The organism is Streptomyces sp. NRRL B-3229, from assembly GCF_000719505.1.
Classification (GTDB): Bacteria; Actinomycetota; Actinomycetes; order Streptomycetales; family Streptomycetaceae; genus Streptomyces; species Streptomyces griseorubiginosus.
In genome coordinates this window covers 1-56205 of the sequence record NZ_JOGP01000031.1, presented here as the reverse complement: position 1 = coordinate 56205, position 56205 = coordinate 1, and the positions used below count along the sequence as shown (strand labels likewise).

Genomic DNA, 56205 nt, shown 5'->3' with positions numbered 1-56205 from the left:
CGGACAGCCACCGCTGGACGCGCACGCACGCGGCGCCCGCACCGACCCGGCCGAGGCCCGGGCCTTCGTCGCCGACTCCGGCGTGGATGCCCTCGCGGTGGCCGTCGGCAGCGCCCACGCGATGACCGAACGCACCGCCACCCTCGACCACGACCTCCTCAAGCGCCTCGCCGCCTGCCTGGACGTCCCCCTCGTCCTGCACGGCTCCTCGGGGGTCCGCGACGACGAACTCACCGCTGCCGTCGCGGGCGGCATCTCCAAGGTCAACATCGGCACCGCGCTCAACACCGCCATGACCCGGGCGATCCGGGAACACCTCTCGGCTCACCCCGAGGCGGTCGACTCCCGCACCTACCTCGGGGTCGGCCGGGACGCGATGGCCGAGGCGACCCGGCGGATCATCCGGATGCTCGGGCGGTGAGAACGGGCTGGTAGAAGCCGACGGCCCCGGGCTCGTGCCACCGCACGTCCACGAAACCGGCCCCGGTCACGAACTCCTCCACCTGTGCACGGGTCAGCGCCCAGGAGGTCGCACGGCGGACCCGCACCGCCCAGTCCCCGTCGGCGGGGACCAGCTGGAAGTGCTCCTGGTCGTAACGCTCCCCGTCCTCGTGCCAGTGCCACAGCTGAAAGGTGACCATCCGGCCTTCGGGATCCTCGGAGACCTGCGGGGGCGTCGCACCGGGCCTGGTCCGGCGGATCTCGTCGTAGTCCCGCACGGTGAGCAGCAGCAGCCCGCCGTCCCGCAGCACCCGCCGCATGCCCGCGAGTGCGGCGGCCACGTCCGGGGCGGTCAGCAGATGGGCCAGCGAGTTGTCCGCGCAGACGACGACGTCGAACGCCGATGAGGCAAAGGGAAGTTGCCGCATGTCCGCGGCCGCGGTCGGTACCGGGGCACCGCGGTCCGACGCCTCGGCCGCGGCACGTGCCGCGGCCACGGGACTCAGATCGCTGCCCACGACCCGGCGCCCGGCGAGCGCCAGCCCGATCGCCTGGGTCCCGATCCCGCACGAGCAGTCCAGGATCCGGAGCGGACCTGGCTCCATCAGCGCGCCCAGTGCGGCGGCCTGCCGCGCCATGCTCGCGTCCCAGTCCGCGAAGATCCGGTGGTAGTCCGGAGCCAACGAGTCGTAGAAATCCCGCGCCGACGTATCAGTCACTCGACCTTTTTACCGCCTTCAGCACCACGAACTTCGGGTCACTGGCGACGAGTTGACTGTTCCCGAACAGCTTCCGCAGCTTCACGTGGTAGCCGAGGTGCCGGTTCCCGACGACCCACAGCTCGCCACCGGGCCGCAGCGCCCTGAGCGCGCCGGCGAACATCCGCCAGGCCGTCGCGTCGGTCGTCGCCTGGTGCGAGTGGAACGGCGGGTTGTTGAGCACCACGTCGACACTGCCGTCGGGCACCCCCGTCAGCCCGTCCCCGACCCGGAACTCCGCACGCCCCGGTGCGCCGTTCGCCTTGTACGTCCCCTCCGCCGAGGCCACGGCCTGGAAGGACTCGTCGACGAACAGCACCTCGGCCTCCGGGTTGCCGAGGGCCACCGCCGTGCCGACGACACCGTTGCCGCAGCCCAGGTCAACGATCCGCTGGGCGCCACGGCCGGCCGGGAGGTGCTGGAGAAAGAAGCGCGTGCCGATGTCGAGCCGGTCGGCGCAGAAGACACCGGCGTGGTTGACGACGGCACGGCCGGAGACGGCTCCGACACCGTCCGGGAGTGCGTATCCGTACGGCCACGGGTTGGCGGGCCGTTCGAGCGACGGCTCCGGAGTGCAGAAGATCAGCCGGGCCTTCTTCTCGGCGAGCGAGGTGCGGGTCGGGCCGAGGATCCGCTCGAACAGCTGGAGCGTCGAGGTGTGGATCTCCTTCACCATGCCGGTGCCGACCACGACCGTGCCCGCGTGCACCGCCGGCGCCAGCCGCAGCAACTGGTCCTCCAGCAGGGCCAGGCTCTTCGGCACCCGCACCAGCAGCACGTCGATCCGGTCGGGCGGCGGGTCCTGCGTGGTGAGCAGCCGTACGCCGCCCGGCTCGACGCCGGCGCGCGCGAGGTTCGCCCGGGTCGCCTCCTGGCTGAGGAAGGAGTCGGTGATCTGCACCGGCCGGTGCGCCGCCAGTGCGGTGACCAGCGCGCCCCAGCGGTCGCCGACCACCACGACCGTGCCGGACAGCGCCATCCGCTCCGCGGCGAGATGCCTCAGCAGATACTCGTCGGAGGCGTCCCAGGCACGCAGCCGGTCACGCGGGTCTTCGGGGAAGCGGGTGAGCGCGAGCTCGCCCCAGGGGGTCGTCATACGGTCGTCCATCGTGCGTCCAGGCTAGCGGAGCCGCAGTTCAGGCCCGCTCGGGCAGGATGGAACCCATGGACGCCGAGCTGTTCCCCCGAGCGCGCGCACAGATCGCGCCGGGCGCCGTGCACGTCCCGGACTGGCTGGCGCCGGAGCGACAGCGCGAGCTGCTGGCGGCCTGCCGCGAGTGGGCCCGTCCGCCCGCCGGACTGCGCACGGTGCGCACTCCGGGCGGCGGCACGATGACCGCGCGGCAGGTCTGCCTGGGCTGGCACTGGTACCCGTACGCGTACGCCCGCACGGTCGCCGACGGCGACGGGGCACCGGTGAAGCCCTTCCCGCACTGGCTCGGCGAGCTGGGCCGGCAGGCGGTACGGGACGCGCTCGGCACCGCGGTGTCGGGACAGGAGCTCGCACTGATCGACTTCGACATCGCGCTGATCAACTTCTACGACGGCGACGCCCGCATGGGAATGCACCGCGACAGCGACGAGAAGACGGACGCCCCGGTGGTGTCGCTGAGCCTCGGCGACACCTGTGTCTTCCGCTTCGGCAACACCGAGACCCGTACCAAGCCGTACACGGACGTGGAACTGCGCAGCGGCGACCTGTTCGTGTTCGGTGGCCCGTCGCGGCTCGCCTACCACGGGGTGCCCCGTGTGCATCCGGGCACCGCGCCGCCCGAGTTGGGACTGACCGGGCGGCTCAACATCACCCTGCGGGTCAGCGGCCTGTAGCCCGGGGCACGAACGGATCATGGGAGACTCGCCCTCATGAGCGGCAAGGCGGACCCCCGGCCGGCGGGGGAGAGGACCACCTCGAGGGCGCGGCTGGAACGAGGGCGCGGCGCGCTCGGGCCCGCGCTGGAGCTCGTGCACACCGGGCGCGCGCCCACCCGGGCGGTGCTCACCGCGGAACTGGGGGTCACCCGGGCCACGGCAGGAGCGGTCGCCGCGGAACTGGAGGCGCTCGGGCTGATCCGCGTCGACGCCCGTCCCACCGCGGCCGCCGGTTCCCAGGGCAGGCCCTCGCACCGCCTCGCGGTCGCCGAGGAGGGCCCGGTCGTCCTGGCGGCGCAGGTGCACGCCGACGGTTTCCGCGCCGCGCTGGTCGGCCTGGGCGGCCGTATCGTCGCCACCGCACCGGCCCGCGAGACCGTCGACGCCGACCCCGCCAAGGTCCTCGGCTCGGTCGTGGAGGCGGGCGCGGACCTTCTGCGCACGACGGGCAGACGCTGCGTCGGCGCCGGACTCGCCGTCCCCTCCGCGGTCGCCGAGCCCGACGGGCTCGCCCTGAACCCCCTGCACCTGGCCTGGCCCGCGGGCGCCCCCGTGCGCCGTATCTTCACGGAGTGCGTGCGCGCGGCCGGGATCCCCGGACCGGTGTTCACCGGTAACGACGTCAACCTCGCGGCACTCGCAGAGCACCGGCACGGCGCCGGCCGCGGCGCCCGCGACCTGCTGTGCGTGGCGACCGGGCACCGGGGTGTGGGCGGCGCCCTGGTCCTCGACGGCCGTCTGCACACCGGGAGTTCGGGCCTGGCCCTCGAGGTGGGGCACCTCACCGTCAACCCCGAGGGCCGCCCCTGCCACTGCGGCAGCCGCGGCTGTCTGGACGTCGAGGCCGACCCGCTGGCCCTGCTCACGGCCGCGGGACTCGACCCGGGCCCCGAGGTGTCCCTGCTCCAGCAGGCCAACGACCTGGTCCGCGACCACTACGACGACCCCGCCGTCCGTACGGCCGCCGAGACCCTCATCGACCGTCTGGGGCTCGGCCTCGCGGGACTGGTGAACATCCTCAACCCGGACCGGGTCATCCTCGGCGGCCTCCACAGCACCCTCCTGGACGCCGATCCCACGCGGCTGCGCGCGGTCGTCGCCGAGCGCAGCCTGTGGGGACAGAGCGGCGGCGTCCCCATCCTGAGCTGCACCCTCGCCCACAACAGCCTGGTCGGGGCAGCCGAGTTGGCATGGCAGCCGGTGCTGGACGACCCGCTCGGGGCACTGACCCGTGACTGAACTGCTGGAGCCGGAGAAACTCCGTCTCGTCGAGGTGGCGCCGCCGGCGATCCCGGCCGAGACACGGGCGGCCATGAACCGGGAGTGGGACGAGGCCGTCCTCGCCAACCCGGCCCTCTTCGACGGCCCGGTCGTGCTCTGCGCGGGCCTTTCGCGGGACGTCGGGGACGCCCTCCTCGTGTCCTGGTCCCGCACCACCTACCGCTACTTCGCCCTGCGCCGCGTCCCGGGCGCCACCGCCCTGCGGTCCCTCTTCGTGAGCGTGATCCAGCCGACGGACGACGGACGCGTGCTGGTGGGCCGGATGTCCCGGTCCACGGCCGCGCCCGGCCGCTGGCAGTTCCCCGGCGGATCGGTGGAACCGCCCACGGACGACAAGCCGTTGGACGAGAGGGCCCTGCTCCGCCATGCAGCGCTGGAGCTGGCCGAGGAGACCGGCGTCGACATCCCGGCCACCGCGCTCACCCGCTGTCTGATCACCTACGGCGACGACGGACAGGTCGGTGTCCACTACCTGGCGCCACCCCTGCCCGCGCCCGTGCTCCAGGACCGCTTCGACGCCCTCGCGGCCGCGGAGACCGCACGGGGACGCGACCCGGAGTTCGACCGGATCGTCTTCGTCGGCTCCCCGGCCGAACTGCCCCGCCTGGAGGGCCCGCACGTGGTCTACCTGGAACCCGTGGTCCGCTGGACGAGCCGCCGAGTAGGCTCGTGACATGCGGATCTCCGTCTCCTCGGACATGGACGAACCTGTTGCCCGCGCCCTCGTCGGCGCACTGCGCGCCCGGGGCCACGAGGTGGTCGCGCACGGCGCCCTCAGCCCCGGCGACGACCCGCAGTGGGCGGCCTGTTCCGAGGCCGCGGCCCGTGACGTGGCCGCGGGGACGGCCGATCAGGCGGTCGTGTGCTGCTGGACCGGCACCGGCGCCTCCATCGCCGCGAACAAGGTGCCCGGTGTCCGGGCCGCCCTGTGCACGGACGCCTACACCGCGGACGGCGCCCGCCGCTGGAACGACGCCAACGTCCTCGCCCTCAGCCTCCGCCTCACCTCCGAGCCACTCCTCAAGGAGATCCTCGACGCCTGGTTCTCCGCCGCGCCGAGCGAGGACGCCGAGGACCGGCAGAACGTGGCCAGGGTGAGCCGCCTGGACGCTGGTCGGGCCTAGCGTTCAGTCGTGGTCCATTGCAACGATATTTCATATCTGAACTGCGGTGACGCCTCGGCGATGCAATAAATCAGTTGCCCACTCCCTGAACGCAACGTAGCTTTCCGGTGTTGGAAAGCGACGGGTGGTCGAGTGGGAGACGGGGGCGGGCCTCATGGCCTTCATACGGTTCGTGATGTTCGGAGGGGGCGTAGGGGTCCTCGCCGGCTTCGCGGTGACGCTGCTCGCCGTGGCCATGCCCTGGGCCGTCGCCAACGCCGTCGTCACCGTCGCCTCCACCCTGCTGTGCACGGAGCTCCACGCCCGCTACACCTTCCGCAAGGGCCGAGGGGCCGGATGGCGGGAGCACTGGCAGTCCGCGGGCTCGGCCTCCGCCGCGTACCTGGTCACCAGCGGTGCCATCGGGGTTCTGCACCTGCTGCGGCCGTCCGCGGGCCCGGCGGTCGAGCAGATGGTCTACCTCGGCGCCTCGGGTCTCGCCGGCGCGGGTCGCTTCCTCGTCCTGCGCGTGTACGTCTTCGCCACCCGGAGCACTCGTCCCCTGCGGCCACAGGGGACGAGTGCCGTGCCCGTCCTGCTCGCGGCCTGACTCGGGTCGGAGGGTGAGCCGATGGCTCACACGGCCGGCGAGCAGCTCAGAGGACGAGCGGGTGGGCCACCTCCAACTCGCCGCGCTCGATCAGTCCGCGCACGGATTCGAGCACGGCGTCCTCCGGCTCGTAACGGGGTGCGTAGCCCAGGACGGTCCTCGCCTTCTCGATGCTGAAGCACTGACTGCGGTGGAGGTGCTCCCAGCTCGCCTCGGCGTGCTCCGGAGACGTGCTCTCACGGAACCGCTCCCAGGACACGGGTTCCAACGTCGCGGTCTGCCCGAACCAGCCGGCCGCGATGTGGGCGTACCCGCGGACGTTCAGCGCGGTGGGGGCGACCACGGTGAAGTCCTCGCCCGCCGCCGCGTCCCGGCGCTCGATCGCGCGCTCGAAGCCCTGGGCGACGTCGTCGGCGTGCACATGGTGCATCGACTCGACCCCGCTGCCCGGGATCGGCAGCGGCTTCCCGGCGGAGAGCGTGGACCAGACGGCCGGGTCGAGGTTGCCCAACGGGCCGATCGGGTGCCAGCCGGGGCCGACGATGTGCCCGGGGTGCAGTGAGGTGGTCACCAGACCGCCCGAGGCGGTCTCCTCCTTCAGCATCCGGGCGATCCGGTCCTTCTGGACGCCGTACTCCCCGACGGGCGGGGTGCCCGTGCTCTCGGAGATCGGCAGCTTGTGGCTCGGCCCGTGCCGCCACACGGTGCCGCAGTGCAGCAGGTGCCCGACCTCGCCGCGCAGCCGCTCGACCAGCGCGGTGGCCGACTCCAGGGTGAAGCAGACCAGGTCGACGACGACGTCCGGGGCCAACCCCGCCACCCGGGCGCCGAAGGTGCCCGCGCCGTCCTCCTGCTGCCGGTCGGCCACGACCTGGCGGACCTGTTCCCATTCGGGGGCCCCGACGTAGGCGCTGCGGGTGCCCCGGCTGACGTTGATCACTTCGTGGCCGGCTCGCACCAACCGGGGGACGAGGAAGGTGCCGATGTGCCCACTTCCGCCGATGACGACGACTCGCATACGTTTCCCATCAGCTCGACTGTTGCACTGCTCCGCTGCTCCGCCCCGCGCGGGGCGCCGGTCTAACCGAGATCGGGCCAGCTCAGGAGATTCTCCAGCACTGCACGGTCCCCCTCGCTGCGCAGACTGTCCAGGGGGAGGCGGCGACAGCGGCGCGCAGGGTGGCGGAACGGTCCTCGATCAGGACCAGCAGATCTGCGAAGGCGGGCGTCCGGGACATCCTCAAGTCCTATCAGCCGACACCGACAACGCTTCTCGGGACGTCGCGTCAACTCGGTTCGCTGCCGCCCCACATGTACGCGCGACCTGCACGCGCGCGACTGTCAGTGGCGGAGGCTAGCCTGCGGGGCATGATCGAGACGAACGGGTTCGACCGCACCTTTCCGGCCGCGCTGGCAGCCGTGGCCCGCGTGGAGTTCGACTACGACGACGGCGAGGGCGTGGACTTCGAGCCGTACGGCGCCTTCGACTCCGCCGAGGAGACCACCGACTGGCTGCGCAACTGGACGGGCAACCGCGAACTGGACGGTGACGCCTTCCGGGTCTTCGGGCAGGACGGCACCGGAGGCCTCGCCGCCCTGTGGTGCGTGCGGCCGGGGCAACCGCTGGTCGAGCAGCCGGTGGTGTTCCTGGGCTCCGAGGGCGAGCGCGGGGTGGTGGCGGCCAACCTGTCCGACTTCCTGTGGGTGCTGGCCGACAGCCTCGGTCCGCTGGAGGTCGTCGAGTACGAGCAGTACGAGGGCCGAGTCGACCCCGGTCTGACCGAACTCGCGGAGCGCCACGCGACCACCCCGCGCCGCAGCACCCACGACATCGTCACCGCCGCCCGGACCGAGTTCCCGGACTTCTCGCAGGACATCGACGCCCTGTGCCGGTGACGGGGCCAGCAGGACCTGGACACTCGCTGCCGGTGACCGGGCTCAACGGCTGACGGGACCGGGCCAGTCCACGGCGAAGGCCCGGCCGGGGTTGTCGGTGAGGATGCGCCGCACCGCCTCCTCGCCCAGCTCGACCGCGAGCCGCGGACGCACCCGGCGCAGCAGATACGGCATCCCCGGGCCCCCGTTGACCGAGCGGGCGGCCGCGGTCGTCGTGTCGCCACCGAGGAGCAGCCGGTCCCCGTGGCCCGCCTCGGCGAGGGCCCGTACCGCGTCCGGCATGCGCCAGTCCGTGGCGTGGTTGGTGCGTGAGGGACCGTCGAAGGCGAGATAGCAGCCCGACGCAGCGGCCTCGCGGTGCACCGTGAGGTCGGGGGAGCGGTTCAGATGGCCGAGGACCACCCGGTGCGGCGGGACCCCCAACTCGCCGCACAGCAGGTCGAGCACGTCGAGGGCGCCGGTCCCCAGCTCCAGGTGGACGGCGATCGGGGCGCCGGTCGCGTGATGGGCCTCGGCCGCCGCGGTCATCGTCCAGCGGGCGTGCGCGTCCAGGGCGTGGAAACCGCCCGCCACCTTGATCAGTCCCGCGCGGACGCCCGACGTCCCGATGCCCTCGGTCAGTTCGGCGACGAACACCTCGGCCAGCCTGCCGCGCAGTCCGGCGAGCGTGGCGTCGTCGTAGTGGACGGCCTGGTGCAGCCCGGTAGCGGTGACGATCCGCACCCCGCTCTCCCGGGACAACTCCGGCAGATCCGCGGCCCGCCGCCCCAGCCCGTACGGCGTCCACTGCACGACGGTGCCACCCCCCTGCGCGGCGAACGCGGCGAGTTCGGCCAGCGCCGCGGACCTGCTCCGCAACTCCTGGCCGGGAAGGCGGGGGCTGCCGAAGAACAGGTGGTCGTGCGCGTCGCACACGCCGAGCGACCCGCCGGGGACGTCCCCCTCCACTGTCCGGACCGCGCTCACCACTGGCGTCCCCGCGGCAGCCGCTCCCGCCCGGGCGCCGAGACGTGCAGCACCTCGAAAACGTCACCGGCTGCCTTGGGAGCATCGTGAGCCCAGAGCGAGAAGTGCACGAGCTCCCAGCGGGCCGTGTCCACGGCGACGGCGGCGAGGACCGCCCCTTCCTCCCCGGCCAGCCGCTCCGCGTCCGCCACCGCCTCCGCCGTCACCTCGGCCGACTCCACCCCCTCGGGCACCGGTTCATGCCGTCGTACGGCCGACCGGGCGGGGGAGCCGGCGGCGCCGCCCTCCTCGTACGACAGCCCTGTCCACTGGCGCACCGACGGCCGCCCGAAGTCGTTGCTCAGTCCCTGGAAGCCGCCTCCCCACAGGAACCTGTTCATGCCCTCCACGCTGTTCCAGAGGTAGAAGGGCGCGTACTGGTTGACCGGTGAGCCGTTCACCCCGCGCTCGCGCATCAGGTACGTCTTGACGCCGAGGCCCTCCCAGTCGTCGAGCAGATGCCCGACCCGGGCGACCCGGCCGCGGATGACGGCCATGTCGTAGTCGGCCGGCAAGGTGAGCTCGTACTGCATCGCGTGCATCGGTCGCCTCCTCAGGTGGTGTGGTCCTCGGCGGTGACCAGCGCGCCCCAGTCGGTGGTGGTGCCGTCCTCCGCGGCCTCCACGACCGCGAGATGCGTCATGAAGGTGCGCGGCCCGGCACCGTGCCAGTGCCACTCACCCGGGTCGATCCACACGGTGTCGCCCGCGCGGATCGGTTCCACGGCTCCGCCCCGGCGCTGCACCAGCCCCTCGCCCTCCAGGACGTGCAGCACCTGGCCGTGCGGGTGCCGGTGCCAGGCGGTGTGCGCGCCGGGCGCGAAGTGGACGTTGAACATCCGCAGCCGGGAGGGGGCGGCGGGTGCGGCGATCTCGTCGAGCCACACCGTCCCGGTGAAGTTCTCGGCCGGTCCCTGCCGGGTCTCGGGGCGCTGCCGGGTGATCTGCACTAGGAGAAGTCCTTTACGGGCTTGGTGAGTCAAGACGGTCGGGGTGTCAAGACGGTCGGGGAGTTACGACGCTCGGGCGCTACGAAGCTCGGGGAGCGAGGAGGGAGAGCAGACCCCGCACGCCCGTTTCGAACGCGGCGGCCGAGCCGGAGGCGCGGGCGAGCACATAGCCTCCCTGGACGGTGGCGAGCACGGTCGCCGCGATCTCCTCACCGTCCAGCGAGGCGGCGAACTGCCCCTGCTCCTTGCCCTCTTCGACGATCCCGGCGATGCGCTCACGGATCCGGTCGAGCGTCTCGTCGACGGGCGCGCGCAGTTCGGCGCTGGCGATCACGTCCGGGTCCATCGTGAGCCGGCCGATCGGGCAGCCGCGCAGTACGTCACGCTCGCGCCGCAGGTACGCCTCGATGCGCTCGTACGGTGTGCCCGGGCCGGCGAGCACTCCCTCGGCGGCGGCCAGCAACTCATCGGCGGTACGCCGGATCGCGGCCAGCGCGAGGTCGGGCTTGCCCTTGAAGTGGTGGTACATGCTGCCCTGTCCGGCGCCCGCCCGCTCCAGGATGGCCTTGGGGCTGGTGCCCACGTAGCCGCGCTCCCACAGCAGCTCGCGCGTGGACTCGATCAGTCGGTCCGGAGTGCTCATGCACTCACTGTACATACTAGTAGTTACAGAAGTCGAGCGCGTCGCGTACTCCCCACGAGGTACACCCACAGCCGCTTGCCGTACGACGACCCGACGCCTGCACCGGAGCCACTCTCGAAGCAGCACCGAACGAGATGCGGCACCGAACGAGATGCGGCACCGAACGAGATGCGGCACCGAACGAGATGGTCAGGAACTCCAGGGAGATGAACCGACATGCAGACACTCGCGAACTGGGACGGCGGCCCCGGCCCGTGGATCCTCTTCTTCCCATTCATCTGGGCGGCCGTCGTGGTCGGCGCCGTCACCGTCCTGCGCCGCACCGCCTGGCGCGGCCGCCGCGGACCCTGGCGTGCGATGGCCGACTCGGGCCCCTCCGACGACTCGCCGCTCGTCCTGCTCGGCCGCCGCTTCGCCTCCGGCGAGATCGACGAGGACGAGTACTGGCGCCGGCTGTCCGTCCTGGACGAACAGTTCGGCCGTACGGCGGGCAAGGGCCGGGGAGCGTGACGCCGCCCAGTGCAACGGGCTGTGACGCCGCCCGGCGGTATGGGGCGTGACGCCACCCAAGGCCATGAGCCGTGGCACCGTCAACGTGTTCGGCAGGGTGCCACCGTCGTGCCGGCGCCGACCTGAGCCCGCCGGACGCCGGTGCTCGCCCGCTCCGTGCCGTCACCGCGTCGACGTCCAGGCGCTCAACCCGGTGCCGGCACCGACCGTCGACGGGAAGGCGTTCTCACCGCCCGGTCAGCCGGCAACGGCGGACCGGGCGGGAGCGTGTTCGGGCCTGCGGACCTCGACCTCGGCGAACATGAGCGCGGCCTTCTCCGGTACGGCGACCTTCCGCCGCGGCGGACGCGTGGCCGCGGAGGGCCGTGGCCGGGCGGCGGCTGGCGTGGGCAGTGTGAACCACACGACCTTGCCCGACTCGCCCTCCGGCCGGACACCCCAGCTCTCGCTGACCGCGGCGACCATCGCGAGCCCGCGCCCGCACGTGGCGAGCGGCTCGGTGTCCCCGAGGTCGGCCACGACCGGCAGACGCGGGTCGTGGTCGTGCACCGAGACCGTGAGCCGGTCGAGCAGCAGCTCGATCTCCACGGTGCATGTCTTGTCGGGCTGGGCGTGCAGGTGGACGTTGGTCAACAGCTCCGTCACACCGAGTGCGGCCCGGTCGATGAGAGGATCCAGATGCCAGTAGCGCAATTGCGCGGAAAGGATTCTGCGGACCTGGCCGATCCGCGACGGCAGAGCCTGGAGCTCCACCGCGCAGTGCCTGCTCGGATGACTGATCACGGCTGCGACTCCCCGACGTGAGGTCCGGAAGAACACGGAGTTCGGATCGATCCAGCAGGTTGCCTGAGTGGAAACGGCCGCCTGCCGTCGTGCCCGGCGGGCTGGTTCGCAGCGTAATCGCCGGTAAACCGAGAGTGATGTGAGATCAGCGTGACGCAGGAGGCTCGGGACCGCAACTCGCGGTCGACCGTGCCCACCCGCACCGTGCGACGGCTCAGCCGCGGCGCCCGGCCGCCCTGCGCACGGCCTCGATGAAACGGCGGGCCGCGGGCGGCCCCGGCTCACCCGGAGGCGGATCGTGCTGGCCCAGAGTGAGCAGATACCGGTTCCCGTTGAGATCCGCGAGGGCCCGGTCCTCGGGCGCGAACCAGGGCTTCGAGGCCCGCACCGCCTGTACCGGCGCGCTGTCGATCTCGCTGCCGTAACTGGTGAGCAGTTCCAGTCGGCCGTCGCTGATCCGGACCTGCCCGGCCCGGGTGAGTGAGCGCAACCTCTTGCCGATCCGGACGCCCGTAGCCGTGAACTCCGGCTCCGCCATGCCGTCCCGCCCCTCTTGCGCGCTTCGGTGTGCCGGCCCGTGCTCCCGCGTGGACCGAGAGCCGGCTCCTGTCGTGATCCAGTGTGCGCCCCCGTTCGGGACCTCGTCCCGCGCGGTGCAGTCTGCCCGCCATGGACGCCGAGCACCAGTGCGCATGACGCCCGGGGCGGGCGCGCAGGAGCACTCTCCGAATGCGCCCCCGGGGTCGGGCGGTCGGCGACCCCAGGGGTGCCTTTGGGGCTCTCAAAGGTGCGTTTATGCAGGTGAGAAGCGTGTGGAAGGTGTCTATGATCGAAGAGTCGGCCGCGCGATCCGCCGTCGGCGCGCAGCGTAAGGAGCCCAGTCGTGAGCACCCCTCAGCAGACCCGGACCGGCGACACACTCGATGTCGACCACAGCGACCCCGCCTATCGCGGCTGGCTGAAAGAAGCCGTCCGCAAGGTCCAGGCCGACGCCAACCGCTCGGCCGACACCCACCTGCTGCGCTTCCCGCTGCCCGACAGCTGGGGCATCGACCTGTACCTCAAGGACGAGTCGACGCACCCGACGGGCAGCCTGAAACACCGCCTCGCCCGCTCGCTCTTCCTCTACGGCCTCTGCAATGGCTGGATCCGGCCCGGCCGCCCGGTGATCGAGGCGTCCAGCGGTTCGACGGCCGTCTCCGAGGCGTACTTCGCGAAGCTGATCGGCGTGCCCTTCATCGCGGTCATGCCCCGCACGACGAGCGCCGAGAAGATCCGCCTCATCGAGTTCCACGGCGGGCGGTGCCACTTCGTGGACGACTCGCGCACGATGTACGAGGAGTCCGCCCGCCTCGCGGTGGAGACGGGCGGCCACTACATGGACCAGTTCACCTACGCGGAACGGGCCACGGACTGGCGCGGCAACAACAACATCGCCGAATCCATCTTCCGCCAACTGGAGTTGGAGCGTTTTCCGGAACCGGCCTGGATCGTCGCCACGGCCGGTACCGGTGGCACCTCGGCGACCATCGCCCGGTACGTCCACTACATGCAGCACGACACCCGCATCTGTGTGGCCGATCCGGAGAACTCCTGTTTCTTCGAGGGCTGGACCACCGGCGATCCGGACGTCACCTGCGACTGCGGTTCACGCATCGAGGGCATCGGCCGGCCCCGCATGGAGCCGAGCTTCGTGCCCGGCGCGATCGACCGCATGATGAAGGTCCCCGACGCGGCCAGCGTCGCCGCCGTGCGGGCCCTGGAACAGGCCATCGGCCGCAAGGCGGGCGGCTCGACCGGTACCGGCCTGTGGAGCGCCCTGAAGATCATCTCCGAGATGGTGGCCGAGGGACGGCGGGGAAGTGTCGTCACCCTGCTCTGCGACCCCGGCGACCGCTACCTCGACAAGTACTACTCGGACACCTGGCTGACCGAACAGGGCCTGGACATCGAGCCGTACAGCACGGCGATCACCCTCCTGCTGAAGACGGGCGTCTGGCCCGACTGAACCAGACCGGCCGTGCCACCAGTGCGCGAGCACCGGCTGTGCTTCTGGTCCGAGAGCACCGGCTGTGCTCCTGATGCGCAAGCGCCGGCCGCCCCCTAGTGCGCGAGCCGCCCGTCCAGCGTCCTGACCGCATCCCGGAAAGCCCGCCCGAGTCCGGCGCGCCCGAGCTTCGCCACCACCCGGAACGCCCTCGTGCCGTCCACGGCGAACGTCCAGCGCACCTGGGTGCCCGCCCCCGACGGGGTCAGACGCCATTCCTCGGCTATGGCACGCGCGCCGGGCGCGTTGGCGACGTCGACGCGGTAGGCGTACACCTCAGGACCCTTCGCCGCGATGACCGTCTCCTGGAAGCGTCCGCCGCCCTTGAGGTGGATCTCACGGGTCGAGCCGTCCCCCGTGGAGCGGGCGAGGGTCACCGCGGCGAACCACTCCTCCCACCCGGGAACGTCCTCGGCGAGGGCCCGGTAGACCGCCTCGGGCGGCGCCGACATCTCCTGCACGAACACCATGCGTACCGGCGCGGTCTCGATGAAGTCGAGCCCCACCTCGCGCAGTTGGTGAGCCATGGACACACCCTCCCGTGGTGATCAGGAGGTGTCACATTAGCTGACGCTCAGTCAACTGTCTTCAGCCGCAACGGACTCACCGGAATCCCCGGCCACCACCAGCCGCCGCAGGTGCTCCGAGATCTCCGCCCGCGCCGCACGCGGCAGCCCCGCGTCCGTCACCAGCGTGTCGACCTGCTCCAGCGACGCGAACGAACTCAGGCCCACGGTGCCCCACTTGGTGTGGTCGGCCACCACCACGACCCGCCGTGCCGACTGCACCAGCCGGCGGTTGGTCTCGGCCTCCGCGAGGTTCGGTGTCGACAGACCGGCCTCGACCGATATCCCGTGCACCCCGAGGAAGAGCACGTCGAAGTGGAGCGCCCCGATCGCCTGGTCGGCCACCGGCCCCACCAGCGAGTCCGACGGCGTGCGCACGCCACCGGTCAGCACCACCGTCGCCGCACCCTGCCGGGGACCCGTGGTCCGCTGCGCCGCGTGGAACACGTCGGCCACCCGCACAGAGTTGGTGACGACGGTCAGATCCGGCACGTCGAGCAGATGGTGGGCCAGCGCGTACGTCGTCGTACCGCCCGACAGCGCAATGGCCGTACCCGGCGCGACCAGCTCCGCCGCGGACCGCGCGATGTCCTCCTTCGCGGTCAGCTCCAGACCCGACTTCGCCTCGAACCCCGGCTCGTGCGTGCTCGCCTCGACCACCGGAACCGCACCGCCGTGCACCTTCTCCAGCACACCCTGGCGGGCCAGAGCGTCGAGATCGCGCCGCACGGTCATGTCCGACACGCCGAGCTTCCGCGTCAGCTCGTTGACGCGCACCCCGCCACGGCGCCGGACCTCGTCCAGGATCAGGGAGCGCCGCTGCTCCGCGAGGAGGTTCTGATTCTCACTCACGTACGCTCCGGTCCTTTCGCCTGGGGCCCGTCCGACACGCCCTGCGCACCCACTCCGACAAGGCCATTCTGCCCGTCCCCCGGTGCGCGGACGACCCATACTCGCACGGCCCCCCGGTGACAGCGCCACCGACCGTCCCGTCGCGCGCAGGTCACGGGGTGTACACGCAGGGCCGCGCTGTCACCCGGATCGGGGAGATTCCGTGACGAGGGGTGTGCGAAACGCGCCCGGCGGCGATCCTTGTGCCCGCACGGACAGATGCCGACGGCGCGTCACGGGGGAAGTGCGAACAGTGGAACGTGTCCCGATCAAGGGCACCGACGGCTCGGCCGTCCGGCCCGAGGACTCCGGCACCGCCCTGGAACTCCTGGTCCACGGAGTGGGCGGCACCACGCCCGACAAGATGCTCGACGACCCGCGCACGGTACGGATCACCGGTGACGACGTCGCGGCCGTGTTCCGGCGCGCCGACGACGTCGACGCCGAGAGCAGACCAGGATCCGGCCGCACCGGCCCGGTCCCCGAGGCGTACGTCTGGTGCAACCTCACCTCCGGCAACGGCACCCGCGCCCTGTGGCTGCTGTTGCTGCCGTTCATGGTCGTCAACCTCGCCCACTGGATGCGCCCCACCGCGCGGCGCCGGAAAAGGACCGTGCGGTTCTACGGCCTGCTGGTGCGACTCGCCGGCCTGACCCTGACCGTGCTGCTGGTCGCCGCCGCCTGCGAGGTCGCCCTCGACCTCGCCGCCTGGCAGTGCGCGGGCACGCGCGCGTGCGCCGAGTCCCACTCCTGGCTCGGCTTCCTGTCGCCCGACGTGTCCGACGACGGCTGGTGGAGCAGGCCCGGCCGCCGCCTCGCGCTCGCCGCCCTTGTCCCGGCCACTCTCACCGGCCTCCTCTGGTACCTGTCCCACCGCACCTGGAGCGCCTACGAGTCCCAGCAACCGCTGTCCCATGAGGGCGAGGCAGAGGAGGACAACGGCCGGACCGCGCTCAGCCGGCCCGGCTTCTGGTACGGCCGCCGCCTGGTCGCCCGCCTGCGTGCCGCGCACACCGCGGCCGGCCTCCTGACGATCGCCGCCGCGGTCAGCTCTACGGCCGCCCGCTTCGACCGCGCGCCGGGCGGCCCCGCACCGCTGGACACCCTCGGCCGGCTCCTTCAGCTGAGCCTCGTGGCAGGCGGGGCGGCGGTCGTCTGGGTGGTGTGCCGCCGCGGCCGCAGCGAGAGGCACCTCGACCGGCGGCTCGACGAGCAGCTCGTACGACGCCTGCCGCTCACAGCCCTCTTCCTGCTCGCCCTCGCCGCGGTGTACGCCGGCTGGGAGCGGCCGGGATGGCAGTCGCAGGGCCGGCTGTCCGGGGACGCCACCTTCGGCGGCATCACCTTCGTCCAGGGACTCCTGGTCATCGCCCTGGCCGTGGTCGCCCACCTGCTGTACCGCACGCACCCCGACCCGCGCGCCGCGATGCGGGGCCTGGCCGGGCCCGCAGTCGCGATGCTGGCCTGCGCCCTGGGCGGCGTCATGTCCGGCGGCGTCTCGCAGCGCGTCGCGGACTGGCTGGACGGCACCGGTGCCACCATCCCCGGGCCACCGGTCCTGCTGACCTGGCAGGCGTCCGTGATCCCGCTGGTCCTGCTCGTGCTCCTCGGCCACCTGGCCTGGCTGGCGCGGCGGACCTGGCGATCGAGCCGGGCCCAACTGGCCACCGTGGAGAGCGAGTACCCGGGCGAGCCGAAGGACGCGACACGCACCCGCCGCATCGCCAGGACCCGCGCGATGGCGGCCCTGACGGACCGGGGGCCGCGCCTGCTCGGCGTGACGGCCGCGAGCACCCTGCTCCTCGGCGCCGGAGCGCTCGTGGGCGCCCTGACCACCCGCAAGACCCCGGCCAAGGCCGCCGAGGGGGCGTACGCCTTCGTCGAGAGCGCCGCCGAGACCGCGCAGGCTCTCGGATCCTGGCTGATCGGCCTCGGCTTCCTGCTGTTCGTCACCTGGGGCCGACGCGCCTACAAGGACCCCTCCGCCCGCCGCACCATCGGCATCCTCTGGGACGTCGGCACCTTCTGGCCGCGTGCCGCCCACCCCTTCGCCCCGCCCTGCTACGCCGAGCGTGCCGTGCCCGATCTGACCTGGCGCATCGCGATCTGGACCCGGACCACCCGTGGCCGACTGGTCATCTCGGGACACTCCCAGGGCAGCGTCCTCGCGGCGGCCGCGGCCTGGCAGTTGGAGCCGTCGGTCCGCGCGCGGGTCGCCCTGCTGACCTACGGCTCCCCGCTCGAGCGCCTCTACGGCCGCTGGTTCCCGGCCCACTTCGGCCCGGCCGCCCTCACCGCCCTGCACCACGACGTGGACTGCTGGCGCAACCTCCACCGGCTCACTGACCCCATCGGCGGCCCGGTCCGGCTGCCCGGGGACTGCGGCCCCGAAGTGGACCGCGAACCCCTCAGGGACCCCCTGGTCTACGGCCGCACCGATCTGCACCCGCTGCCCGCGCCCATCCTCGGCCACTCCGACTACCAGGCGGACCCCGCGTTCGCCGAGGAACGGGCGAAACTGCTGGCCAGGCTCCAGCCGGACCTGCCGGGCCCGCGGATGCAGGACGAGCCGGGCCCGCGCCCTCAGGACGAGCCGGGCAGATCCTCGGCGTAGAGCAGCGTGAGGTCGTCCGTGGTCGGGTCGGCCACCTGCGCGACCCGGCTCGCGTGCCGCTCCACCATCGCCTCGAACGTCTGCCGCGCGGTACGGCCGTTGCCGAACGCGGGCCCCTTGGGCATGACCGTGAAGTACTTCAGCAGGGCCTCGTGGGCGCCCGGCGCCAGCCGGTACTCGTGCTCCTCGGCCTGCTGCTCCACGATGCTGAGCAGTTCGTCCGGGTCGTAGTCGCTGAAGGTGATGGTCCGTGAGAAACGGGACGCCACACCCGGGTTGACCGACAGGAACCGCTCCATCTCGGCGGTGTAGCCGGCCACGATCACCACGACCGCGTCGCGGTGGTCCTCCATCAGCTTCACCAGCGTGTCGATGGCCTCCTTGCCGAAGTCCCGGCCCGAGTCCTCCGGCGACAGCGCGTACGCCTCGTCGATGAACAGCACTCCGCCGCGCGCCCGGTCGAAGGCCTCCTGGGTGCGGATCGCGGTGGAGCCGATGTGCTCGCCCACCAGGTCGACACGGGACACCTCGACCAGGTGGCCCTTCTCCAGGACCCCGAGGGAGGCGAGGATCTCGCCGTAGAGCCGGGCGACCGTCGTCTTGCCGGTGCCGGGGGAGCCCGTGAAGACCAGGTGGCGCTTGACGGAGGCCGCTTTGAGGCCCGCCTGCTGGCGGCGCCGGCCCACCTCGATCATGTCGGTGAGCGCCCGCACCTCACGCTTGACACTGTCCAGGCCCACCAGCGCGTCGAGTTCACCGAGGACGGCCTTGGAGGTGCGCGCAGGCTTTTCCGGCTCCGCGGGAGTGGCCGGCGGCTCCTGCTCGGTGATCCGCTGCTCGGGGATCGCGCCGAGCAGCCCGGGGGAGCGTGACTCGGTCTGTACGGCGGTCTCCCGGGCCGCGGGCGGGTTGAGGCCGCCGCTCTCGTCGCTCGTGCAGTCCTCGACGACGGGCCCCGAACCGGCCGCCGCGTCGGGGGCGTCGGCGAACTCGTAACCCCCCCGCGCGCACCGCTCCGTACGGCACTTGCGCAGTGTCGAGCGGCTCCCGTCTATCACGTGGAAGCCGTAGCCGCCGCTGCCGGTCACCCGGCAGCTGAGGAAGCTGCCGCGGCCGCCCGCCGACACGTAGAAGCCGGCCTCAGCGGGGGAGTCGACCGTGCAGCGCTCGATCGTCGGGTCGGCGCCCTTGGTGACGATCACGCCGGTCTGGGTGCCGTCCACAGTGCAGTTGTTGAGGGTGCCGCCGCTGCCGTGGTCACGGAACCAGGCACCGGTGGCCGCGTCCCGGATCCGGCAGTCGTCCAGCTGCGCGGTGGCGCCGTCGCTCACGGACACCGCCGTGTTGCGGACCTGGGCGATGTCGCTGTCGACGACGTCCGCGCGCGAGCCGCGGTCGAGGACGAACAGCGCGTCCGGCACGTCGTGCACCCGGCAGGAGTCCAGTACCGCTGTGGCGCCGTCGCTGACCCAGACGGCCGGGTAGTCGCCGGTGCTGTCGAAGATCTCGCACTGGTTGGCGTCCACGCGGGTGCCCGGGTCCCACACCGACAGGCCGTTGCGCCCGAACTGGCGGACCGTGGTGCGGGTCAGGGTCAGGACCGAACGGGAGCGCAGGTCGACCGCGTTCTCCGGGATGTCGTGGATACGGCAGTCGGCCAGGGTCAGCACCGCGTCGGTGTCGAGGGTGACCCCGTCGGCGGTGGTGCGGTGCACATCGCAGTCGGTGAGGTGCGCGGTGGCCCGGCCGGTGATCTGAACCCCGCTGCCGCGGACCTCGTACACCTCACAACCCACGGCCTCCAGCGCGGAGTTCTCACCGGTCGCCGCCAGGCCCGCGCCCGAGGTGTGGTGCACCCGGCAGCGCTCCAGACGGGGGTGGGCGCCGCCGCGCACCGAGACACCGGACTGGCCGGCTGCCACGATCTCGCACTCCTCGAAGACCCCGCCCGCGCCCTCCAGCACGGCGATGCCGATGCCCGCCGGGTTGTCGACGGTGCAGCGCCGCACGGTCGGCCGGGCACCGCCGCGCACCTCTATGCCGGCCGCGGAGCGGGTGACGACCCTGATGTCGGAGAGTTCCGGGGTGCCCTCCTCGACGAGCAGCGCGGGCGCGGCCGCGTCCTGGCCCTCCACGTGCAGGTCCTGGACCACCGCCGAGGCACGCACGGTCAACGGCACGCCGTCCACGGGCGCGATGCGCACGGATCCCGGCGAGCCTTCCGGGCCGCGCAGGGTCACCGCCCGCTGGAGCACGAGGTTCTCCCGGTAGGTGCCGGGTGCGACGGTGAGGACGTCGCCTTCGGCCGCGGCCTCCAGGGCGGCGGCGAGCGACGCGTACTCACCTGTGCGGCGCCGCCACCGCGATGTACCGGTGTGCGTCACCTGGACCGTGCCCTGTGCCATGGCGTTGCTGTGCCCCCACCTCGTAGTACGCGGGTTTGTGCTGCCGAAGAGGTTCGGCCGGTCCACCGTAGCGTGCGCGCGGGTGGTGGGTTGACCAGAGCCGTAAGGCCGTCAACTGCCGGTGCCGGTCCGGCCCCAGTCCGGGCCCGCGCTGTCCCAGGCCCGGTCCCAGTCGGCGTACCGGCGACGGACCATGCGCCACAGGGCCAGCCGCCGCCCACCCTCGATCAGCCCGGCCGCCAGCAGGGCCGCGCCGGTGCCGGCGAGCACGGCATGGGTGGTGGCGGTCGCGGAGTCCAGCGGGCGGGCCGCTATCCGTCCGTCATGGTCCGTCCAGATGTCGAAGTGGTCGCCGCGGTGCGGGCTCTGGAGGGCGGCCATGACGGAGCCCTGGTGGGTGGTGCCGTCCGGCGCGGTCCAGTCGGCCAGCACCTGGCTTCTGAGATCGCGCCCCGACGCCGTCTCCGGGTCGGCGTCGAGCGGGGAGCGGTCCAGCTTGCGGACCACCGTCGCCGTCACCAGCTGCCGGGACTCACGCTGCTCCCGCACCGCCCGCTGGAGCGCGCCCTGAGCCACCCCGCCGACGAACGCGGCGGCCACCGGGGCGACGACCAGGATCAGCAGCAGGGCCACGAGACATACCCAGGCCTCGGCCAGGTCGGTCCTGCGGCGCAGCGGGTTGTGCCGCCACCGCCAGAGTCCGCTGATCGCTCGCACCGTCCGCACCCCCTTCCCGCTCCGTGATAACCCCCGGGAGAGGGGTTCACGCGTGGCACCGGCCGAAGAGAGAGCCAAATCACCTGCGGCCGGGGCCTCTCATGAACTCCTCATGAAAGCTCCAACGCGCGGGCCCCCGGGCCGGGTTCCCGGCGATCGCACCCAGGTGGATCGTTGACGGAACTTTGTCCGAGACCGCCCCAGCCGCTCCGACCACCCCGACTGCCTTGGCCTCCGACCGCCCCGGCCGGTCACCCGGTGTTCCGGTCGAGGACCCTGACGGGGTCGCCGACCCGGATCGTGCCGCGGGACTCGGGCACGAGGTTCTGGCCGAAGACCAGGCTGCTGCCGAAGCGCCGGTGGCGGCCGAGCGTGTGCAGAGGCTCCTTGCCGCGCACAGCGCTCGACTGGTCGGTCGTCGTCACCACGCACCGGCCGCACATCTTGACCACCCGGAAGGCGATGTCGCCGATCGCGATCCTCGACCACTCGTCCTCGGCCCAGGCCCCGGTGCCGCCCACGACGACGTTCGGCCGGAACCGGTTCATGGGCAGCGGACCGTCGGCGGCGTGCCGGCCCTCGGCGATCAGGGAGTTGAGGGCGTCGAGTGAGGCCGTGGAGGTGAGCAGCAGCGGGTAGCCGTCGGCGAAGGAGACGGTCTCACCCTCCAGCGCGTACTCCGGGTCGACGGGGCGGCGGGTGGCCGGGTCGTCCATGTGCACGAGGCGCGCCGGGACGCCCAGGTACTCGCTGCACCAGGTGTGTGCGGCCGCGTCGGCGGGCACTCCCTCGACCTTCTCCCCGAAGAGCTCCAGCGTGACGGTCGTGCCCGGCTCGGGCTCGGGCACGGTCAACGGCTCCCTGCCGGGCGCCGACAGCACGATGCCGCCGCCGGGCAGGAGCTCGGCGGCGGCCAGTGCGAGGCGTGGCTGCTGTCGCTGTGTGACGACCTTTCCCCCGTCGTCGACCAACGCCCAGCGCCGGTCCCCGGCCAGCCCCCAGGGCTCCACCTCGGCCTCCCGGGGCGCGAGACCCCGGAACGCCTTGACCGGATGGACGTGGATCGACAGCAGCTCGGCATTCCCCATGGAGCCATCGTGCCAGGTGGCACCGACAGCCCGGGAGGGGAATCAGTACCCGCGGTACTGCTGGTTGTTGTACGGATCCTGGTAGGGAGCAGCCTGGGCGGGCCTCGGGGCTGCGGGACGCATCGCCTCGTAGCCCGTGCTCATGCCCATCCCCATGCCGGGCGCGGCAGGGCGGGGCTGCTGCTGCGGCCCCGGATAACCGCGCGGCGCGGCGGCCTGCTGCGGGATGTACGCGGCGGGAGCCTGCTGGAGCGGCGAGGGCTGCTGCGCCTGCGGATAGCCGTAGGCGGACTGGGAGGGGCCCGCGGGCAGGGCGGGCAGGGCGGACGGCAGCGCCGGCAGGTGGCTGACCGGGACGTCGTACGCGGCAGGGACCCGGATCGGTGCGATCTGCGGGGTGCCCCGCTCGGCCACGAGCGAGTCGTAGATCGGAGTGTCCGGGAAGGAGGCGGAGTAGTAGCCGCCGCCATAAGTGGAGCGGGGGGAGGTCATGGCACATAAGTTAAGCCCACGATGTGCTGGTTGGGGAGACCGATAAGAGGGTTGTTTTCCGTGTCGGCAGTGACCCTGGATCCCTAATGCGAGCGAACTCGGCAAAATGGGACGTCAATCCGGGTTGAGGTCGTGTAAAGGCCGAGTTCCGAGGGGGTTACCGGTGGTTGACCGGCGATCTTGCCGTCCGCGGGATGGGAGTTCGCTGTGCTGGGGGAATAGGTTGGGCGGGTAGCACACCGGAGGCCGCCGGGGCGTCCTGGCCTGCCGACACCTGAGGGGGGCGGACATGTCAATGTCGAAAGGCTCGAACGTACCGGTGCCCACGACGGCACTGCGCGTCGAATTGGGCTGGCGTTCCGGACCGGAGGTCCCCGACGCGGATGCCTCGGCCCTGCTCCTGGTCGGCGGAAAAGTCCGTTCCGACGCCGACTTCGTCTTCTACAACCAGCCCCAGCACGCCTCCGGCGCAGTCCGCCACGAGGGCAAGCGGACCGACGGCGGCCGGGTGACGGACACCCTGTTCGTCGACCTCGCGCGCGTGGAGCCCTCGGTCGAGACCGTGGTGCTCGCCGCCTCCGCGGACGGCGGGACCTTCGCACAGGTCCCTGAGCTGTACATCGAGGTCCGCGACGCCGTGCAGGGCACCGTCGCCGCGCGGTTCGACAGTGCGGGCGCCACCGTCGAAACCGCTTTCGTGCTGGGGGAGTTCTACCGGCGGCAGGGCGCCTGGAAATTCCGTGCCGTGGGCCAGGGCTACGACAGCGGACTGGAAGGACTCGCAACAGACTTCGGAATCGCCGTGGACGAGCCCCAGCGCACCGCGCCTGTGGGCGAGCCCCAGCGCACCGCGCCTGTGGGCGAGCCCCAGCGCACCGCGCCCCCGACGAGCCCACCCGCTCCGGCCTCCCCGCCGCCCCCGCCCGCCGCGCCGGCGGTCCGCCTCTCCAAGGTCACGCTCACCAAGGCGGCACCGTCGGTCTCCCTCACCAAGCAGGGCGGCACCTCGGGTGCGATGCGGGTGAACCTCAACTGGCAGGTGCACAAACAGTTCTCCGGCTGGGGCAGCAAGCGCGGCCGCGCGGTGGCCATGCATGCCGACCTCGACCTGGACCTGTGCGCCCTGTACGAACTCGCCGACGGCCGCAAAGGGGTCGTGCAGGCGCTCGGCAATGCCTATGGAGCCCTGCATCAGCCGCCGTACATCCATCTCGACGGCGACGACCGCACCGGTGCGGTGGAAAGCGGCGAGAACCTCACCGTGAACCTCGACCACCGGCAGGACTTCCGGCGCATCCTCGTGTTCGTCACCATCTACGAGGGCGCGCGCTCCTTCGCCGACCTGCACGCCACCGTCACGCTCCAGCCGCAGCACGGCGCCCCGATCGACTTCTCCCTCGACGAGTGCACGGTGCCCTCGACGGTCTGCGCGCTGGCCCTGATCACCAACACCGGCCACGACCTCGTCGTCCAGCGCGAGGCCCGCTACCTGGTGCCGGACCGGGGAGTGAGCCCGCAGCGGACCGTGGACCAGGCCTACGGCTGGGGCATGAACTGGACACCGGGCCGCAAATGAAGCCCTGACCGCTTCACCTCTCCTCACCGACCACGGCGTCCGGGCGGGCATAGGTGCGGCCCTTCCAGGCCGCGCCGCGCCCCCGGTAGTGCTGCACCGCCGAGTCGACCGTCATGAGGAGGTAGAGGAACGCCGTGAAAGGCAGGAGGGGTGCGAGCCAGAGCGGCTGCCGGTAATAGCGGAGCATCGGGACGTACGTCCCGGTCATGACCAGCCAGGCGAGTCCGCCGAGCAGCACGGCCGCGGCACCGCCGGTTGCGAGACCGACGACGACGGCGACCGGCGGGACCAGGTAGACCAACGCCAGTCCCAGCACTGTGCCCAGCAGGACCAGGGGGTTGTGGCGGAGCTGGGCGTAGGCGCTGCGCGACACCATCCGCCACAGGTCGTGCAGCCGGGGGTAGGGGCGCACGCTGTCCACCCGCTCGGCCAGACCCAGCCAGATGTGCCCGCCGCCGCCCTTGACCGCCCTCGCGAGGGCCACGTCGTCGATGACGGCGTGCCGGATGGCGTCCGGGATCCGCGCCCGCTCAGCGGTCTCGGCGCGCAGCAGGACACAGCCGCCCGCCGCGGCCGCCGTCCGCGCGCCCCTCCTGCCGATCCGCCGGAACGGATACAGCTGCGCGAAGAAATAGACGAACGCCGGCACCACGAGCCGCTCCCACAGACTCTCCACCCGCAGTCTGGCCATCTGGGAGACCACGTCGAAGCCCCCGGCGTGCGCGGCGGCGACCAGCCGGCGCAGGCTGTCCGGCTCGTGCGCGATGTCGGCATCCGTCAACAGCAGGTACTCGGGGCCACGCGCGCGTGCCAGGCCGATGCCATGGCGCACCGCCCACAGCTTGCCGGTCCACCCGGCGGGCGGCTCACCCGGAGACGACACGGTCAGCGGCAGCCCGCCCGCGCGCCGTGCCAGCTCGCGAGCCAGCTCCCCGGTTCCGTCGGAGCTGCCGTCGTCGACCAGGAAGACCTCCGCGCGCCCCGGATAGTCCTGCGCCAGGAGGGACGGAAGGCTCGCGGGCAGCACCTCGGCCTCGTCGCGGGCCGGGACCACCACACCCACCGACGGCCAGTGCGCCGGGTCCCGCTCCGGCGGCAGCCTCACGTCCGTGCGCCAGAAGAAGCCCTGGAAGAGCAGCAGCCACAGCCAGGCGGCGAGGGATACGGCGGCGGTCCACGCGATGGCGCTCACGCGCGAAGTCTGCCCCACGGCAGGGGCCTCCAAGGGCTCATCGTCTATCGTGGCCGGGTGAAGATCGCGCTCTTGGACTCCGGAATCGGTCTGCTCGCGGCGACCGCCGCGGTACGGCGACTGCGCCCCGACGCCGATCTCGTGCTCTCCCTCGACCCCGACGGCATGCCCTGGGGACCGCGGACCCCCGAGGACATCGTCGGGCGGGCGCTGGGCCTCGCCGAAGCCGCCGCCGCGCACGGTCCCGACGCCCTGATCATCGGCTGCAACACCGCCACGGTGCACGCCCTGACCGCGCTGCGTGCCCGCCTCGAACCGGACCTGCCGGTCATCGGCACGGTCCCCGCGATCAAGCCCGCCGCGGCCGGCGGCGGCCCCTTCGCCATCTGGGCCACGCCCGCCACCACCGGCAGCCCCTACCAGCGTGGTCTCCTCGCGGACTTCGCCGACGGCGTGCCCGCCACCGAGGTGCCCTGTCACGGCCTCGCCGAGGCGGTGGAACAGGCCGACGAGGCCGCGATCGACGCCGCCGTCGCCGCGGCCGCCGCCCTCACCCCCGAGGACGTGACGACCGTCGTCCTGGGCTGCACCCACTACGAACTGGTCGCCGAGCGCATCCGGGCCGCCGTGCAGCGTCCCGGCCGCCCGCCGCTCGTCCTGCACGGCTCCGCCGGGGCGGTCGCCGCCCAGGCGCTGCGCCGGCTCGGCGAGCAGCCGGCGCCCCAGGCGGCGCCCACCGGCACCCTCACCGTGCTGCTGAGCGGCCGAGAGGGCGCCGCGCTGCCCGCGCCCGCCCTGGCCTACGAGGAAGGCCGACTGCTGCGCACGGCCACGCCCGCCCGCTGAGCCGCCGAGCGACCGGAACGTTTCGCCGGCCGGCTGGAGGCCGATCGTCGCGGGACCGACCGGAACGTTGCGTCGGTCGACCGAAGGCCGGTCGCGGCAGAAAGCCGGCCCCCGACCCCCGGCCCCGGCCCCCGGCTCCCCGCCCCCGGCTCCCACCCACGGCCCGCACCGCGCGGCCGGAAGGCGGCGCCAGGCGCCGTCACTCTCCGCGACGAACTACCCGCGGGGCGAAACCTGAGTAATCTCGTAGACATGAGGGACCACCCCCGGAACCACCCCCACGGCGAGCAGACCTCGCACCACGCCGACGTCTGGACCGGTCGCGCCTCCAACCGGATCCAATGGCTGCTCGCGCTCGGCGGCGCGGCGATCGTGGCGCTCGGCGTCGAGCTCGCCGTCGACTCGGCGTGGACCTCCGGTGTCGCCCCTCTGGTCATGTCGGTGGTCGGCTGCATCGCGGCCGGACTGCTCGTCCTCTTCCTGACGCTCGCCTTCGTCCACGTCGCCCTCAAGGTCGACACGGACTCCCTGGAGGTGCGCTGCGGCCACATCGGCGTGCCGCGCCGCCGGATCCCGCTGGCGCATGTCACCGGAGCCGAGTTCGTCCCGCACGTCACCCCGCGCCAGTGGGGCGGCTGGGGCTACCGCTGGCGGCCCGAGAAGGGCACCGCGGTCGTCGTACGGCGTGGCGAGGGCGTGGTGCTCCAGCTCTGGGACGGCCACACGTTCACCGTCACCGTGGACGACGCCGAGGCCGCCGTACGCATCATCCGGGACCGGCTGCGGCCCGGGAACGCGGCCCCGCGTCGCTGAGTCCGGACCTGCCCGTCATCGCGCAGCCGGCTCCTCGGTCAGCGGGTGGGCCGTCGCCAGGCCCGCCAGGAGCCCCGCACCCACCGACACCATGGTGAAGCTGAGCGCGTTGCCGACCGCGGCGATCCCCGCCAGCGCCGTAAGGGTCGCGCCCGCCGTCAGGACGATCGGGGTGGAGCGCCGCGAGCGCCACAGCGCGTACAGCAGCCAGCAGAAGGCCGCCGCCAGCAGCGCCAGGCCGACCACGCCCTGCTCGGCGGCCATCTGGAGCGGCGCCGAATGCGGTTTCCCGTCGGGCAGCAGCGAGCGGCCCGCTGTGCCGCTCAGCTCCCCGAACCGCCCCGGTCCCACACCGAGTGCGGTGTTGTCCCGGGCCATGCGCAGGGCGTCGTGCCACAGGTCGATCCGGTGCGGGGTGAGCTGCCCGCGCAGCGACTCGGTGAGCCCGTCCGGCACCGCGCTCCCGGCGACCGCCCAGGTCAGCCCGGTCACCGACATCGCGGCCAGGACGAGACCGAGGAGGCCGGGGCCCCGGTGGTCCATCCTGCTCGCCGCGAGCGAGCACAACAGCACGGCCAGACACGTCACCAGCCCGGAGACCGAACCCAGAACCGCCGAGGTCACCGCGATGCCCACGGCCAGCAGCCGGAGAAGGAGCCTCAGGCCGGGGGATCCGGTGGTCCAGGCGGCACAGCACGCCGCGCCGGCGGCCAGGGTCAGCAGGGCGGCCGTGGCGCCCGCGTGACCGAGCGGCGCGACGATCTCGGGGCCCGGTGCGAGATGGGGGAGCCCCACCGCGAGGCCGAACGCGGTCACCGCAGCGGCACAGGGTGCGGCGACCGGCAGCAGCGCCCCCGAGATCCGGCCCGCGGCATAGCCCGCGGACACGGCCAACAGGGCGAGCAGAACACCCTCCGGACGGCCGTCGTGCACGGCCGCGGTGATCAGTGACCAGGCGGCGCAGGCCCCGAGGACCAGCACGCCCACCCCGTCTGAAGCGTTGCGTCTGTCGCCGTCCTCCGCAGCACCGGCCACAGACGTCATCCCCGTGGAACCCACCCCGCCCCCCGAACCCCGGTCCCCCGACCTGTGGCCCGCCGCCCGGACACCCGCGCGACGAGGACTCCGGCACACCGTAACGGCTGAAGGTCGATTTGTGGACGAGTTGCGCCGGGTTGCCCGGCACCGGCACGGTTCGAGCGGTCCGGCGAGGGTCACGATCACCAGGCGGACCGCGCTGTCGACGTCAAGGTCAACCGCCGTACACTCCCGGAGTGACCGTCACCGCAACCTCCGTGGACGAGTCGGACCAGCTGGAACCGCCGTCCGCACCCGCCTCCCGCTGGGCCGCCCGGCTTCGCCGCCTCCTCCCGGCCGCCGCCGCGGCACTCTCCGGAGTGCTCCTTTACGTCAGTTTCCCGCCCCGCACCCTGTGGTGGCTGGCCCTGCCCGCCTTCGCCGTCTTCGGCTGGGTGCTGCGCGGCCGCGGCTGGAAGGCGGCCTTCGGTCTCGGTTACCTCTTCGGACTGGGTTTCCTGCTGCCGCTGCTGGTGTGGACCGGCGTCGAGGTCGGCCCCGGCCCGTGGCTGGCGCTGGTCGCGATCGAGGCGATCTTCGTCGCGCTGGTCGGGGTGGGCGTGGCCGCGGTCTCCAAGCTGCCCGGCGCCCCGGTGTGGGCGGCCGCCGTGTGGATCGCCGGCGAGGCGGCACGCGCGCGTGTGCCGTTCCACGGCTTTCCCTGGGGAAAGATCGCGTTCGGACAGGCCGACGGCGTCTTCCTGCCGCTCGCCGCGGTGGGCGGCACACCCGTGCTGGGCTTCGCCGTCGTGCTGTGCGGATTCGGCCTGTACGACGTCGTCCGGCTGGTCGCGGAGCGGCGGGGGACCGGGGCCGTACGACGCCCGGCTGCCGCCGTGGCCCTGCTGAGCGTGGTCGTACCGGTGGTCGGGGCGCTCACCGCCCGGGGCCTGGTGAGCGACAAGGCCGAGGACGGGACCGTGACCGTCGCGGCCATCCAGGGCAACGTGCCGCGCGCGGGCCTCGAGTTCAACGCCCAGCGCAGGGCCGTGCTCGACTACCACGCGCGCGAGACGGAGCGGCTGGCCGCCGAGGTGAAGGCCGGCAAGGTCACGAAGCCCGACATCGTGCTCTGGCCGGAGAACTCCTCCGACGTCGACCCCTACACCGACGCGGACGCGGCGGCGACCATCGAGAAGGCCGCCAAGGCCATCGACGCGCCGATCTCCGTCGGTGGTGTCGTCGAGCGCGGCGGCAAGCTCTACAACGAGCAGATCCTCTGGGACCCGGTCAAGGGCCCCACCGACACCTACGACAAGCGGCAGATCCAGCCGTTCGGCGAGTACCTTCCACTGCGCTCGCTCGTCGGGGCGATCAACAAGAACTGGACATCCATGGTCCGCCAGGACTTCAGCCGGGGCACCAAGCCGGGCGTGTTCCGGATGGCCAACGCCAAGGTCGGCCTGGTCACCTGCTATGAAGCCGCCTTCGACTGGGCCGTGCGCTCCGAGGTCACCGACGGCGCCCAGCTGATCTCCGTGCCCAGCAACAACGCGACCTTCGACCGCAGCGAGATGACCTACCAGCAGCTCGCCATGTCCCGGGTCCGCGCGGTGGAGCACAGCCGGACCGTCACCGTCCCGGTGACCAGCGGCGTCAGTGCGATCATCATGCCGGACGGGAGGATCACCCAGAGGACGGGCATGTTCGTCCCCGCCGCGCTGGTGCAGAAGGTACCGCTGAGGTCGTCGGAGACCCCGGCCACCCTGATGGGCACCTTGCCCGAGATGCTCCTGGTCCTGGTCGCCGCCGGCGGACTCGGCTGGGCGATCAGCGCGGGGCTGCGGGGGCGTCGCACCGGGGACGTGTAGGGCGTACGAGCGGGTCAGGCGTTGTGCGGCGGGTGCGGCGGGTGCGGCGGGTGCGGCGAGCGTCCGCCCGTCCTCGTCCGGAAGATCACCGACGTGTCACCGGCGGCGGTTAGGGTCGGCCCATGGCTACCCCAGATTTCATCCGCACCCTCCGGAAGTCCATCGGGCACGACCTGCTCTGGCTCCCCGGCGTCAGCGCCATCGTCTTCGACGACGAGGGCAGAGTGCTGCTCAACCGCCGCTCGGACACCGGCAAGTGGTCGATGCTCGGCGGTATCCCGGAGCCGGGGGAGCAGCCCGCGGACTGTGCCGTGCGCGAGGTCGAGGAGGAGACGGGCGTCCTCTGCGTCGTCGAGCGGGTCGTCCTGGTCCAGGCGCTCAACCCCGTGACGTACGTCAACGGTGACGTCTGCCAGTACATGGACATCTCGTTCCGCTGTCGCGCCGTCGGCGGTGAGGCGCGGGTCAACGACGACGAGTCGCTCGAAGTGGGATGGTTCCCGCTGGACGCCCTGCCCGACCTCAACGAGTTCGGGATGCAGCGGATCAAGCAGGCGTCGATGGACGCCCCCACATGGTTCGAAACCACGAGTTCCAAGTGAATTATGGGGTGTGACCACATGTGGCGAGGAGCGGATCCTGCCTAGGGTCGGACCATGACCGCCAGCAGTGTCCTCCCGGGACCCGCACCTCACGCCGCCGCGCTCGATCTCGGCGGCCGCACCGCCCTCGTCACCGGCGCCGCCGGCGGCATCGGCCGCGCCTGCGCGCTGCGGCTCGCGGCCGCCGGGGCCAAGGTGAGAGCGGTCGACCGGGACGCCGCAGGTCTGGAGGCGCTCGCCGAGCAGGCCACGGGACTGTCCGGGACGGTGGAGCCGCATGTCCTCGACCTCACCGACCTGGACGCCGCCGAGCACGCGGCGGCGGGCACCGACGTCCTGGTCAACAACGCCGGCATCCAACTGGTCCGTCCCATCGAGGAGTTCCCGCCCGAGGTGTTCCACACGGTCCTCACCGTGATGCTGGAGGCGCCGTTCCGCCTGATCCGTGGCGCGCTGCCGCACATGTACGGGCAGGGGTGGGGGCGGATCGTCAACGTGTCCTCGGTCCACGGACTGCGTGCCTCGGCCTACAAAGCCGCCTATGTGGCCGCCAAGCACGGCCTGGAGGGCCTCTCCAAGACGGCCGCCCTCGAAGGCGCCCCCCACGGAGTGACTTCGAACTGTGTGAACCCCGCCTATGTGCGCACCCCACTGGTCGAACGGCAGATCGCCGACCAGGCCAAGGCGCACGGCATCCCCGAGGAGCGCGTGGTGTCCGAGGTGCTGCTCCAGGACAGCGCGCTCAAGCGGCTCATCGAACCCGAGGAGGTCGCGGAGGCCGTGGCCTACCTGTGCGGCCCGCACGCGTCCTTCGTCACCGGCACCTCGCTCGTCCTCGACGGCGGCTGGACCGCGCACTGACCGGGACCGGACCGGAGTTTTCCACAGGCCTGACGGGGTGAGCGCGCGATGAGCAATCCTGTGGGCATGTCCAGCGATCACACGCAGCTCGGCGGTCACCCTCAGCCGGGCGGTCACCCGCACTCCGCCGAGCGCTCCGTCGCCAGTGCCGAGGCGCCCTTCCTCGCCCTGCTGGCCAGGGGCGCGTCCGCCGACGCCTACGAGCAGCCGGTGCTGATCGCACGCGCCGAGGGCAGGTCCGCCGAGTGGATCGCCGCGCTCGAGGCGGCGAAGACGGTCGCCCTGTGCGTGCGCTCCGAGCTGGAGGGCAGGCGCCGGCGCGAGGCCGAACTGTCCGCTCTGTTCGAGACCGCCCACGACCTGGCAGGGCTCCGGGACCTGGACGCGGTGCTGCGGGCCATCGTGCAGCGCGCGCGGTCCCTGCTCGGCACGGACGTGGCGTACCTGAGCCTGCACGACCCGGCCCGCGGCGACACCTACATGAGGGTCACCGAGGGCTCGGTCGCCGCCCGGTTCCAGCAGCTGCGGCTCGGGATGGGCGAGGGCCTCGGCGGACTCGTCGCCCAGACGGCCCGCCCCTACGTCACCGACGACTACTTCAAGGACGACCGCTTCCGGCACACCCTGGCCATCGACTCGGGTGTACGGGACGAGGGCCTGGTCGCCATCCTCGGCGTGCCGCTGACCCTGGGGCACCGCGTCATCGGGGTGCTGTTCGCGGCGGACCGCAGGGCCCGGGTGTTCGAGCGGGAGCAGATCGCACTGCTCGGTTCCTTCGCCGCCCTCGCCGCGGCCGCCATCGACACCGCCAACCTCCTCACCGAGACCCGCTCGGCCCTCACCGAGCTGGAGCGGGCCAACGAGATCATCCGGGACCGCAGCGGTGTCATCGAGCGCGCCTCCGACGTGCACGACCGGCTCGCCGAACTGGTCCTGCGCGGCGGCGGAGTGCACGATGTGGCGGCGGCCGTCTCCGAGATCCTCGACGGCACGGTGGAGTTCACCGAGCTCGCACCCGCCGAGCCACTGGAGACCTCCCGGGCCGAAGGCCATGCGGTACGGCACCGGGACGACTGGATCGCCGCTGTCGCCGCCGGCGGCGAGCTCCTCGGCGCGCTCGTGCTGCGGGGCCACCCAGGGCTCGATCCGGTGGACCAGCGCACGCTGGAGCGTGCCGCGATGGTCACCTCCTTGCTGCTGCTCGCCAGACGGTCCGCCGCGGAGGCCGAACAGCGGGTGCGCGGCGAGCTGCTGGACGACCTGCTCGACGCCCGGGACCGCGATCCGCGCCTGCTGCGGGAACGGGCCGCGCGTCTGGGGGCCGACCTCGACGCCACCCATGTCGTGCTGGCGGCACGGCTCGACGGTCCCGCGGCCGACGCCGACCAGGAGGCGGCCGCCCGCAGACGCCTGTGGTCCGCGGCCTCCCACCTCGCCACGACCCGGCACGGCCTGGCCGCCGCCCGCGACGGCGGGACCGTCCTGCTGCTGCCCCTGACCGACAAGGACACCGCCACCGAACTGGCCCGCCGGACCGCCGGGCACCTCGGCACCGCCGTCCACGAGGCGGTCACCGTGGGCGCCTCCGCCCCGGTGCGCGACCTCGCCGTCCACCCGGACACCGTGGCCGCCGCCTACGAGGAGGGCCGCCGCTGCCTCGACGCCCTGCGGCTCCTGGGCCGCTCGGGGGACGGGGCGGCGGCCGAGGATTTCGGCTTCCTCGGGCTGCTCCTGGCCGGCGACCGGGACATCGCGGGCTTCGTCGAGCGGACCATCGGCCGGGTTGTCGCGTACGACGAGAGACGGGGCACCGACCTTTTGCGCACCCTGGACGCCTACTTCGCCAGCGGGATGAGCCCGGCCCGTACGAAGGACGACCTGCACGTCCACGTGAACACCGTCGCCCAGCGTCTGGAGCGCGTGGGCCGGCTGCTCGGTGAGGACTGGCAGAGCCCCGCCCGCGCTCTGGAGATCCAACTCGCCCTGCGTCTGCACCGCTTGTCGGCGTCCGTACGGAACTGACCCCCGCACGCCTGGCGTACGGGGGCCGGGTCCGGCTCCGGGCTGTGAGGGTTCAGACGGTCCTGGCGTCGGCGGCGGGGGAGTGGGCCGCGGACCCGGTCTCGGCGGCCGGGGTGGTGGCCGGTTCGACGTCGGCCAGGTCCCGGTGACGGGTCTCCTGGGCGACGCCGACCGCTATGACGGTCAGGACGGCCGCGGCGATGACGTAGAGGGCGATCGGGGTGGAGGTGCCGTAGTCGGCGAGGAGGGCGGTGGCGATGAGCGGGGCGGGGGCGCCGGCCGCGACGGAGGCGAACTGCGCGCCGATGGAGGCGCCGGAGTACCGCATGCGGGTCGCGAACATCTCGGAGAAGAAGGCGGCCTGGGGTGCGTACATGGCTCCGTGCAGGACGAGCCCGACGGTCACCGCGAGGACCAGGTTGCCGAAGCCGCCGGTGTCGACGAGCGAGAAGAAGGGGAACATCCACGCGCCCACGCCGACCGCGCCGAGCAGGTACACCGGGCGGCGGCCGACTCGGTCGGACAGGGCTCCCCACGCGGGGATCACCGCGAAGTGCACGGCGGAGGCGATGAGCACCGAGTTGAGGGCGGTCTGCTTGGAGACACCCGCCGAGGTGGTGGCGTAGACGAGGATGAACGCGGTGATGACGTAGTAGGAGATGTTCTCCGCCATGCGTGCGCCCATCGCGACCAGCACATCGCGCCAGTGGTGCCGTAGTACGGAGACGATCGGCAGCTTCTCGGCCGCCCCGTCCCGCGCCGCCCTGCGGGCCTCCGCCTGCGCCAATGCCTCCTTGAACACGGGTGATTCGTCGACGGACAGCCGGATCCACAGCCCGACGATCACCAGGACTCCGGAGAGCAGGAACGGGATCCGCCAGCCCCAGCTGCCGAACGCGGCGTCCGACAGGACCGCGGTCAGCAGCGACAGCACACCCGTCGCGAGGAGTTGCCCGGCCGGTGCCCCGGTCTGGGGCCAGGAGGCCCAGAAGCCACGCCGGCGCGCGTCGCCGTGCTCGGACACCAGGAGTACGGCGCCGCCCCACTCGCCGCCCAGCGCGAAGCCCTGGACCAGGCGGAGCACGGTCAGCAGTACGGGGGCGGCGGTGCCGACGGTCGCGTGTGTGGGCAGCAGTCCGATCGCGAAGGTCGCCCCACCCATCAGGAGCAGGCTCAGCACCAGCAGCTTCTTGCGGCCCAGCCGGTCGCCGTAGTGCCCGAACACCAGGGCGCCGAGCGGGCGGGCGGCGAATCCGACGGCGTACGTCAGGAAGGAGAGCAGCGTGCCGACGAGCGGATCGGAGTCCGGGAAGAACAGCTTGTTGAAGACGAGGGCGGCCGCGGAGCCGTAGAGGAAGAAGTCGTACCACTCGATGGTGGTGCCGATGAGGCTGGCGGCGACGATGCGCTTCAGGTTGTTCGGCGTCGGGGGAGCGGATGCTACGGAGGCCATGTGCGCCACTTCCTCGTGTGCGGTGGGGACGGGTGGGTGTCCGCACACGGTAGGAACGTGCAGGTCAGGCGGATATGTGGCGGGACAACATACTTCAGGGTCGGACTGTGAGCTTGGCCGCCACGTCTGCTGGCCCAAACTCGAACCAGCGTCTAGCAGGAGGCAGAATCAGCGGTGTCAGAGATGCGAGATGCGGGCCGATTTGGCCCTACGGTGATGGCTCCGGTGCTGGTTTGGTGCTGACTCAAAGCCCACGTCATCACCCGTCTTCACCCCTCCCGTGCTGACTTGGTGCTGACTACGTAGCGTTGATCTCCGGCCTCAGGGCGCATATCGGGCGAGGCGCCGTGAGTAGCCGTCCTGGCGGTGCAGGTCCCATGGGCCCACCACTCAGTACTTCGCCCGAAGATTCCCGCAGCCGCTTCCGTCTGCTGGTAACGGGGCCAGCGTGACGCAAGCTGTCCCAGCTGATTTTTCGTCTGCTGGTGGTACACGGTTCACTCGACTCTGACCTGCGGCGACGAGTGGAATCGCCTTACTCGGGACTGAGTTTTCCGCACCTGGTCCGGATCTTGGTGCGTGGTGTCAGGAAGCCGCGCCCGCGGTACGTACCACATGGCACAGGTTGTAGAGACCGTCCGTGGGCGTCCAGGCCAGTCCAAGGTGAGCGCGTAATGCCAGGTCAGGGCATTCTGGTCCGGGGGAGTCGACGCCGTCGGTGATAGGCGTGTGAGAGCGGAGTGCGACGAGGAGCCCCGCAGGTGCGGCCCGGCGGGGCTTCTGGGTAGGTGGGTTTCAGTGTCCGTCGTGGGCACCGTTGCACTCGGGTTCTCCTCTCTCGAGCACCCGAAGCAAGGACGCGGCGACGACACGCGCCTTACGGTCGACGCGCACCATCCGACCCGGGAGCTCTTCGCACCTAATCGGGTCGCAACCTTCACGTCTGCAAAACCCCACGCCTGTGGAGGCGTCCGTGGCACTGCCTGTTCCCTCCGATGTTGCGCGGCCCGCGTGGAGCGGCCGCGACGGCATTGCCGGAGGCGACGGTCGCCAGACTGCCATGCGTCACCGCGGAGGACTTTGCCCGCTTCACCGCGCGACCGCATCGCTCCGCTGGCCTTGTAGCGGATGGCATCCCTACACATCGCCCCCGGCGATCGCTGCCCGCAACCCGGGACCTGGCCTGGAACGTCAAGGCAGTTGTGCCACAGTGCGGTCCGCTTCCTGTAGGCGCTCGCTATGAGGGGCTCATGACACGACGAAGCCCAGCCGACTCGGGGGGCTTCTGTGCGCAGGGGCTATGACGGAGTGCAGCGGCTGGTGTGGGCACCGTTGTACTCCGGTTCTCCGCTTTCGAGTACGCGGAGCAAGGACGCGGTGACGACACGCGTGGCACGTCCGATGCGTAGCACGCGGCACGGGAACTCTCCACGACGCACGAGGTCGTAGCCCTTCGCCCGAGAGAACCCCAACGCCCTGGCAGCGTCTTCCACGCTGCCCGTTCCGTCCCAGGTGGCGCGGATGTGTGTAGGGCTGTAGCGGGTGCCTTGCACCTCATTTCCGTGCAATTCGGATTCTCCAGTTGCTAAGGCGGTGCGGCTTGCGCGCAGCTGATTGCATTTGAAGTTGCTGAAAACGTCTTGCGCCAATGCCTGTGTCAGGGCCAGTGGATCACGGTGCCGACCCGGAAATTGATCAAAACAGCAAGTGACGTAATTGAGGTCACCCAGCCTTGCGTGCTTGGGTTGATGCCGATGAGCAGGCCGCCCCGCTGCAGGTCAACCTCATTCCCGGGTGCACTCGGGATGCGATAGAAACCGGTCCTCTGCGGTACGGAGGAGGTGGGGATGCTGCTACGCGCATCGCGGGATCTTGAGCGCTCACGGCACCTGTTCCACAGGAGCTCTGCGGTAGCGCAGAGAGCTGACAGCCGTGCGACGCTTTGAATTGACAGCCGTCTTGGCGATTCCTCTCGACGTAGGTGCAGGTAGTGGCGGTGGACCATCAATGATCCGGGGAGACGCCGGTTTGGCTAACCGGCGATCCCGCGCTATGTTGCTTCGCTTCGCAGCATGCCCGCGCAATGTGCGTCTGCTCGTGTAGTCGACTGTTGCAGCGCTGGCCCCGCCACCGCTGCGGCCTTCCACTGCTCCGTCGGCAACGACACCGACGCCTATGCCTGGACCAATTCCAGGAGCCATCCCACATCTCAACGGCGCAGCACAGGTGCGCGTGTTGGCGGCGCATTCCACTCGAGCCACTCCATGATCTCAGCTGGTGTACAGTTCACCGACTCATCGCTGGCCGCAAGGGAGTTGGGGGCCTCTCGGTGATCGAATTGATGATCCCGGAGATCTACTGGGACGACGAGGCTGCCGTGAGCCTACTGGTCGAGTACTTCACCCGACGACGCTCACGCGGTGAGCTGTTCTATTCCGGCGCACACTTCGAGCGCCTGGGCGGGGGCGGGGACGCCGAGCACGTCGCGCACTGCTTCGACAGCAACGACCTGGTGGCCATCACCACGCTCAGTGTGTCCCTCGAGCCGCACGGGGCGATGAACCTGCTGGCCGACCCTGGGGGGCACTGGGCGCGTCTGCTGTCGCTCATCCCTCGTGGCGCGCGCTTGGAAAATCCTGGAAGCGATGCGCTCATGGAGGAGGGCGGACCCGCCTGGGAGATGTGGGAACGCCTATCCGGCAGCAAGCAATACCCCGGCAAACCCGACGGCAGCGGCCCGGTTGTCGCAGGCAAACTGCTGGCCCGCAAGCGGCCGCACCTCATCCCCATCTACGACATCCGCATCAAGCAGCTGTTCGAGCGACCGAAGGCGGACCACTCCTTCTGGACCGCGCTGGCTGCGGCCCTGCGGGTAGACAACGGTGCCTTCCATGATCAGTTGGTCCATCTCCGCGATCAGGCGGGTATCGGTGAGGACATCGGCGTCCTGCGTGTGTTCGACGTCGTCGCCTGGATGCACCAAGGTCGGCAGGGTCAGGTCGCGACGAGTTGAGCTCTGAGGTGGAGTGTGGCGGGGAGGCGCATGCGGAGGCCGATGCCCCGAGGCGGGCGACGCTGAGCGCAGACTACTGAGCCCTGCTGGTGCCCGAAGAGCTCAAGCCGTGCCCGACGCTGTCGCCCGTCGAGAAGCAACTGCGGGAAAACCTCCCCGAGCAGTATCCCGGCTGGGTAAACCGATGGTCCGACTACGTCGAGGTGGACGGTGTGCCGATCCGACCGTGGGTCGGCGGGCAAGACCAAGACCTCAGCCGCTGGGCGGCCGGAGTCGAGTGCCGCGAGGTGACGAGGCCGGCCCGCCACGCATGCCCGTGCGGGATGAGCCTGCAAGTCACCGACTCGGTGGGGAACCTTCCTCTCCGGAGGACTCGTCGGAGTCGCCGTCGTGTGGCAGGACGTATTGTGCGGTCTTTGCCGCCATGTGGAGCGGGAGTGGAAGCTCTAGGGTCACGTTGTAGTCAGGCGCGCGGCGCAATTGGTGGGTGACGGCGGCCCAAGGTCCCGGCACGCTGGATTTCTCTGGCACGGCGACAACCGCGATCTCCAGTGCGGCCGGGTTCCATGCGTTGGTGCCCGTGTCGATGACGGGCTCCGGCTCTTTGGCCTCTTCATCCTCCGAGCGCTTCTTCTTCAGCGGGATCCGGGTGGCAATCTTCGAGGCGGTCTTCACCGCGTGCTTGGCTGTGTGGGGCTTTTCGCCGGTGCTGTAGTACACGCGGTGGTCGTCGTCGGCGCCCGGGTGGGCCCACAGGCCGCTCGCGAAGCCGTGATCGGCGGTGTCGTCGTCCGGGGCGAACCACTGGGGGGTTTCGTCGGATGCGTGGTCGCGTACCCGCACATGGCACAGATTCTCGCCGTACAGGGTGATGTGCTGGGCCGGGTTGGGGCCGAACTGGAGGGCGTCGGGGCGCAGTCGGCCGTTGGTCAGCCATGGCCAGTGCAGACGGGAGTTCTGCGCGTGCGAGAGCAGCAGGACGTGGCGGTCGCGCAGGCTGTAGAGCATCGCCCGGATGAACTGGGCCGTCTCGGCCCGTTGATCGTCCAGATCGGGAACCCAGGTCGTGGTGCGTTGTCTCTTTCCATCCTCGGCTTCCGGCCTCGGCGCGTCCTCCTCCCTGGTCGCTCCTGTGACTTCACCGTCCTCGCCGTCCTGGTCTTCCTCGTCGAACTCTTCATACTCGCCCGGGATCTCGGCGTGGCGGGCGAGAGAGAGCAGGAGTTCCGGGTACGGAATCCAGTCCCCACGATCGGGGTCCCACCCCATGACCGAGCTGTCGGCTGCGCTCATTTTGACGGCGACAGGGGAGGTGCGGCGTTTGCGGGTGGGCCCGTCGGCGCGGCGCTTGACCATCCACAGTGCGACGTACTCCAGGTCCTTGGGCAGTTCGTCCACACTGTGTTCCGGTGCCGTGCAGACGCCCAGTTGCCGAAGGACGTCGTTCCACGCCTGCAGGGCTCGGTGGGCGATGCTCTTCTTGGTGGCGGTGTTCCAGTGCGAGCTCGGCAAGGTGATGAACTTTGTCAACCGTCCGGCATCGGCATACCCGAGGCGTACGGCGAACTTGGGGTCCACGATGTCGGGCCGGAAGGACTTCGGGTGGCCGATCTCGACCACGACGGCCTGGACGTCTGGTCGTTCGTCCCACTCGCACAGTTCGGCGATCTCTCGCCGGCGGGCACTGATCGCTGTGGTGAGGGTCTTTCGTTTCGGCTGGCCGTCGGGGAAGTCGAGCCGGGCGGCGACGACACCGGCGTCTTCCAGGTATAGGCGCACCGTCAGCTCTGGTGCCGTCCAGGTACGTACGGCCTTGTCCGTTCCGCCCGGGCCGTCCAGGCCCAACAAGACTGCCAGTTGCTCGATCAGGGCGTCACGCGTGCGGTCGTTCTGCCAGCGCGCTTCGACGATCAGGGGCCGGCCGTCGAGTACCCGTGCCAGGGCGGCGCGTCGTTCGTTGTGGCCTTTCCGCTCCAACTCGACCTTCTGGAGGGCGCGTTCCTCCTTCGTCTTGGCTGTCGGAGTCTTGGGGAGATTGCGTGGGAGGACTGGAAATCGGCTGCGGGTGAAGTCGCCGAGCTGGGTGAGGTGAGGCAGCAACGCCCCGGCTGCCCAGTCGGTAAGGGGGGAACGGTCGCGCGGCATGAGACCGGTGCCGACGCCATGGCCGCCCATCGACGTGGCATGCACGACGCTGATCTGGATGCCGTCCTTCCCGGGGATCCAGGCGTCGGGGTTTTCCTGCACTGCCGCTGCGTTCGGGAGTTCGCGAGAGAACCGGAGGCTGCCGACTGGCCATCGACCGCAACTACGCCAATCGGACAGATCAAGCCGTGGAGGGCCAGCAGGACGTGAGTCGCCCTCACTCGGGACGGGCGGCACGGGTCGTGAGTGCACCGTTTCCGAGGCGGTGGAGGAGTTCGAGGGCGAGGGACACGGCGAGGCGGCGCTCAGCGGGCGGGTATCCGAGCATGGCCTCGGCGCGGGCGACACGGTGCAGCACGGTGTTGCGGTGGGTGTGGAGCCGCTCGGCCGTTCGTGGCGCGTTGCCGCCCTCGTTGAGGTAGACGCGGAGAGTGGCGCGCAGGGTCGCCACCGCGGGGTCGGTTCCGCTCAGTGGTCCGAGGGTGGAGGTGATGAACTCGCTCGTCTGCTCCTCGTCGTGGCCGGCGAGGGCGACGACTTCCATCTCGTGGTAAGCGGTGAGGCGGTCTCCGTCGGGGTTGCCGGCCAGGAGCCGGTGGGCGGCCAGTGCGGCGGAGTGGCTGCGCCGGAACCCGGTGACGCCGTCCCTCGGGGGACCGAGCACGGCGCGGACGCCTGGTGCGGCGTGGGTCATGGCTTCGTGAAGTGCTTCCCAGTCCGGGGTGTGGCGGGTGGCGATCCAGGCCCACAAGGTGGCGGTGCCCGCGGGCAGGGTCAGCGGGCGGCGGGCGTGGGCTGCGGCGGCGAGGAGCTCGGCGCTCTGCTCGAGTACGCCGTGAGCTTCGCCGGGCGGGTCAGCCCACAGCACCACGGCGGTGTGCCGGGCGGCAAGGTCGTAGTCGAGTCGTCGGCCGGCCCGGTCGGCGCTGATGGGGGCGCTGTCGAGCAGGAGGCGGATCGTTTCGGCCCGTCGGGCCAGCTCTCCGGAGAGGAGGTCCTGACGTTCTTGGTGCATGCGCGTGATGGCGGCGTCGAGTGCGCCGTCGGCGTAGTCGGACATCAGGGCCGAGGACACCTGGAGCAGTTCGACGAGGTCGCTGCGCGATTCGACGGTCGCGGCCGCGATGTCCATCCACCGCCGCCAGGCCGTGTTCTGGCCGCGGCGGTAGGACTGCACGAGAACTTCGAGTTCGATGCCGCGGCGGACCAGTGTCCGTGCCAGGTCGAGGGTCTCCAGCGGTGCGCCGCGGGGGACCGGTTCGTCGGGGCGCCGCTGCACGGCGGTCAGGAGGCGCAGCACGTTGGCCCGGCTGCTGGCCCGGCTTTCGGCGGTGAGTGTGGGGTCCTCGGCGAGCACCGGTGCCACCTCGAAGATCGCCGCGTCGACGTCGGCGAGAATGTCGTCGGCCTCCGCGAGGCACTGCTCGGCTACTCGCCTGAGCAGGACCGCGATGTCCATGCTGGCCGTCTGCATACCGGCAGGCTACGGGCGTCCGATGCCGCTGGACAAGGGTGCGGTCGCACAACTAGCGAGCCCAATGTTGGGCGCCCGCACATCGCCCGGGACCGGAGGTCCGGTTTACGGTGTGGCGCACCATATCCACCGCCGCAGGGGCATTCCCGTGACCGATCACGGCGAACTCCCGCCGCTGTCGTACACCGTCAGTGAGTTCGGGATCCTGCCCGGGCTGCTTCTGACCGGCCCTTCACACGGGGGCTTGGTCCTGATGAGCAACCTCTGCCCGTTTCCTGACCTGTCCCTCGGATCCCCGGGAGTAGCCATGCCGGACACCAGCGTCCTCGACGACGGCCTCGCCGTCCTTCGTGCCAGAGCCCGCGAGTGGGTCACCACGTCGCTGTCCGGCAAGCGCGTGCTGCTCGAACGACTGCGTGTGGCCACGGCACAGGTTGCGGAGGAGTGGGTGGCCGCCTCCTGCCGTGGCAAGGGGATCGACCTGGATGCCCCGGCGGCGGGCGAGGAGTGGCTGAGCGGGCCGTATGCGCTGCTCGGTGCCACCGACGCGCTGATCTGGCTGCTGTCGGTCCTGGAGTCGGGCGGCAACCCGCTGGACCGCGCCACAACGCGGACCGCGCAGGGTGGGCGGCTCGCGGTGGATGTCTTTCCGTTCACCGCACGGGATCGGGCGCTGTCCGGTTACACCGGCCGGGTGTGGCTGCGTCCGGGCATCACCCTGGAGCAGGCGCAGGCCGGGATCGCGCGCCGGCTCCGCGACACTGGCCTGCCCGGGGAGGTGGGCCTGGTTCTCGGCGCCGGCAACGTCAACTCCATCCCGGCGCTGGACGCGCTGTCCAGGCTGTACCAGGACAACGCGGTCGTCCTGGTCAAGCTGAACCCGGTCAACGCGTATCTGGAGCCGATCCTCGAGCGCTGCTTTGCCGCCTTCATCGAGCGCGGTTTCGTCCGCGTCACCTCTGGCGGCGCCGACACCGGGTCGTATCTCGTCGGTCACCCTGCAGTCGACACCGTCCACATCACCGGCAGCCGCGCCAGCCATGACGCGATCGTCTTCGGCCCGGGTGAGGAGGGGGCGCGGCGCAGGGCAGACCGCAAGCCGCTGGTCGGCAAGCCGGTCACCAGCGAGCTTGGCGGTGTCGGCCCGGTCATTGTGATACCGGGCCGGTGGAGCGAGGCCGCACTGAAGCTGCAGGCCCGACACGTGGCGACCCAGCGGCTGCACAACAGCGGATTCAACTGCGTCGCCACCCAGGTCGTCGTGGTGCCCGGGGACTGGCCGCAGGCCGACCGGTTCCTGCACCACCTGCGCCAGGCGCTCATCGGCGCACCCGACCGTTCCGGCTACTACCCAGGCGCCGCCGAGCGGCAGCGCAGTGCTGTCGACAACCACCCCGGGGCGGAACTGCTCGGCGGCGACCCAGCCGTGCCGCGGACCCTGCTGGTCGATCTCGACCCCGCCGACCGGAAAACGCCGGCGTTCCGTACCGAGTACTTCGGCCCCGTTCTGGGCGTGACCCGGCTGCCCGGTGGCACGCCCGCGGACTTCCTCGACCGCGCGGTGGACTTCTGCAACGACCGGCTCGCCGGCGACCTGGGAGCGGGAGTGATCGCCGACCCGGGAACGATCCGCCGACTCGGGCCCCGCTTCGACGCAGCCATCGCCCGGCTGCGCTACGGCACGATCGCGGTCAACTGCTGGGTGGGGCTGATCTACGCCCTGCCCCGCGCCACCTGGGGCGCCTTCCCCGGCCGCGACGTGCACGACGCGGGCAGCGGCGTCGGCGTCGTGCACAACGCGCTCCTGCTCGACCCCGACCACGTGGAGCGCACCGTGGGCCGCGGCCCGTTCCGCCCTTGGCCGACCCCACCGTGGTTCGTCTCCAACCGCAACGCCCATGCCATCGGCCGGCACATGACCGCCTTCGCCGCCGAACCCTCCCTCGCCAAGGCCCTGCCGAAGGCACTGGCCGCCCTCGTCTCATCTCTCGGAGGCTGACCATGACTCCCACCACGGCATCGCGCAGCGAGATGCACAGTGACGACTACGACGTGATCGTGGTCGGCTCCGGCTTCGGCGGCTCGGTCGCGGCACTGCGGCTGACGGAGAAGGGCTACCGGGTCGCCGTCCTGGAGGCCGGCCGCCGTTACACCGTCGCCGACCTGCCGAAGAATTCCTGGGACATCAGCAGGTTCGTGTGGGCTCCGGCACTCGGCCTGTACGGCATCCAGCGCATCCATCCGCTGCGCAACGTCCTCGTCCTGGCCGGGGCGGGGGTCGGCGGCGGCTCATTGAACTACGCCAACACCCTCTATGTTCCGCCGAAGCCGTTCTTCGACGATCCTCAGTGGGCTCACATCACCGACTGGCACGAGGAGTTGGCGCCCTACTACGACCAGGCACAGCGGATGCTCGGCGTGCGGCTCAACCCCACCCTCACCCCTGCGGACGAGCATCTGAAGGCAGCCGCCGAGAAGATGGGCGTCGGCCACACCTTTCGCCTCACCCCGGTCGGCGTCTTCTTCGGCGACAGCCAGGACGCGGACGGCACCTGCCGGGCCAAACCCGGGGCCGAGGTCGCCGACCCGTACTTCGGCGGGGCGGGGCCGGCTCGCCGGGCCTGTATCGAGTGCGGCGAGTGCATGACCGGCTGCCGCCACGGCGCCAAGAACATGCTCATCGAGAACTACCTCCACCTCGCCGAACGGGGCGGCGCCGACATCCGTCCGCTCACCACCGTCACCCGCATCACCGAGCACGGCGATGGTTATGCCGTGCGCACCCGACGCACCGACTCGCGCAGGCGCGGCCAGAACACTCTCACGGCGCGCCATGTGATCGTGGCCGCCGGCGCCTACGGCACCCAAAGTCTGCTGCATGGCCTCAAGGCCCGCGGGGACCTGCCGCGCATCTCCGACAGGCTGGGGCACCTCACCCGCACCAACTCCGAAGCCCTGGTCGCCGCGCAGACCACCGACCGGCGCTACGGCATGCGCGCCGACTTCACCCAGGGGGTGGCCCTCACCTCCTCCGTCCATCCCGACGAGAACACCCATATCGAGCCGGTCCGCTACGGCAAGGGCTCCAACGCCATGGGCCTGCTGAGTGTGCTGCAAGTGCCGGGCGGCGGACGCGCCCCGCGCTGGCTGCGCTTCCTGGCCACCGCCGCCGCCCACCCCGTCCTGCTCGTCCGGTCGCTGAGCAACCGCCGCTGGTCCGAACGCACCATCATCGGCCTGGTCATGCAGTCCCTGGACAACTCCCTCACCGTCTCGCCGAAGAAGTCATGGCGCGGCACGACGAAGCTGACGTCCCGTCAAGGACACGGAGCGCCGAACCCGACCTGGATCCCCGCAGCCGATCAAGCCGCTCGCCTGCTCGCGGACGAGATCAACGGGTTCCCGGGCAGCACCGTCGGCGAAATCCTCGACATCCCCATGACCGCCCACTTCATCGGCGGCTGCCCGATCGGCGACAGCCCCAGGACCGGCGTCGTCGACGCGTATCACCGGCTCTACGGCCACCCAGGGATCAGCGTGGTCGACGGCTCGGCCATCTCGGCCAACCTTGGCGTCAACCCCTCCCTCACCATCACTGCCCAAGCCGAACGGGCCATGGCCGCCTGGCCCAACAAGGGGCAGCCCGACTCGCGCCCGGCCCAGGGCGAGCCGTACCGGCGCGTCGCGCCGGTGCCACCGAACAGCCCAGCCGTCCCCGAACACGCCTTCGCGGCCTTGCGCCTCCCACTCCCGCCCCAGCCCGCTATGCGGCCCACCCCGGCGACACTCGGAGAGGACCAGTGAGCCTCCGCCCATTGGGCTGACGGCGGGCCACCCAGGTCAGGAGCTGGTGGGGGCCGGGCCAGCAGCAGCTGTTCGGTCCAGATGACTTTTCCTTCGCGGGCGTGCCGCGTGCCCCAGTCCTCGGCGAGCTGGGCGACCAGGAGCAGGCCGCGGCCGCCCTCGTCGAAGACCCGGGCACGGCGCAGGTGTGGGGCCGTGCTGCTGACGTCGGAAACCTCGCAGGTCAGGGTGGACTGGAGGATCATCCGCAGCTGGATGGGAGGTTTGCCGTAGCGGATGACGTTCGTCACCAGCTCGCTGACCATCAGCTCCGTGATGAAGGCCAGGCCCTCCAGTCCACCTCCTGACCGTCCTGGTAGACGGAGACGGCGGCTCCCCCCGGACTGCGGTCGAGGACTTCCCGGAAGCCCTCACGCATGAGTTCGAACCCGTCGCTGACGCGCCCGCCCCACAATGTGCCGGTAGCCATTGGTATCCCTTCTTCCGCTTAGCGGGCCGGCATCAGCTCGGGCAGGTACCACAGGAGCCGGCGTCTCAACTGGCGTGCCGTGTGCGGCCACTGCCGGGCCTGCCTGCGAGGTCGTCCCTGGTACTGCTTCGACACCCACAACGCCCGGCAGAGGATGACCCTGTCCGATGGCACGGAGCTGTCCCCGGCTCTGGGCATCGCTGCCTTCGCGGAGAAGACCCTGGTCGCGGCTGGTCAGTGCACGAAGGTGGACCCAGCCGCGTCTCCGGCCGCGGCGGGCCTGCTCGGCTGTGACGTGATGGCCGGCATCGACGCGGCGATCAACACGGGCGCCGTCGGGCCGCGGTGACTCCGTGGCCGTCATCGGCTCCCGGCTGGCGGGCGCCGCGGCGTATCACTTGCCTGGCTGAGACGGTGTCGGGATCTGCGTCTGAAGGTGCTGGCTTGCCGCGGCGGTTCGGACCGGGAAGTGATCTGGGCGCACGGCATCGAACTCACCGACCCCGCGCCGTGGTTGAACGGCGGCGAGCCGGTGTTCACGACCGGGCCGCCGCGCTCGTCGCCGGCTGACCCGATGCGCTGCCCGGCACGCGGTGACGCCGCGTTCCTCCAGCAGGGCCCGCAGGGTCAGAACGTGGGCGGCCGGCTGGCGGTGGGCGCCCCGGCGGAAGCCGCGGCGCGTCGCCCTCGGCCTGCGGCGGCGGTTCGGCCTGCCGCCGACGAAGCGGACCGGATCTGCTCGCTCGCCCTGCCCGATCTCGGCCGTGTCGACACGATCGTCAGCTGAGCGGTGCCTGATGGGAACGGCTGCGCGGTCCACACAGTGAGGACACGAACACTGATGGACCGCCCGGCACGGGAGCCGAGCGCGCCTATGTCCGGGTAGCGACGCCGGGCCCGTTCCGGCGCCGCGGGCTCATCCGGGGTGTTCAGAAGGTGGAGGTGGCGACGTCGACCCGCAGGGGCGAGTCGGTCTTCGCAGTGATCTCGTCGAGGGTGACGCCGGGCGCGGTCTCGACGAGGGCCGGACCGTCGGGCGTGATGTCGAGGACGCCGAGGTCGGTGATGATGCGATGGACGCACCGTTCGCCGGTCAGCGGCAGGGTGCACTCGGTGAGGATCTTCGGACTGCCGTCCTTGGCGGTGTGTTCCATCAGCACGATGAGCCGGCGGGCACCGTGGACCAGGTCCATGGCCCCGCCCATGCCCTTGACCATCTTGCCGGGGATCATCCAGTTGGCCAGGTCACCCGAGGCAGACACCTGCATCGCACCCAACACCGCGGTATCGATGTGACCACCCCCGGATCATGCCGAAGGACAGCGCCGAGTCGAAGAAGGAGGCGCCGGGCAACACTGTGACCGTCTCCTTGCCCGCGTTGATCAGATCCGGGTCGATCTCGTCCTCGGTCGGGTAGGGGCCGGTGCCCAGGATGCCGTTCTCCGAGTGCAGCACGACGTGCACGCCGGGCGGCAGATGACCGGGGACCAGCGTGGGCAGGCCGATGCCGAGGTTGACGTAGGAGCCGTCGGTGAGTTCGTCGGCGGCGCGGGCGGCCATCTGGTCGCGGGTCCAGGGCATCAGAGGCTTACCGTTCCTCGTGTCGGAGACGCGGAGATCCGAAGGCGCTCGATCTGCTTGTCGGCGGCCTGAGTGGGCGTCAGTTGCACCACCCGCTGGACGTAGATGCCCGGCAGGTGCACCGCGTCCGGGGTCAACTCGCCGGGCTCCACGAGTTCTTCGACCTCGGCAAGGGTGATCCGGCCGGCCATCGCGGCGAGGGGGTTGAAGTTGGCGGCCGACTTGCGGAAGACCAGGTTGCCGTTGCGGTCGCCGCGCCAGGCCCGTACCAGGGCGAAGTCGGTGGTGATGCCGTGCTCCAGGACATGGCGGCGGTCGGCGAAGGTACGGATCTCCTTGGCCGGTGAGGCCACGGCGATGGACCCGTCGGCACCGTGGCGCCAGGGAAGTCCGCCGTCGGCGACCTGGGTGCCCACCCCGGCGGGGGTGTAGAAGGCGGGGATGCCCGCCCCGCCGGCCCGCAGCCGTTCGGCCAGGGTGCCCTGCGGGACCAGCTCCACCTCCAGTTCGCCGGAGAGGTACTGGCGGGCGAACTCCTTGTTCTCACCGACGTAGGAGCCCGTCACGCGCGCGATGCGGCCGGCGGCCAGCAGCACGCCCAGACCTCTGCCGTCCACGCCGCAGTTGTTCGACACCACCCGCAGGCCCGTGGCGCCCTGGGCGTGCAGGGCCTGGATGAGGGTGTCGGGTATGCCGCTGAGACCGAAGCCGCCGACAGCCAGGGACGCGCCGTCGGGAATGTCGGCGACCGCCTCCGCGGCGCTCGCACAGACCTTGTCCATGAAAGGCCCTTTCGGGGAAGAGAGGGGAAAGGGGGGAGCGCGAGAGGGGAGTCAGGGCATTGACCGGGCCGCCGGGCCCCCGGTCCGCAGAGGGCCTTGTCAGGCGCCGATCATGTTGAAGCCGCCGTCGGCGTTGAGGTAGACGCCGGTCATGTGGGCCGCGTCGTCGGTGGCCAGGAAGAGGGCGGTGCCCGCGAGTTCTGCCGGGCCCGGGATGCGGCCCATCGGGGTCTTGGCGATCATGTCCTCGCGGCGCCCCGACTTCCAGTCGGCGCGGTCGAGGAGCATCTGGGTCTCGATGAAGCCGGGCGCGAAGGTGTTGACCCGTACGACGGGGGCGAACGCCTGGGCGTAGGACTTGGTGATGCCGAGGATGCCGTACTTCGCGGCGGCGTACTGAGGCGCCCGCGCACTGCCCCGCACGATCACGGTGGAGCCGATGTTGACGATCGCGCCGTGGCCCTGCTCCAGCATGCGGGAGCCGAACTCGTGGACGCAGAGCATGGTTCCCTTGACGTCCACGGCGAGGACGTGGTCGATGGACTCCTCGGTGAGATCCCGCCAGGACATCTGGTCGCCGGCGACGTCGCCGACGTTGTTGACCAGCACGTCGAGGCCGTGGAAGCGGTCGAAGACCTCGTCGGCCATGCGGATGACGTCGGCGTGGACGGCGATGTCGGCCTGCACGGTGAACGCCTCACCGCCGACGTCCTTGATGCGGGCGACGGTCTTGTCGGCCCCGGCCGCGGAGCTGCGGTAGTGGACGGCGACGCGGGCCCCCTCCTGGGCGGAGCGGACGGCGATCTCGGCGCCGTAGCCGGTGCCGGCGCCGGTGACCAGGACGGTGCGGCCCTCGAAACGACGGGGGACGGGGGTTTTCTGCGCGGACATGCGGGTCCTTGTCTAAGGGGGGTGGTTTGGGGGCCGCGAGGCTCAGTGGTCTTCGGGGGCCGTGAAGCGCTGGCGGATCTCGCCGATGCCCTCGATACGGCTGACGAGTTCGTCGGCGGCGGTGAGGTAGCGCGGCGGGGTCATGCGGTTGCCGACCCCGGCAGGGGTGCCGGTGAAGACCAGGTCGCCCGGGTACAGGGGCAGTACGGCCGAGAGGCGGGCGATGAGCTCCGGCACCGGGAAGATCATGGACTTGGTGCGGTCGTGCTGGACGGCCGTCCCGTTGAGCAGTCCGGTGATCTCCAGGTCGTCGGGGTCGTCGAACTCGTCGGGAGTGACCAGCACCGGACCGATGGGGCCGAAGCCGGGAAAGGACTTGCCCAGGCTGAACTGGGCCGGCTTTCCGCGCAGTTGGGAGACGCGTTCGGACAGGTCCTGGCCGATGGTCAGGCCGGCCACCGCGTCCCAGGCGCGGTCCTCGCTCACCCGGTAGGTCTCGCGGCCGATGACCGCGACGAGTTCGACCTCCCAGTCCACCTTGCCCTCGGGGAGGGCGACGGTGGTGTGCGGGCCGGTGATGCACGCCGGGAACTTGGTGAAGACCAGCGGTTCCTCGGGCAGGGTGTAGCCGGCTTCCGCCGCGTGCGGAGGGTAGTTGAGGGCGACCGCGAACACCTGGCGGGGGCGGGGCACCGGGGCGCCGAGCGCGGCGGGATCGACGGTCAGGTCGTAGGCGTCCTCGGCCAGTCCGGCGGCCCGGTCGCGGACCCGCGGCCAGTCCTCCAGCAGCGCCATCGGGTCGGCGGGCAGCAGCCCACGCGAGGCGGTGGCCACGTCGGCGGCGCGGTCGCCGCGGACGACGACGGCCCGGCCGTCCAGTACAGCGAGCCTCACCAGTCCACCTTCTGCGGTACGGGGGTGCCGTGCCCCTCCTGCCAGCTGACAATCGGGGAGCGCAGCACACCGAGCCGCTCCACCTCGGCCTCGACCACGTCGCCCGGCTTGAGGTACATCTCCGGGTCGCCGCTGAAGCCGGCCACGCCCTGGACGGTGCCGGTGGTGATCAGGTCGCCGGCGCTGTAGCCCTGGGGGGAGTGGTAGGCGACGAGGTGCGGGATGGAGACCGACATCCGGTTGGTGTTCGACTTCTGCCGCACCACGCCGTTGACGCGCAGCTCCATGTCGAGGTTCTGCGGGTCGGGGATCTCGTCGGCGGTCACGATGTAGGGGCCGACGGGGCAGAAGGTGTCGATGGCCTTGCAGAAGGAGAAGACCCCGGACTCCATCTCGCGGCGCTGGATGTCGCGGGCGGTGATGTCGTTGAAGACGACGTAGCCGGCGATGTGGTCGGGGGCGTCGTCGACGCCGAAGAACTTGCCGGGCCTGCCGATGACGACGGCGATCTCCAGCTCGTAGTCCAGCTCGCTGGTCAGGTGCTCCGGGTAGATGACCGGTTCGTCGGGGCCGACGATCGCGTCGACGTTCTGGAAGAAGACGATGCCCTTGTGCATGGGGTGCGACCAGTCGACGTTCTTCGACTCGTCCTCGTGCTCGCGGAAGTTGCCGGAGGTGTGGAAGAACTTCTTCGGCGTGATCGGCGCGCGCAGCCTCACGTCGTCCAGGCGGAGCCGCTCACCGGTCTCGGACACCTGGCCGTCGCGCTCGAAGTACTCCCGGGTGCTGCCCACCTCCAGCGGGAGCACCACCCGCTCTTCAAGTTCCAGCCTGCCGACCCGTCCGTCGTCGAAGGTGATCAGTTTCACGGGATTCCCCGCCTTCTTTCGGTGAATGAAAGTGAAGTTCGCTGTGTGAACGTGACTTGAGTATTTATGGGTCGCTACGGGCTGTCAAGGCCCCTCACCTGCGAAAACGCGGAGCTGGAGGGCGAGGGTGCCGTAGTAGCCGACGAGGGTCGTCAGTTCGAACAAGGCCCGCTCTCCCGCTGCGGACACGATGTCCTCGTACTCCTCGTCGCTGAGGGCGCCATGGCTCAGGAGCGCGGAGGTGGCCCGCAGGACGGCCCACTCGACGGGGTCTGTGAGTTCGGGTGCCGCTCCGGCCCTCAGTGCGGCCATCTCCTGCTCGGTGAGGCCTGCCGTGCGCCCCACGGCCTCGTGGGCCTCACGCTCGAAGGCGCTGTTCCAGTGTGCGGCCACGGCGAGGATCGCCAGCTCGCGAGCCCTCTCGCCCAGCACGGAGCCGTAGCGCACGGCCGCGCCGACGGCCTGGACCGCGAGGCCCACCGGCGGACTGAGCAGCATCGCGTTGAACGGGCCGCGCAGCCGCCCCTCCGGATCGGTCAGCGCGAACGCCTGGGGCCCGGCCGCGCGGGGGCCGCCGGTGATGGTCCGGTAGACCTCTGCCTGTTCCTCGTCCAGCTGGCCGGGTAGCAGCCCGCTCAGTCGCGCTCCCATGCGTCCTCCTCATGCCTCCCCGTGTGCAAGGTGGCCCTATGCGTGATATCGACTTCCGTACAATGAAAGTTGCCCCTCAGGTGCATGCCAGTGCAGAAAGTGAGCCCCGAGTGCCGCCGCGTGATGAACCGACCGCCCCGACCGAGGCCGCCGCGGCGAAGCGCAGCTATCACGTCGAGGCGCTGGCCAAGGGGCTGCGGCTGCTCGCGCTGTTCTCCGAGCAGCGCACCACGATGAAGCTCACCGACATGGCCGCCGAGACCGGCGTACCGCTGCCCACCGCCTTCCGGATGGCGGCCACCCTGGTCACGGAGGGGTTCCTGGAGCAGCTGCCGGACGGTGCCTACCGGCCCGCCCCGAAGGTGCTCACGCTCGGCTTCTCGGCCCTGCGCGGCATGGACCTGGTCGAGCTGGCCGACGGACCGCTGCGCCGGCTCGCCGCGGCGAGCGGGCAGACGGTCAATCTGGGCACGCTCTCCGACGACCGCGTGCTGTATCTGATCCGGCTGCGCAACAACGACCTCGTCACCGCCAACATCCAGGTCGGCTCCCGGCTCCCGGCCGCCGGCACCTCCATCGGGAAGGTGCTGCTCGCAGGTCTCGCGGAGAAGGAGCTGGACCAGCGCCTGACGGAAGCGTCCTTCGCCGGGATCACCGGCCCCAACGCGATCAGGTCGCTCGCCGGTCTGCGGCCGGCCCTGGCAGAGATCCGCGAGCAGGGCTGGGCGGTGCAGGACGAGGAACTCGCCTACGGGCTGCGCTCGGTGGCCGCGCCCGTGCGCGACGCGTCCGGCGCGGTGGTCGCCGCCGTCAACGTGGCCGTACCGGCGATGGAGTTCCCGGTCGCCCGCCTGCACGACGAGCTGCGTCCGCCGCTGCTGGACGCCTGCGGGGAGATCACCCGCCTCCTCGGCGGACGCTGAGAGGTGCCGGTTCATACGAGAGTGCGGCCGCCGTCGACGTACAGGACCTGCCCGGTGACGAACGACGCCTGCCGCGAGGCGAGGAACAGCACCGAGCCGACCACGTCCTCCGGCGTGCCCAGGCGCCCGGCCGGCACCAGGCCGACCATCTCCTGGCGCATCCCCGGCTTGTCCAGGTACGCCCTGGTCAGCTCGGTCTCCGTGTAGCCGGGGCCGACCGCGTTGACGGTCACGCCGTCGGCCGCCCACTCCCGGGCCATCACCTTCACCAGCTGGTCGAGGCCGCCCTTGGTCGCCGCGTACGGCGCGTGGTGCTTGTGCGCGAGCCGGGAGGAGACCGAGGAGAAGAACACCATGCTGCCGCCTCCCCCCTCGCGCATCAGCCGTCCGGCGGCCCGCCCGGCGTAGAAGGCGCTCGACAGGTTGAGCGTGAGGATCCGCTCCCACACCTCGTCCGGGGTGTCCACCACCGGGCGCCGGTCGTTCGTGCCGACCGCGTGCACCAGTACATCCAGCCCGCCCAGTTCACCGGCCACTGCCGTGACCACCTCGTCACACGCCTCGGAGGTCGTCACGTCGGCCGGGAAGACGCGCACATCGGCCTCGGCGAGGGCGGGCTCGTCCCGCAGCGCCTTCAGCTTCGCCTCGTCCACGTCCACCACGGCCAGCCGCGCTCCCGCGGCCGCCAGCCCCCGGGCGCAGGCGGCTCCCAGCCCGCCGGCTCCCATGACCAGCGCCCGGCGGCCCTCCAGTCCCAACCACTCCATGGCGTCCCCGCTTTCACTGAATAAAAGTAACTTTCAAATTCCGTCGGACCATAACGCCGAGGTCGCCCAGATGTCCATGGCGTCCCGCCTCTTGACGTCATTCCGGCCTCGGTGCTTTGGTTCCTTCCGACTGGAACAAGCCACTTTCGTTTGGTGAAAGTGACGGGCTCTCGCGAAGGGCCGCATCCCCCTGCAAGCTCGACGAGGAGCTGCCGCCATGGCCGTGACAGATGCGCAGAACACTCAACAAGGCCTGCGAGCCGACCAGTTGGTCAAGCGGCTGGACCAGATGCCGGTCTCCAGGTTCCACGCCCGCGTCGTCGGCACGCTCGGCGCGGGAACCTTCTTCGACGCGTTCGACATCGTCTCCATCGCCACGGTCCTCAGCGCCATATCCGCCACCTACGGGCTGAGCTCCAGCCAGGCCGGTCTGCTGGTCAGCGCGGGCTTCCTCGGCCAGGCGGTGGGCGCGATCGGGTTCGGCCTGGCCAGCGAGCGCCTGGGGCGGCGCCGGGTGTTCCTCGCCGCCCTGGCCGTGATGGGGGTCTTCGCCCTGATCTCGGCCCTGGCCTGGAGCAGCACCAGCCTGGGCGCCATCCGGTTGATCCAGGGCTTCGGCCTGGGCGCCGAAGTGCCTGTCGCGTCAGCCCTGCTCGGCGAGTTCGTCGCAGCCCGGCAACGGGGCCGGGTCACCGTGCTCTACAAGCTTGCTTCGCCGCTCGGCAATCTCGCCACCTCGCTGACCGCGGCGGCCCTGCTCGCCTCCACCAGTCCCGAGAACGCCTGGCGCCTGCTGTTCGCCATCGGCGGCGCCCCGCTGCTGATCGCCCTGGTCGCCTGGCGGCTGCTGCCGGAGTCGCCGCGCGTCCTGATCCGGCAAGGACGCTTCGCCGAGGCGGAGCGGATCGTCACCGCCATGGAAGCCTCGGCGCGCTCCGCCCCCGCCGCTCCGACGGCAGACTCCACGGCAGCACCCGCGAGCGCGCCCAGCGCCGATCTGGCCCCCACTCGGCACACCGAGCTGCTCTCACCCCAGTACCGAAGGCGGACACTCACGGCCTGGGTGCTGTGGTTCACCGTGTTCTTCACCCTGCTCGGCGCCACCGCCTGGATGCCCAGCCTCTACGTCAAGCGCGTCGGTGTCTCCCCGTCGACCGCCGCCCTGCTCAGCGGTGCCGTGACCCTCGCCGCCATCGTGCTGATCATCGCCGTCGGAGCCACCGTCGACCGCGTGGGCCGGCGCCGCTGGTTCCTCGCGGGATACGTCATCTCCCTCGCCGGCGCCCTGCTCGCCGTCGTACTGGCCGCCACCGGCAACCTCCACACCTGGCCCGCGCTGCTGGCCAGCGGCGGCCTGATGCTCCTCGGCGTGAGCAGCGTCGACCCGCTCGTGTACGCCTGGACCGCCGAGATCTATCCCACCCGCATGCGCTCCTGGGGCATCCTCAGCGCCAGCTCCTGGCGCGGCTTCGCCGCCGTCCTCGCCCCGACGGTCATCGGAGCGCTCGTCGACCACGGCATCGCCGCCGTCTTCGGACTCTTCGGGGCCGTGCTGGTCATCGGGCTGGTCGTCACGGCCGTCTTCGGCATCGAGACCAAGCAGACGTCGCTGGAGGAGCTCTCCCAGTAGAGCAGCCCCGCCTTCCCGGGACCGTCGTCTCCTGCGAGGCGGCGGTCCGACTCATCCCTGGGCGGACGTGATGTCAGGGGTCAGGTGGGTGAGCGCGAGCTGCAGGAACGCCTGCGCCGCGGGTGCGGTCGGGGCGGGATCGCGGTGAGCGAGGGCCAGCGGCAGCAGTGCCTGCGGGTCGTCGAGGCGCAGCACGCAGTCGGCGTGCTCGGCCGGGACGACGGCCTCCGCCACCGGCAGGGGGACGACGGTCGCCCCGATGCCCTCCAGTGCCAGCGAGGCGAGATCACCCGCGCTGCGCAGCACGCACGCGCTCCGCCGCCGCGCCCGCACGCGGGCGAACGCGGCGTCCACCTGCGTACGCAGCCCCGTCTCGGGCGTGCAGTCCAGGAAACGGTCCTCGGCCAGCGCCTGGAGACCCGTGACACCGGACCCGCGCAGCCGGTGCCGGCGCCCGACAACCGCCACGAGAGGGCGCAGCCGCAGCAGATGATGGGTGATCCCGTCCGGCAACTGCTGTTCGTGGAGGGCGAGGATGGCCATGTCCAGTTCCCCGGTGAGCAGTTGCGCGGTCGCGTTCGCGCTGGCGGTGTCGGACACGATCACCTCGACCGCCGGGTAGGACTGCTGGAACTCCCGCAGCAGGCCCAGGAGATCGATGTCCGAGGCGGTGATCGTCATCGCTCCGAGGCGCAGTTGGCCCTGGATGTCTCCGTCGATGGCGGCGATGTCGGCGCTCATCTCCTGTACGGTCCTGAGTACCTGCCGGGCTCCGGCCACGAACGTCCGGCCCGCCGGTGTCAGCCGCACGCTGCGGCTCGTACGGTCGAACAGTCGCGTCCCGATATCGCGCTCCAACTCGGCGATCTGGTGGCTCAGACCGGACTGGCCGATGTGGCAACGGGCGGCGGCCCGAGTGAAGTTGAGCTCGTCGGCGATCGCCACCGCGAACTCCATCTGCCGAAGATCCATCGGACCCTCCGATTGTTGTATGCGCGATTCACTGTTGGACGGCCTCGCCGTCCCGGCAGCATCATCACTGTTACCGGCGGATGAACGCCAGATCTCGGGCCGCATGTAAGAGCGTCACCGTGGAGCCGCCGCCGCTCTGCCCGGAAGTCATCGACAGTCATCGACGTTCCTCGACAGTCATCGACGGCAGAGACCAATCCGATTCTTGATTTGATCAGCCATGCCCTCAGGAGGTCGCCATGGCCGTTCCCACACAGCCGGACACCACTCCCCAGGTGGGCACCCAGTCTCCGCCTGAGACCATGCAGTGGCCGGACACCCCGAAGTTCCGGGGCTTCTTCGCCCCCTCGCGGATCGAGGCGGACGTCTACGACCTGGAGGTCGAGGGCCGCATCCCGCCCGAGCTGAACGGCGCCTTC

Annotated in this window: 51 protein-coding genes and 4 pseudogenes (1 of these 55 only partly in view); 25 read left to right on the top strand and 30 right to left on the bottom strand. The window is 71.3% G+C overall.

Annotated elements, in window-relative coordinates; translation table 11 throughout:
* Positions 1-421, top strand: the 3' end of a protein-coding gene (locus IF54_RS0135130; protein WP_030326307.1) for a class II fructose-bisphosphate aldolase. 431 nt of this gene lie to the left of the window's left edge; the window shows 421 of its 852 coding nt (coding positions 432-852); its start codon lies off the left edge, out of view; its stop codon occupies positions 419-421.
* Here the strand turns inward: IF54_RS0135130 and IF54_RS0135125 are convergent.
* Positions 399-1160, bottom strand: coding sequence for a class I SAM-dependent methyltransferase (locus IF54_RS0135125; RefSeq protein WP_030326306.1), 762 nt, complete (start codon positions 1158-1160; stop codon positions 399-401). The two genes, IF54_RS0135130 and IF54_RS0135125, sit on opposite strands and share 23 nt — an antisense overlap.
* On the bottom strand, positions 1153-2295 hold the full coding sequence (locus tag IF54_RS0135120; protein ID WP_030326305.1) for a methyltransferase: 1143 nt from the start codon (positions 2293-2295) through the stop codon (positions 1153-1155). The genes IF54_RS0135125 and IF54_RS0135120 overlap by 8 nt, the downstream gene beginning before the upstream one ends.
* 68 nt (positions 2296-2363) lie before the next feature.
* Here IF54_RS0135120 and IF54_RS0135115 point away from each other — a divergent pair, with 68 nt between their 5' ends.
* The 5 genes from IF54_RS0135115 (at position 2364) to IF54_RS0135095 (ending at position 6062) form a co-directional block, all read left to right on the top strand.
* Entirely contained in the window at positions 2364-3026 is a 663-nt protein-coding gene (locus IF54_RS0135115; RefSeq protein WP_030326304.1) for an alpha-ketoglutarate-dependent dioxygenase AlkB family protein, read from the top strand.
* Positions 3027-3062: 36 nt separating this feature from the next.
* Positions 3063-4307 carry an ROK family protein gene (locus IF54_RS0135110; RefSeq protein ID WP_030326302.1) on the top strand — a complete coding sequence of 415 codons (1245 nt, stop codon included), beginning with the start codon at positions 3063-3065 and terminating at the stop codon, positions 4305-4307.
* Entirely contained in the window at positions 4300-5022 is a 723-nt protein-coding gene (locus IF54_RS0135105; protein ID WP_030326300.1) for an NUDIX hydrolase, read from the top strand. Before IF54_RS0135110 ends, IF54_RS0135105 begins: the two co-directional genes overlap by 8 nt.
* Position 5023: 1 nt before the next feature.
* On the top strand, positions 5024-5473 hold the full coding sequence (locus IF54_RS0135100) for an RpiB/LacA/LacB family sugar-phosphate isomerase (RefSeq protein ID WP_030326298.1): 450 nt from the start codon (positions 5024-5026) through the stop codon (positions 5471-5473).
* A 154-nt stretch (positions 5474-5627) separates the two neighbouring features.
* Entirely contained in the window at positions 5628-6062 is a 435-nt protein-coding gene (locus tag IF54_RS0135095) for a GtrA family protein (RefSeq protein ID WP_037821038.1), read from the top strand.
* 46 nt (positions 6063-6108) lie between these two features.
* On the opposite strand, the gene IF54_RS0135090 is transcribed toward IF54_RS0135095, so the two are convergent.
* Positions 6109-7080 (bottom strand): NAD-dependent epimerase/dehydratase family protein, encoded by a 972-nt coding sequence (locus IF54_RS0135090; protein ID WP_030326294.1) that lies wholly within the window; start codon positions 7078-7080, stop codon positions 6109-6111.
* Between the two features lie 350 nt (positions 7081-7430).
* Here IF54_RS0135090 and IF54_RS0135085 point away from each other — a divergent pair, with 350 nt between their 5' ends.
* A complete protein-coding gene (locus tag IF54_RS0135085; RefSeq protein ID WP_030326292.1) occupies positions 7431-7958 on the top strand; it encodes a hypothetical protein in 528 nt (175 codons plus the stop codon).
* 42 nt (positions 7959-8000) lie between these two features.
* On the opposite strand, the gene IF54_RS0135080 is transcribed toward IF54_RS0135085, so the two are convergent.
* The 4 genes from IF54_RS0135080 to IF54_RS0135065 all read right to left on the bottom strand — a co-directional run bounded on the left by IF54_RS0135080 (position 8001) and on the right by IF54_RS0135065 (position 10555).
* Entirely contained in the window at positions 8001-8924 is a 924-nt protein-coding gene (locus IF54_RS0135080; protein ID WP_030326291.1) for a phosphotriesterase family protein, read from the bottom strand.
* Complete coding sequence (locus IF54_RS0135075; protein WP_030326289.1) at positions 8921-9505, bottom strand: DUF4865 family protein; 585 nt, start codon at positions 9503-9505, stop codon at positions 8921-8923. Before IF54_RS0135075 ends, IF54_RS0135080 begins: the two co-directional genes overlap by 4 nt.
* Before the next feature lie 11 nt (positions 9506-9516).
* Positions 9517-9912 (bottom strand): cupin domain-containing protein, encoded by a 396-nt coding sequence (locus IF54_RS0135070; protein ID WP_030326288.1) that lies wholly within the window; start codon positions 9910-9912, stop codon positions 9517-9519.
* 79 nt (positions 9913-9991) lie between these two features.
* Positions 9992-10555, bottom strand: coding sequence for a TetR/AcrR family transcriptional regulator (locus IF54_RS0135065; RefSeq protein ID WP_234439135.1), 564 nt, complete (start codon positions 10553-10555; stop codon positions 9992-9994).
* 216 nt (positions 10556-10771) lie between these two features.
* Here IF54_RS0135065 and IF54_RS0135060 point away from each other — a divergent pair, with 216 nt between their 5' ends.
* The gene (locus IF54_RS0135060) at positions 10772-11065 is read left to right on the top strand and encodes an SHOCT domain-containing protein (protein WP_030326285.1); all 294 of its coding nucleotides are present in this window, start codon (positions 10772-10774) and stop codon (positions 11063-11065) included.
* Between the two features lie 237 nt (positions 11066-11302).
* On the opposite strand, the gene IF54_RS0135055 is transcribed toward IF54_RS0135060, so the two are convergent.
* Both IF54_RS0135055 and IF54_RS0135050 read right to left on the bottom strand, forming a co-directional pair.
* Positions 11303-11848: an ATP-binding protein gene (locus IF54_RS0135055; protein ID WP_078852217.1), complete on the bottom strand. Its 546-nt coding sequence runs from the start codon at positions 11846-11848 to the stop codon at positions 11303-11305.
* Positions 11849-12062: 214 nt separating this feature from the next.
* Positions 12063-12386, bottom strand: coding sequence for a hypothetical protein (locus tag IF54_RS0135050; protein WP_030326283.1), 324 nt, complete (start codon positions 12384-12386; stop codon positions 12063-12065).
* A gap of 345 nt (positions 12387-12731) precedes the next feature.
* Here IF54_RS0135050 and IF54_RS0135045 point away from each other — a divergent pair, with 345 nt between their 5' ends.
* Positions 12732-13856 carry a PLP-dependent cysteine synthase family protein gene (locus IF54_RS0135045; RefSeq protein WP_030326281.1) on the top strand — a complete coding sequence of 375 codons (1125 nt, stop codon included), beginning with the start codon at positions 12732-12734 and terminating at the stop codon, positions 13854-13856.
* Between the two features lie 95 nt (positions 13857-13951).
* Here the strand turns inward: IF54_RS0135045 and IF54_RS0135040 are convergent, their stop codons facing one another.
* Complete coding sequence (locus IF54_RS0135040) at positions 13952-14422, bottom strand: SRPBCC family protein (protein ID WP_030326279.1); 471 nt, start codon at positions 14420-14422, stop codon at positions 13952-13954.
* Between the two features lie 51 nt (positions 14423-14473).
* Positions 14474-15313, bottom strand: a complete 840-nt coding sequence (locus tag IF54_RS0135035) for a DeoR/GlpR family DNA-binding transcription regulator (protein ID WP_020136966.1) — start codon at positions 15311-15313, stop codon at positions 14474-14476.
* 292 nt (positions 15314-15605) lie between these two features.
* Here IF54_RS0135035 and IF54_RS0135030 point away from each other — a divergent pair, with 292 nt between their 5' ends.
* Positions 15606-17966 carry a hypothetical protein gene (locus IF54_RS0135030; protein ID WP_030326278.1) on the top strand — a complete coding sequence of 787 codons (2361 nt, stop codon included), beginning with the start codon at positions 15606-15608 and terminating at the stop codon, positions 17964-17966.
* Here the strand turns inward: IF54_RS0135030 and IF54_RS0135025 are convergent.
* The 4 genes from IF54_RS0135025 to IF54_RS0135010 all read right to left on the bottom strand — a co-directional run bounded on the left by IF54_RS0135025 (position 17936) and on the right by IF54_RS0135010 (position 22668).
* On the bottom strand, positions 17936-20371 hold the full coding sequence (locus tag IF54_RS0135025) for a right-handed parallel beta-helix repeat-containing protein (protein WP_030326276.1): 2436 nt from the start codon (positions 20369-20371) through the stop codon (positions 17936-17938). The genes IF54_RS0135030 and IF54_RS0135025 overlap by 31 nt on opposite strands.
* Before the next feature lie 111 nt (positions 20372-20482).
* Positions 20483-21088 (bottom strand): hypothetical protein, encoded by a 606-nt coding sequence (locus IF54_RS0135020; RefSeq protein WP_030326273.1) that lies wholly within the window; start codon positions 21086-21088, stop codon positions 20483-20485.
* A gap of 251 nt (positions 21089-21339) precedes the next feature.
* Positions 21340-22176: an MOSC domain-containing protein gene (locus IF54_RS0135015; protein ID WP_030326272.1), complete on the bottom strand. Its 837-nt coding sequence runs from the start codon at positions 22174-22176 to the stop codon at positions 21340-21342.
* 42 nt (positions 22177-22218) lie between these two features.
* Positions 22219-22668: a DUF6643 family protein gene (locus tag IF54_RS0135010; RefSeq protein ID WP_030326270.1), complete on the bottom strand. Its 450-nt coding sequence runs from the start codon at positions 22666-22668 to the stop codon at positions 22219-22221.
* A 295-nt stretch (positions 22669-22963) separates the two neighbouring features.
* On the opposite strand from IF54_RS0135010, the gene IF54_RS0135005 reads away from it, so the two are divergent.
* Positions 22964-24244: a TerD family protein gene (locus IF54_RS0135005; RefSeq protein ID WP_030326268.1), complete on the top strand. Its 1281-nt coding sequence runs from the start codon at positions 22964-22966 to the stop codon at positions 24242-24244.
* 13 nt (positions 24245-24257) lie between these two features.
* On the opposite strand, the gene IF54_RS0135000 is transcribed toward IF54_RS0135005, so the two are convergent.
* Entirely contained in the window at positions 24258-25454 is a 1197-nt protein-coding gene (locus tag IF54_RS0135000) for a glycosyltransferase (protein ID WP_037821033.1), read from the bottom strand.
* Positions 25455-25493: 39 nt separating this feature from the next.
* Between IF54_RS0135000 and IF54_RS0134995 the strand changes: the two genes are divergently transcribed.
* Together IF54_RS0134995 and IF54_RS0134990 are read left to right on the top strand one after the other, a co-directional pair.
* Positions 25494-26282: a glutamate racemase gene (locus IF54_RS0134995; protein WP_030326264.1), complete on the top strand. Its 789-nt coding sequence runs from the start codon at positions 25494-25496 to the stop codon at positions 26280-26282.
* 252 nt (positions 26283-26534) lie between these two features.
* Complete coding sequence (locus IF54_RS0134990) at positions 26535-27095, top strand: hypothetical protein (RefSeq protein WP_030326261.1); 561 nt, start codon at positions 26535-26537, stop codon at positions 27093-27095.
* A gap of 15 nt (positions 27096-27110) precedes the next feature.
* On the opposite strand, the gene IF54_RS0134985 is transcribed toward IF54_RS0134990, so the two are convergent.
* On the bottom strand, positions 27111-28139 hold the full coding sequence (locus IF54_RS0134985; protein ID WP_078852216.1) for an O-antigen ligase family protein: 1029 nt from the start codon (positions 28137-28139) through the stop codon (positions 27111-27113).
* Positions 28140-28369: 230 nt separating this feature from the next.
* Between IF54_RS0134985 and lnt the strand changes: the two genes are divergently transcribed.
* The 4 genes from lnt to IF54_RS0134965 all read left to right on the top strand — a co-directional run bounded on the left by lnt (position 28370) and on the right by IF54_RS0134965 (position 33468).
* Complete coding sequence (lnt, locus tag IF54_RS0134980) at positions 28370-29983, top strand: apolipoprotein N-acyltransferase (RefSeq protein ID WP_030326257.1); 1614 nt, start codon at positions 28370-28372, stop codon at positions 29981-29983.
* Between the two features lie 122 nt (positions 29984-30105).
* Entirely contained in the window at positions 30106-30585 is a 480-nt protein-coding gene (locus IF54_RS0134975; protein WP_030326255.1) for an NUDIX hydrolase, read from the top strand.
* 54 nt (positions 30586-30639) lie between these two features.
* Entirely contained in the window at positions 30640-31446 is an 807-nt protein-coding gene (locus tag IF54_RS0134970) for a 3-hydroxybutyrate dehydrogenase (RefSeq protein WP_030326253.1), read from the top strand.
* 66 nt (positions 31447-31512) lie between these two features.
* Entirely contained in the window at positions 31513-33468 is a 1956-nt protein-coding gene (locus tag IF54_RS0134965; protein WP_030326251.1) for a helix-turn-helix domain-containing protein, read from the top strand.
* 52 nt (positions 33469-33520) lie between these two features.
* Here the strand turns inward: IF54_RS0134965 and IF54_RS0134960 are convergent, their stop codons facing one another.
* Together IF54_RS0134960 and IF54_RS41695 are read right to left on the bottom strand one after the other, a co-directional pair.
* The gene (locus IF54_RS0134960; RefSeq protein ID WP_030326249.1) at positions 33521-34921 is read right to left on the bottom strand and encodes an MFS transporter; all 1401 of its coding nucleotides are present in this window, start codon (positions 34919-34921) and stop codon (positions 33521-33523) included.
* A gap of 1298 nt (positions 34922-36219) precedes the next feature.
* On the bottom strand, positions 36220-36414 hold the full coding sequence (locus tag IF54_RS41695) for a helix-turn-helix transcriptional regulator (protein WP_420790891.1): 195 nt from the start codon (positions 36412-36414) through the stop codon (positions 36220-36222).
* An 836-nt stretch (positions 36415-37250) separates the two neighbouring features.
* On the opposite strand from IF54_RS41695, the gene IF54_RS0134955 reads away from it, so the two are divergent.
* A complete protein-coding gene (locus tag IF54_RS0134955) occupies positions 37251-37934 on the top strand; it encodes a DUF6308 family protein (RefSeq protein WP_030326246.1) in 684 nt (227 codons plus the stop codon).
* Positions 37935-38270: 336 nt separating this feature from the next.
* Here IF54_RS0134955 and IF54_RS0134950 read toward each other — a convergent pair whose 3' ends face one another.
* Positions 38271-40316, bottom strand: a complete 2046-nt coding sequence (locus tag IF54_RS0134950; protein WP_267884993.1) for an RNaseH domain-containing protein — start codon at positions 40314-40316, stop codon at positions 38271-38273.
* Entirely contained in the window at positions 40297-41553 is a 1257-nt protein-coding gene (locus IF54_RS0134945) for a PucR family transcriptional regulator (protein WP_030326238.1), read from the bottom strand. Before IF54_RS0134945 ends, IF54_RS0134950 begins: the two co-directional genes overlap by 20 nt.
* Before the next feature lie 307 nt (positions 41554-41860).
* On the opposite strand from IF54_RS0134945, the gene IF54_RS0134940 reads away from it, so the two are divergent.
* Both IF54_RS0134940 and IF54_RS0134935 read left to right on the top strand, forming a co-directional pair.
* Positions 41861-43552, top strand: coding sequence for an aldehyde dehydrogenase family protein (locus tag IF54_RS0134940; RefSeq protein WP_051735658.1), 1692 nt, complete (start codon positions 41861-41863; stop codon positions 43550-43552).
* Between the two features lie 2 nt (positions 43553-43554).
* Positions 43555-45357 (top strand): GMC family oxidoreductase, encoded by a 1803-nt coding sequence (locus tag IF54_RS0134935; protein WP_324616578.1) that lies wholly within the window; start codon positions 43555-43557, stop codon positions 45355-45357.
* Positions 45358-45413: 56 nt separating this feature from the next.
* On the opposite strand, the pseudogene IF54_RS43720 reads toward IF54_RS0134935, so the two are convergent.
* A pseudogene (locus tag IF54_RS43720) lies at positions 45414-45698 on the bottom strand (ATP-binding protein); the annotation flags it as partial.
* A 192-nt stretch (positions 45699-45890) separates the two neighbouring features.
* Here IF54_RS43720 and IF54_RS0134925 point away from each other — a divergent pair.
* Together IF54_RS0134925 and IF54_RS0134920 are read left to right on the top strand one after the other, a co-directional pair.
* Positions 45891-46215 (top strand): annotated as a pseudogene (locus IF54_RS0134925) (S-(hydroxymethyl)mycothiol dehydrogenase); the annotation flags it as partial.
* 80 nt (positions 46216-46295) lie between these two features.
* Positions 46296-46613: a hypothetical protein gene (locus IF54_RS0134920; RefSeq protein ID WP_030326228.1), complete on the top strand. Its 318-nt coding sequence runs from the start codon at positions 46296-46298 to the stop codon at positions 46611-46613.
* Positions 46614-46755: 142 nt separating this feature from the next.
* Here the strand turns inward: IF54_RS0134920 and IF54_RS39995 are convergent.
* The 6 genes and pseudogenes from IF54_RS39995 to IF54_RS0134890 form a co-directional block, all read right to left on the bottom strand.
* Positions 46756-47407: pseudogene (locus IF54_RS39995) on the bottom strand (CoA transferase subunit B).
* Positions 47407-48189, bottom strand: a complete 783-nt coding sequence (locus tag IF54_RS0134910; RefSeq protein WP_030326226.1) for a CoA transferase subunit A — start codon at positions 48187-48189, stop codon at positions 47407-47409. The pseudogene IF54_RS39995 and the gene IF54_RS0134910 overlap by 1 nt, the downstream one beginning before the upstream one ends.
* Before the next feature lie 99 nt (positions 48190-48288).
* A complete protein-coding gene (locus IF54_RS0134905; protein WP_030326224.1) occupies positions 48289-49080 on the bottom strand; it encodes an SDR family NAD(P)-dependent oxidoreductase in 792 nt (263 codons plus the stop codon).
* Between the two features lie 42 nt (positions 49081-49122).
* Positions 49123-49974, bottom strand: a complete 852-nt coding sequence (locus IF54_RS0134900) for a fumarylacetoacetate hydrolase family protein (RefSeq protein ID WP_030326223.1) — start codon at positions 49972-49974, stop codon at positions 49123-49125.
* Entirely contained in the window at positions 49971-50843 is an 873-nt protein-coding gene (locus IF54_RS0134895) for a fumarylacetoacetate hydrolase family protein (protein WP_030326221.1), read from the bottom strand. Before IF54_RS0134895 ends, IF54_RS0134900 begins: the two co-directional genes overlap by 4 nt.
* Positions 50844-50927: 84 nt before the next feature.
* Positions 50928-51494 (bottom strand): carboxymuconolactone decarboxylase family protein, encoded by a 567-nt coding sequence (locus IF54_RS0134890; protein ID WP_030326219.1) that lies wholly within the window; start codon positions 51492-51494, stop codon positions 50928-50930.
* A gap of 110 nt (positions 51495-51604) precedes the next feature.
* On the opposite strand from IF54_RS0134890, the gene IF54_RS0134885 reads away from it, so the two are divergent.
* Positions 51605-52417: an IclR family transcriptional regulator gene (locus IF54_RS0134885; RefSeq protein WP_030326217.1), complete on the top strand. Its 813-nt coding sequence runs from the start codon at positions 51605-51607 to the stop codon at positions 52415-52417.
* Positions 52418-52428: 11 nt separating this feature from the next.
* Here the strand turns inward: IF54_RS0134885 and IF54_RS0134880 are convergent, their stop codons facing one another.
* Entirely contained in the window at positions 52429-53184 is a 756-nt protein-coding gene (locus tag IF54_RS0134880; RefSeq protein WP_030326215.1) for an SDR family NAD(P)-dependent oxidoreductase, read from the bottom strand.
* 217 nt (positions 53185-53401) lie between these two features.
* Between IF54_RS0134880 and IF54_RS0134875 the strand changes: the two genes are divergently transcribed.
* Positions 53402-54814: an MFS transporter gene (locus IF54_RS0134875; RefSeq protein ID WP_051735657.1), complete on the top strand. Its 1413-nt coding sequence runs from the start codon at positions 53402-53404 to the stop codon at positions 54812-54814.
* Positions 54815-54865: 51 nt separating this feature from the next.
* Here the strand turns inward: IF54_RS0134875 and IF54_RS39990 are convergent, their stop codons facing one another.
* Positions 54866-55786: a LysR family transcriptional regulator gene (locus IF54_RS39990; RefSeq protein WP_037821032.1), complete on the bottom strand. Its 921-nt coding sequence runs from the start codon at positions 55784-55786 to the stop codon at positions 54866-54868.
* A 239-nt stretch (positions 55787-56025) separates the two neighbouring features.
* On the opposite strand from IF54_RS39990, the pseudogene IF54_RS42850 reads away from it, so the two are divergent.
* Positions 56026-56205 (top strand): annotated as a pseudogene (locus tag IF54_RS42850) (dioxygenase); the annotation flags it as partial.

What these genes read in the sequence shown, in the direction of transcription:
- IF54_RS0135120 (WP_030326305.1), bottom strand. Translation starts at nt 2,295, where the DNA reads ATGACGACCCCCTGGGGCGAGCTCGCGCTCACCCGCTTCCCCGAAGAC.
- IF54_RS0135115 (WP_030326304.1), top strand. Translation starts at nt 2,364, where the DNA reads ATGGACGCCGAGCTGTTCCCCCGAGCGCGCGCACAGATCGCGCCGGGC.
- IF54_RS0135110 (WP_030326302.1), top strand. Translation starts at nt 3,063, where the DNA reads ATGAGCGGCAAGGCGGACCCCCGGCCGGCGGGGGAGAGGACCACCTCG.
- IF54_RS0135100 (WP_030326298.1), top strand. Translation starts at nt 5,024, where the DNA reads ATGCGGATCTCCGTCTCCTCGGACATGGACGAACCTGTTGCCCGCGCC.
- IF54_RS0135095 (WP_037821038.1), top strand. Translation starts at nt 5,628, where the DNA reads ATGGCCTTCATACGGTTCGTGATGTTCGGAGGGGGCGTAGGGGTCCTC.
- IF54_RS0135090 (WP_030326294.1), bottom strand. Translation starts at nt 7,080, where the DNA reads ATGCGAGTCGTCGTCATCGGCGGAAGTGGGCACATCGGCACCTTCCTC.
- IF54_RS0135085 (WP_030326292.1), top strand. Translation starts at nt 7,431, where the DNA reads ATGATCGAGACGAACGGGTTCGACCGCACCTTTCCGGCCGCGCTGGCA.
- IF54_RS0135075 (WP_030326289.1), bottom strand. Translation starts at nt 9,505, where the DNA reads ATGCACGCGATGCAGTACGAGCTCACCTTGCCGGCCGACTACGACATG.
- IF54_RS0135065 (WP_234439135.1), bottom strand. Translation starts at nt 10,555, where the DNA reads ATGAGCACTCCGGACCGACTGATCGAGTCCACGCGCGAGCTGCTGTGG.
- IF54_RS0135060 (WP_030326285.1), top strand. Translation starts at nt 10,772, where the DNA reads ATGCAGACACTCGCGAACTGGGACGGCGGCCCCGGCCCGTGGATCCTC.
- IF54_RS0135050 (WP_030326283.1), bottom strand. Translation starts at nt 12,386, where the DNA reads ATGGCGGAGCCGGAGTTCACGGCTACGGGCGTCCGGATCGGCAAGAGG.
- IF54_RS0135040 (WP_030326279.1), bottom strand. Translation starts at nt 14,422, where the DNA reads ATGGCTCACCAACTGCGCGAGGTGGGGCTCGACTTCATCGAGACCGCG.
- IF54_RS0135025 (WP_030326276.1), bottom strand. Translation starts at nt 20,371, where the DNA reads ATGGCACAGGGCACGGTCCAGGTGACGCACACCGGTACATCGCGGTGG.
- IF54_RS0135015 (WP_030326272.1), bottom strand. Translation starts at nt 22,176, where the DNA reads ATGGGGAATGCCGAGCTGCTGTCGATCCACGTCCATCCGGTCAAGGCG.
- IF54_RS0135010 (WP_030326270.1), bottom strand. Translation starts at nt 22,668, where the DNA reads ATGACCTCCCCCCGCTCCACTTATGGCGGCGGCTACTACTCCGCCTCC.
- IF54_RS0135005 (WP_030326268.1), top strand. Translation starts at nt 22,964, where the DNA reads ATGTCGAAAGGCTCGAACGTACCGGTGCCCACGACGGCACTGCGCGTC.
- IF54_RS0134990 (WP_030326261.1), top strand. Translation starts at nt 26,535, where the DNA reads ATGAGGGACCACCCCCGGAACCACCCCCACGGCGAGCAGACCTCGCAC.
- IF54_RS0134985 (WP_078852216.1), bottom strand. Translation starts at nt 28,139, where the DNA reads ATGACGTCTGTGGCCGGTGCTGCGGAGGACGGCGACAGACGCAACGCT.
- IF54_RS0134975 (WP_030326255.1), top strand. Translation starts at nt 30,106, where the DNA reads ATGGCTACCCCAGATTTCATCCGCACCCTCCGGAAGTCCATCGGGCAC.
- IF54_RS0134970 (WP_030326253.1), top strand. Translation starts at nt 30,640, where the DNA reads ATGACCGCCAGCAGTGTCCTCCCGGGACCCGCACCTCACGCCGCCGCG.
- IF54_RS0134965 (WP_030326251.1), top strand. Translation starts at nt 31,513, where the DNA reads ATGTCCAGCGATCACACGCAGCTCGGCGGTCACCCTCAGCCGGGCGGT.
- IF54_RS0134960 (WP_030326249.1), bottom strand. Translation starts at nt 34,921, where the DNA reads ATGGCCTCCGTAGCATCCGCTCCCCCGACGCCGAACAACCTGAAGCGC.
- IF54_RS0134945 (WP_030326238.1), bottom strand. Translation starts at nt 41,553, where the DNA reads ATGCAGACGGCCAGCATGGACATCGCGGTCCTGCTCAGGCGAGTAGCC.
- IF54_RS0134940 (WP_051735658.1), top strand. Translation starts at nt 41,861, where the DNA reads ATGCCGGACACCAGCGTCCTCGACGACGGCCTCGCCGTCCTTCGTGCC.
- IF54_RS0134935 (WP_324616578.1), top strand. Translation starts at nt 43,555, where the DNA reads ATGACTCCCACCACGGCATCGCGCAGCGAGATGCACAGTGACGACTAC.
- IF54_RS0134910 (WP_030326226.1), bottom strand. Translation starts at nt 48,189, where the DNA reads ATGGACAAGGTCTGTGCGAGCGCCGCGGAGGCGGTCGCCGACATTCCC.
- IF54_RS0134905 (WP_030326224.1), bottom strand. Translation starts at nt 49,080, where the DNA reads ATGTCCGCGCAGAAAACCCCCGTCCCCCGTCGTTTCGAGGGCCGCACC.
- IF54_RS0134890 (WP_030326219.1), bottom strand. Translation starts at nt 51,494, where the DNA reads ATGGGAGCGCGACTGAGCGGGCTGCTACCCGGCCAGCTGGACGAGGAA.
- IF54_RS0134880 (WP_030326215.1), bottom strand. Translation starts at nt 53,184, where the DNA reads ATGGAGTGGTTGGGACTGGAGGGCCGCCGGGCGCTGGTCATGGGAGCC.
- IF54_RS0134875 (WP_051735657.1), top strand. Translation starts at nt 53,402, where the DNA reads ATGGCCGTGACAGATGCGCAGAACACTCAACAAGGCCTGCGAGCCGAC.
- IF54_RS39990 (WP_037821032.1), bottom strand. Translation starts at nt 55,786, where the DNA reads ATGGATCTTCGGCAGATGGAGTTCGCGGTGGCGATCGCCGACGAGCTC.